63 protein-coding genes (2 of these 63 only partly in view) are annotated in these 53936 nt (G+C 66.9%); 30 read left to right on the top strand and 33 right to left on the bottom strand.

Annotated elements, in window-relative coordinates:
• The 7 genes from IE266_RS07365 to IE266_RS07340 form a co-directional block, all read left to right on the top strand.
• A protein-coding gene (locus tag IE266_RS07365) for a c-type cytochrome (RefSeq protein WP_189679387.1) crosses the window boundary here: on the top strand, positions 1-1204 show its 3' portion. Its footprint begins 71 nt before the window's first position; the window shows 1204 of its 1275 coding nt (coding positions 72-1275); its start codon lies beyond the left edge, outside the window; it ends in the stop codon at positions 1202-1204.
• Complete coding sequence (locus tag IE266_RS27170; protein WP_268249747.1) at positions 1201-1326, top strand: hypothetical protein; 126 nt, start codon at positions 1201-1203, stop codon at positions 1324-1326. Before IE266_RS07365 ends, IE266_RS27170 begins: the two co-directional genes overlap by 4 nt.
• Entirely contained in the window at positions 1327-2199 is an 873-nt protein-coding gene (locus tag IE266_RS07360; RefSeq protein WP_189679386.1) for a substrate-binding domain-containing protein, read from the top strand.
• A gap of 93 nt (positions 2200-2292) precedes the next feature.
• On the top strand, positions 2293-2892 hold the full coding sequence (locus IE266_RS07355) for an amino acid synthesis family protein (protein WP_189679385.1): 600 nt from the start codon (positions 2293-2295) through the stop codon (positions 2890-2892).
• The gene (locus IE266_RS07350; protein ID WP_189679384.1) at positions 2864-3640 is read left to right on the top strand and encodes an alpha/beta fold hydrolase; all 777 of its coding nucleotides are present in this window, start codon (positions 2864-2866) and stop codon (positions 3638-3640) included. The genes IE266_RS07355 and IE266_RS07350 overlap by 29 nt, the downstream gene beginning before the upstream one ends.
• Positions 3637-4557: a flavin reductase family protein gene (locus IE266_RS07345; RefSeq protein ID WP_189679383.1), complete on the top strand. Its 921-nt coding sequence runs from the start codon at positions 3637-3639 to the stop codon at positions 4555-4557. Before IE266_RS07350 ends, IE266_RS07345 begins: the two co-directional genes overlap by 4 nt.
• 3 nt (positions 4558-4560) lie before the next feature.
• The gene (locus IE266_RS07340; RefSeq protein ID WP_189679382.1) at positions 4561-5595 is read left to right on the top strand and encodes an LLM class flavin-dependent oxidoreductase; all 1035 of its coding nucleotides are present in this window, start codon (positions 4561-4563) and stop codon (positions 5593-5595) included.
• On the opposite strand, the gene IE266_RS07335 is transcribed toward IE266_RS07340, so the two are convergent.
• From IE266_RS07335 to dctP, 4 genes are all read right to left on the bottom strand, one after another.
• Entirely contained in the window at positions 5592-6950 is a 1359-nt protein-coding gene (locus IE266_RS07335; protein WP_229863918.1) for an MmgE/PrpD family protein, read from the bottom strand. The genes IE266_RS07340 and IE266_RS07335 overlap by 4 nt on opposite strands.
• A gap of 303 nt (positions 6951-7253) precedes the next feature.
• Entirely contained in the window at positions 7254-8549 is a 1296-nt protein-coding gene (locus tag IE266_RS07330; RefSeq protein WP_189679381.1) for a TRAP transporter large permease, read from the bottom strand.
• Positions 8546-9052: a TRAP transporter small permease gene (locus IE266_RS07325; protein WP_189679380.1), complete on the bottom strand. Its 507-nt coding sequence runs from the start codon at positions 9050-9052 to the stop codon at positions 8546-8548. The genes IE266_RS07330 and IE266_RS07325 overlap by 4 nt, the downstream gene beginning before the upstream one ends.
• Before the next feature lie 32 nt (positions 9053-9084).
• Positions 9085-10086 carry a TRAP transporter substrate-binding protein DctP gene (gene dctP / locus IE266_RS07320; RefSeq protein WP_189679379.1) on the bottom strand — a complete coding sequence of 334 codons (1002 nt, stop codon included), beginning with the start codon at positions 10084-10086 and terminating at the stop codon, positions 9085-9087.
• Positions 10087-10324: 238 nt separating this feature from the next.
• On the opposite strand from dctP, the gene aroQ reads away from it, so the two are divergent.
• From aroQ to IE266_RS07305, 3 genes are read left to right on the top strand one after another with little or no spacing between them, the layout of a single operon-like run.
• Positions 10325-10759, top strand: a complete 435-nt coding sequence (aroQ, locus tag IE266_RS07315) for a type II 3-dehydroquinate dehydratase (protein WP_189679378.1) — start codon at positions 10325-10327, stop codon at positions 10757-10759.
• A gap of 3 nt (positions 10760-10762) precedes the next feature.
• Positions 10763-11809 (top strand): Gfo/Idh/MocA family protein, encoded by a 1047-nt coding sequence (locus IE266_RS07310; RefSeq protein ID WP_189679377.1) that lies wholly within the window; start codon positions 10763-10765, stop codon positions 11807-11809.
• On the top strand, positions 11806-12648 hold the full coding sequence (locus tag IE266_RS07305; protein WP_189679376.1) for a shikimate dehydrogenase family protein: 843 nt from the start codon (positions 11806-11808) through the stop codon (positions 12646-12648). Before IE266_RS07310 ends, IE266_RS07305 begins: the two co-directional genes overlap by 4 nt.
• A gap of 6 nt (positions 12649-12654) precedes the next feature.
• Here IE266_RS07305 and IE266_RS07300 read toward each other — a convergent pair whose 3' ends face one another.
• The 4 genes from IE266_RS07300 to IE266_RS07285 form a co-directional block, all read right to left on the bottom strand.
• A complete protein-coding gene (locus IE266_RS07300) occupies positions 12655-13296 on the bottom strand; it encodes a DUF6778 family protein (protein WP_189679375.1) in 642 nt (213 codons plus the stop codon).
• 116 nt (positions 13297-13412) lie between these two features.
• Complete coding sequence (locus IE266_RS07295) at positions 13413-14816, bottom strand: TRAP transporter large permease (RefSeq protein ID WP_189679374.1); 1404 nt, start codon at positions 14814-14816, stop codon at positions 13413-13415.
• A gap of 12 nt (positions 14817-14828) precedes the next feature.
• Positions 14829-15461 (bottom strand): TRAP transporter small permease subunit, encoded by a 633-nt coding sequence (locus IE266_RS07290; protein WP_189679373.1) that lies wholly within the window; start codon positions 15459-15461, stop codon positions 14829-14831.
• 102 nt (positions 15462-15563) lie between these two features.
• Complete coding sequence (locus IE266_RS07285) at positions 15564-16583, bottom strand: C4-dicarboxylate TRAP transporter substrate-binding protein (protein WP_189679372.1); 1020 nt, start codon at positions 16581-16583, stop codon at positions 15564-15566.
• 472 nt (positions 16584-17055) lie between these two features.
• Here IE266_RS07285 and acs point away from each other — a divergent pair, with 472 nt between their 5' ends.
• Positions 17056-19026, top strand: coding sequence for an acetate--CoA ligase (acs, locus tag IE266_RS07280; protein ID WP_189679371.1), 1971 nt, complete (start codon positions 17056-17058; stop codon positions 19024-19026).
• A gap of 207 nt (positions 19027-19233) precedes the next feature.
• Here the strand turns inward: acs and IE266_RS07275 are convergent, their stop codons facing one another.
• Complete coding sequence (locus IE266_RS07275) at positions 19234-20490, bottom strand: MFS transporter (protein ID WP_189679370.1); 1257 nt, start codon at positions 20488-20490, stop codon at positions 19234-19236.
• 171 nt (positions 20491-20661) lie between these two features.
• On the opposite strand from IE266_RS07275, the gene IE266_RS07270 reads away from it, so the two are divergent.
• Positions 20662-21615: a hypothetical protein gene (locus IE266_RS07270; RefSeq protein WP_189679369.1), complete on the top strand. Its 954-nt coding sequence runs from the start codon at positions 20662-20664 to the stop codon at positions 21613-21615.
• A gap of 68 nt (positions 21616-21683) precedes the next feature.
• On the opposite strand, the gene preA is transcribed toward IE266_RS07270, so the two are convergent.
• From preA to IE266_RS07245, 5 genes are all read right to left on the bottom strand, one after another.
• Positions 21684-22988: an NAD-dependent dihydropyrimidine dehydrogenase subunit PreA gene (gene preA / locus IE266_RS07265; RefSeq protein WP_189679368.1), complete on the bottom strand. Its 1305-nt coding sequence runs from the start codon at positions 22986-22988 to the stop codon at positions 21684-21686.
• A gap of 10 nt (positions 22989-22998) precedes the next feature.
• Positions 22999-23454 carry a GFA family protein gene (locus IE266_RS07260; RefSeq protein WP_229863917.1) on the bottom strand — a complete coding sequence of 152 codons (456 nt, stop codon included), beginning with the start codon at positions 23452-23454 and terminating at the stop codon, positions 22999-23001.
• Between the two features lie 109 nt (positions 23455-23563).
• Entirely contained in the window at positions 23564-24388 is an 825-nt protein-coding gene (locus tag IE266_RS07255; RefSeq protein ID WP_189679366.1) for a class I SAM-dependent methyltransferase, read from the bottom strand.
• A gap of 42 nt (positions 24389-24430) precedes the next feature.
• The gene (locus tag IE266_RS07250) at positions 24431-25753 is read right to left on the bottom strand and encodes an NAD(P)-dependent oxidoreductase (RefSeq protein WP_189679365.1); all 1323 of its coding nucleotides are present in this window, start codon (positions 25751-25753) and stop codon (positions 24431-24433) included.
• 189 nt (positions 25754-25942) lie between these two features.
• Positions 25943-27790, bottom strand: coding sequence for a calcium-binding protein (locus IE266_RS07245; RefSeq protein WP_189679364.1), 1848 nt, complete (start codon positions 27788-27790; stop codon positions 25943-25945).
• 227 nt (positions 27791-28017) lie between these two features.
• Between IE266_RS07245 and IE266_RS07240 the strand changes: the two genes are divergently transcribed.
• From IE266_RS07240 to IE266_RS07215, 6 genes are all read left to right on the top strand, one after another.
• A complete protein-coding gene (locus tag IE266_RS07240; protein WP_189679363.1) occupies positions 28018-30303 on the top strand; it encodes a bifunctional salicylyl-CoA 5-hydroxylase/oxidoreductase in 2286 nt (761 codons plus the stop codon).
• Positions 30300-31046: an SDR family NAD(P)-dependent oxidoreductase gene (locus tag IE266_RS07235; RefSeq protein WP_189679362.1), complete on the top strand. Its 747-nt coding sequence runs from the start codon at positions 30300-30302 to the stop codon at positions 31044-31046. The genes IE266_RS07240 and IE266_RS07235 overlap by 4 nt, the downstream gene beginning before the upstream one ends.
• A complete protein-coding gene (locus IE266_RS07230; protein WP_189679361.1) occupies positions 31043-31492 on the top strand; it encodes a MarR family winged helix-turn-helix transcriptional regulator in 450 nt (149 codons plus the stop codon). Before IE266_RS07235 ends, IE266_RS07230 begins: the two co-directional genes overlap by 4 nt.
• Positions 31489-32301, top strand: coding sequence for an enoyl-CoA hydratase family protein (locus IE266_RS07225; protein WP_189679360.1), 813 nt, complete (start codon positions 31489-31491; stop codon positions 32299-32301). Before IE266_RS07230 ends, IE266_RS07225 begins: the two co-directional genes overlap by 4 nt.
• A 74-nt stretch (positions 32302-32375) precedes the next feature.
• Positions 32376-33506: an acyl-CoA dehydrogenase family protein gene (locus tag IE266_RS07220; protein ID WP_189679359.1), complete on the top strand. Its 1131-nt coding sequence runs from the start codon at positions 32376-32378 to the stop codon at positions 33504-33506.
• A 1-nt stretch (position 33507) separates the two neighbouring features.
• Positions 33508-35127 (top strand): AMP-binding protein, encoded by a 1620-nt coding sequence (locus IE266_RS07215; protein WP_189679358.1) that lies wholly within the window; start codon positions 33508-33510, stop codon positions 35125-35127.
• A 74-nt stretch (positions 35128-35201) separates the two neighbouring features.
• On the opposite strand, the gene IE266_RS26835 is transcribed toward IE266_RS07215, so the two are convergent.
• Positions 35202-35423, bottom strand: a complete 222-nt coding sequence (locus tag IE266_RS26835) for a hypothetical protein (protein WP_229863916.1) — start codon at positions 35421-35423, stop codon at positions 35202-35204.
• Between the two features lie 117 nt (positions 35424-35540).
• Positions 35541-36401, bottom strand: a complete 861-nt coding sequence (locus IE266_RS07205) for a LysR family transcriptional regulator (RefSeq protein WP_189679356.1) — start codon at positions 36399-36401, stop codon at positions 35541-35543.
• A gap of 95 nt (positions 36402-36496) precedes the next feature.
• On the opposite strand from IE266_RS07205, the gene IE266_RS07200 reads away from it, so the two are divergent.
• Both IE266_RS07200 and IE266_RS07195 read left to right on the top strand, forming a co-directional pair.
• Complete coding sequence (locus IE266_RS07200) at positions 36497-36979, top strand: c-type cytochrome (RefSeq protein ID WP_189679355.1); 483 nt, start codon at positions 36497-36499, stop codon at positions 36977-36979.
• A gap of 59 nt (positions 36980-37038) precedes the next feature.
• Positions 37039-37914, top strand: coding sequence for a c-type cytochrome (locus IE266_RS07195; RefSeq protein ID WP_189679354.1), 876 nt, complete (start codon positions 37039-37041; stop codon positions 37912-37914).
• A 77-nt stretch (positions 37915-37991) separates the two neighbouring features.
• On the opposite strand, the gene IE266_RS07190 is transcribed toward IE266_RS07195, so the two are convergent.
• Positions 37992-38642, bottom strand: a complete 651-nt coding sequence (locus tag IE266_RS07190) for a hypothetical protein (RefSeq protein ID WP_189679353.1) — start codon at positions 38640-38642, stop codon at positions 37992-37994.
• Between the two features lie 138 nt (positions 38643-38780).
• Between IE266_RS07190 and parA the strand changes: the two genes are divergently transcribed.
• Both parA and IE266_RS07180 read left to right on the top strand, forming a co-directional pair.
• Positions 38781-39407, top strand: a complete 627-nt coding sequence (gene parA / locus IE266_RS07185; protein ID WP_189679352.1) for a ParA family partition ATPase — start codon at positions 38781-38783, stop codon at positions 39405-39407.
• Positions 39408-39464: 57 nt separating this feature from the next.
• Positions 39465-40388: an aminotransferase class IV gene (locus IE266_RS07180; protein WP_189679351.1), complete on the top strand. Its 924-nt coding sequence runs from the start codon at positions 39465-39467 to the stop codon at positions 40386-40388.
• Between the two features lie 3 nt (positions 40389-40391).
• Here IE266_RS07180 and IE266_RS07175 read toward each other — a convergent pair whose 3' ends face one another.
• On the bottom strand, positions 40392-40973 hold the full coding sequence (locus IE266_RS07175) for a hypothetical protein (protein WP_189679350.1): 582 nt from the start codon (positions 40971-40973) through the stop codon (positions 40392-40394).
• A 75-nt stretch (positions 40974-41048) separates the two neighbouring features.
• The gene (locus tag IE266_RS07170) at positions 41049-41444 is read right to left on the bottom strand and encodes a hypothetical protein (protein ID WP_189679349.1); all 396 of its coding nucleotides are present in this window, start codon (positions 41442-41444) and stop codon (positions 41049-41051) included.
• Between the two features lie 349 nt (positions 41445-41793).
• Here IE266_RS07170 and IE266_RS07165 point away from each other — a divergent pair, with 349 nt between their 5' ends.
• The 4 genes from IE266_RS07165 to IE266_RS07150 all read left to right on the top strand — a co-directional run bounded on the left by IE266_RS07165 (position 41794) and on the right by IE266_RS07150 (position 43763).
• Positions 41794-42165 (top strand): eCIS core domain-containing protein, encoded by a 372-nt coding sequence (locus IE266_RS07165; RefSeq protein WP_189679348.1) that lies wholly within the window; start codon positions 41794-41796, stop codon positions 42163-42165.
• A gap of 113 nt (positions 42166-42278) precedes the next feature.
• Complete coding sequence (locus IE266_RS07160) at positions 42279-42845, top strand: L,D-transpeptidase (RefSeq protein ID WP_189679347.1); 567 nt, start codon at positions 42279-42281, stop codon at positions 42843-42845.
• 16 nt (positions 42846-42861) lie between these two features.
• Positions 42862-43398: a DUF4329 domain-containing protein gene (locus tag IE266_RS07155; protein WP_189679346.1), complete on the top strand. Its 537-nt coding sequence runs from the start codon at positions 42862-42864 to the stop codon at positions 43396-43398.
• 155 nt (positions 43399-43553) lie between these two features.
• The gene (locus IE266_RS07150) at positions 43554-43763 is read left to right on the top strand and encodes a cold-shock protein (RefSeq protein WP_189679345.1); all 210 of its coding nucleotides are present in this window, start codon (positions 43554-43556) and stop codon (positions 43761-43763) included.
• 99 nt (positions 43764-43862) lie between these two features.
• On the opposite strand, the gene IE266_RS07145 is transcribed toward IE266_RS07150, so the two are convergent.
• Positions 43863-44498 (bottom strand): arylesterase, encoded by a 636-nt coding sequence (locus IE266_RS07145; RefSeq protein WP_189679344.1) that lies wholly within the window; start codon positions 44496-44498, stop codon positions 43863-43865.
• A 52-nt stretch (positions 44499-44550) separates the two neighbouring features.
• On the opposite strand from IE266_RS07145, the gene IE266_RS07140 reads away from it, so the two are divergent.
• Together IE266_RS07140 and IE266_RS07135 are read left to right on the top strand one after the other, a co-directional pair.
• The gene (locus tag IE266_RS07140) at positions 44551-45246 is read left to right on the top strand and encodes an ABC transporter ATP-binding protein (RefSeq protein ID WP_189679343.1); all 696 of its coding nucleotides are present in this window, start codon (positions 44551-44553) and stop codon (positions 45244-45246) included.
• The gene (locus IE266_RS07135; protein WP_189679342.1) at positions 45243-47771 is read left to right on the top strand and encodes an ABC transporter permease; all 2529 of its coding nucleotides are present in this window, start codon (positions 45243-45245) and stop codon (positions 47769-47771) included. Before IE266_RS07140 ends, IE266_RS07135 begins: the two co-directional genes overlap by 4 nt.
• Positions 47772-47774: 3 nt before the next feature.
• Here the strand turns inward: IE266_RS07135 and IE266_RS07130 are convergent, their stop codons facing one another.
• Positions 47775-48221, bottom strand: a complete 447-nt coding sequence (locus IE266_RS07130) for an RrF2 family transcriptional regulator (protein ID WP_189679341.1) — start codon at positions 48219-48221, stop codon at positions 47775-47777.
• A gap of 100 nt (positions 48222-48321) precedes the next feature.
• On the opposite strand from IE266_RS07130, the gene IE266_RS07125 reads away from it, so the two are divergent.
• Positions 48322-48885, top strand: coding sequence for a gamma-glutamylcyclotransferase family protein (locus IE266_RS07125; protein ID WP_189679340.1), 564 nt, complete (start codon positions 48322-48324; stop codon positions 48883-48885).
• 61 nt (positions 48886-48946) lie between these two features.
• A complete protein-coding gene (locus IE266_RS07120) occupies positions 48947-49162 on the top strand; it encodes a hypothetical protein (RefSeq protein WP_189679339.1) in 216 nt (71 codons plus the stop codon).
• 20 nt (positions 49163-49182) lie between these two features.
• Here the strand turns inward: IE266_RS07120 and IE266_RS07115 are convergent, their stop codons facing one another.
• The 12 genes from IE266_RS07115 to rpmC all read right to left on the bottom strand — a co-directional run.
• Positions 49183-49398: a DUF1127 domain-containing protein gene (locus tag IE266_RS07115; RefSeq protein ID WP_189679338.1), complete on the bottom strand. Its 216-nt coding sequence runs from the start codon at positions 49396-49398 to the stop codon at positions 49183-49185.
• 217 nt (positions 49399-49615) lie between these two features.
• Positions 49616-49804, bottom strand: a complete 189-nt coding sequence (rpmD, locus tag IE266_RS07110) for a 50S ribosomal protein L30 (protein WP_189679337.1) — start codon at positions 49802-49804, stop codon at positions 49616-49618.
• Between the two features lie 12 nt (positions 49805-49816).
• Positions 49817-50386: a 30S ribosomal protein S5 gene (gene rpsE, locus IE266_RS07105; protein WP_189679336.1), complete on the bottom strand. Its 570-nt coding sequence runs from the start codon at positions 50384-50386 to the stop codon at positions 49817-49819.
• A 168-nt stretch (positions 50387-50554) separates the two neighbouring features.
• Positions 50555-50911, bottom strand: coding sequence for a 50S ribosomal protein L18 (gene rplR / locus IE266_RS07100; RefSeq protein WP_189679335.1), 357 nt, complete (start codon positions 50909-50911; stop codon positions 50555-50557).
• A gap of 11 nt (positions 50912-50922) precedes the next feature.
• Positions 50923-51456 carry a 50S ribosomal protein L6 gene (rplF, locus tag IE266_RS07095; protein ID WP_189679334.1) on the bottom strand — a complete coding sequence of 178 codons (534 nt, stop codon included), beginning with the start codon at positions 51454-51456 and terminating at the stop codon, positions 50923-50925.
• A gap of 11 nt (positions 51457-51467) precedes the next feature.
• A complete protein-coding gene (gene rpsH, locus IE266_RS07090) occupies positions 51468-51860 on the bottom strand; it encodes a 30S ribosomal protein S8 (RefSeq protein WP_189679333.1) in 393 nt (130 codons plus the stop codon).
• A gap of 13 nt (positions 51861-51873) precedes the next feature.
• On the bottom strand, positions 51874-52179 hold the full coding sequence (rpsN, locus tag IE266_RS07085) for a 30S ribosomal protein S14 (RefSeq protein WP_189679332.1): 306 nt from the start codon (positions 52177-52179) through the stop codon (positions 51874-51876).
• Positions 52180-52197: 18 nt separating this feature from the next.
• Positions 52198-52761 (bottom strand): 50S ribosomal protein L5, encoded by a 564-nt coding sequence (gene rplE / locus IE266_RS07080; RefSeq protein WP_189679331.1) that lies wholly within the window; start codon positions 52759-52761, stop codon positions 52198-52200.
• Positions 52754-53065, bottom strand: a complete 312-nt coding sequence (gene rplX, locus IE266_RS07075; protein WP_189679330.1) for a 50S ribosomal protein L24 — start codon at positions 53063-53065, stop codon at positions 52754-52756. Before rplX ends, rplE begins: the two co-directional genes overlap by 8 nt.
• Positions 53065-53433 (bottom strand): 50S ribosomal protein L14, encoded by a 369-nt coding sequence (rplN, locus tag IE266_RS07070; RefSeq protein WP_189679329.1) that lies wholly within the window; start codon positions 53431-53433, stop codon positions 53065-53067. Before rplN ends, rplX begins: the two co-directional genes overlap by 1 nt.
• Positions 53434-53509: 76 nt before the next feature.
• The gene (gene rpsQ / locus IE266_RS07065) at positions 53510-53740 is read right to left on the bottom strand and encodes a 30S ribosomal protein S17 (RefSeq protein ID WP_189679328.1); all 231 of its coding nucleotides are present in this window, start codon (positions 53738-53740) and stop codon (positions 53510-53512) included.
• Between the two features lie 12 nt (positions 53741-53752).
• Positions 53753-53936: the 3' portion of a 50S ribosomal protein L29 gene (rpmC, locus tag IE266_RS07060; RefSeq protein WP_189679327.1), read on the bottom strand. 23 nt of this gene lie beyond the right edge of the window; only the last 184 of its 207 coding nucleotides appear in the window; the start codon falls outside the window, past its right edge; its stop codon occupies positions 53753-53755.

The following is a 53936-nucleotide window of genomic DNA, read 5'->3' as shown; positions in this document are numbered from 1 at the left end:
GGGCCACGGTGGCCCGATCATGGGCATCGCCGTCGCCCGCTCGGGCCGCATCGCCACCGCCAGTTTCGACAATGCCGTCGGCCTCTGGCAGGGCCCCGCGCCGCAGTGGCTCGACGGGCACGAGGCGGCTGTGAACGCGGTCGCCTTCGTCGATGACAACAGGCTGGTTTCGGCGGGCGACGACTTTACCCTGCGGCTCTGGCCCGGCGGCACCGTGCTGGGGCGCCATCAGGGCAAGATCCTCGGGCTTGCCGTCTCGCCCGACCGCAGCCTTGTCGCCTCGGCCAGCTGGGACGGCAGCATCGGTCTCTGGCCGCTCGACGGCGCGCCCGGCCGCCTGCTGCAAGGCCACGCCCAAGGCGTCAACGCCGTGACCTTCGCACCCGACGGGCGGCTCTACTCGGCCTCGGTCGATGGCACCATCCGGCTCTGGGACACCGCCACCGGCACCGAGCTGCGCGAGATCGTCCGTCACGGCTTTGGCGTCAACGAGCTGGTGCTCTCGCCCGAGGGCTGGCTCGCCTATGGCGCGGTCGATGGCGTCACCCGCATCGTCGACCCGGAGACCGGCAGGGAGATCGCCGACTTCACCCTCGAACGCCGCCCGATCCTCGCGCTTGCGCTCAGCCCCGACGGCAGCCGCCTCGCGGTGGGCGACGGCGAGGGCTATATCATGATGATCGACACGCAGAGCTGGCAGATCGCCACCGACTTCCGCGCCACCCTGCGCGGCCCGGTCTGGGCCCTCGCCTTCAGCGCCGATGGCCTCAACATCCATGCCGGCGGCCTGGACGAGGCGATGTACAGCTGGCCGGTGGCCGCGATGGACGGCGACCGCATGGCCGGCGCGCAACCGAGCTTCCTGAAGAAACCCGAGGAGATGGAGAACGGCGAACGCCAGTTCGCCCGCAAATGCTCGATCTGTCACAGCCTGACGCCCGACAGCGGCCGCCGGGCCGGCCCTACCCTGCATGGCCTGTTTGGCAGGCAGGCGGGCAGCGTTACTGACTACAGGTATTCCGAAATCCTTGACGGCTCGCCCATCGTCTGGAATGAAGCGAGCATCAATTCGCTGTTCGACCTCGGCCCAGATCATTTCATTCCAGGTTCAAAGATGCCGATGCAGCGCATTACCGACGCCGGCGACCGGGCAGACCTGATCGCTTTCCTGCGTCGGGCAACCGCACCGGGAGGAACAAAATGAAAGCCGCGCTGTCAGCATTTGCAGCAATTGCCGTGATCTCGATCGCGGCCTTCTATGGCCTGCACGAGGCCGGATTCTCGGCCGCCCAGCGCACCAGCAGCGACTCGGTACGGCTCGACTAAGTGTCAGAATATCTCACCACCCGCGAACTTGCCGACCTGCTGCGGATCGGCGAACGGAAGGTCTATGACCTCGCCTCCAACGGCGAAGTGCCCTGCGTCCGCGCGGTCGGCAAATTGCTCTTTCCCCGCGCCGAAATCTCGGCCTGGCTCAAGGCCTCGCGCTCGGGTCCGCAGGTGGCCGAACAGCCCCTGCCCCCGATCATCGCGGGCAGCCACGACCCGCTGCTGGACTGGGCGCTGCGTGAAAGCCGCTCGGGGCTGGCCAGCTTCTACGACGGCTCCTTCGACGGGCTGACCCGGCTGGCGCGGCGCCAGGCGCTGGCCGCCGGGCTGCACATCCGCGAGTGCGACGGCTGGAATCGCGATGCGCTGCGCGACGCTGTGCACGAGGCACCGGTGGTGCTGATCGAGATCGCCCGCCGACAGCGCGGGTTGCTGCTCGCGCCGGGTCTCAAGGACATCGCCAGCTTTGCCGACCTGCGCGGCCGCCGCGTGGTGCTGCGTCAGGACAGCGCCGCCAGCCTGCGCGAATTCGACGCCCGCCTGGTCGAGGCCGGTCTCGGCCGCGAGGATATCGAGGCGATTCCCCTCCGCGCCCGTACCGAAGAGGAACTCGCCATCGCCCTGCACGACGCCAAGGCCGAGGTCGGCTTTGGGCTCGGTGCGCTTTCGGGGCTCTATGGCCTCGGCTTCGTGCCGCTGGTCGAAGAGCGTTTCGACCTCGCCGTCTGGCGCCGCGCCTGGTTCGATCCGCCGATGCAGAAGCTCCTGGCCTTCCTCGCCTCGCCCGCCTGCGCGGTGCGTGCGGCCGAGCTTGGCGGCTATGATCTCTCGGGTCTCGGCACGGTTCATCACAACGGCGCAACCGGCTGATCCACGTCGCTAATTGGCTGTCAATGGGCGCGCCGCTTTGGTAGTTATCGGTAACACGGGCGATCACCGCCCGGTGCTCCGAACAAGGCAGTGATGGAACCCGAGATCCGCAAGATCGTCAGCTATGACGAGGAAACCCTGGTCGAAGGCTTTCGCAAGGCGGCCACGCCTTGGCGCATGTTCGCCGTGGCTGCCGTGGTGCGAAACCCCTGGGCCGGCCGCTATGTCGAGGATCTGAAACCCGAGATCATGGCCTATGGCCCGGTGCTCGGCGAGTTGCTGACCAACCGGATGCTATCGCTTGCCGGCGGCGGCGGGGCGATCGAGGCCTATGGCAAGGCCGCCGTCGTCGGGCTTGACGGCGAGGTGGAACATGCCTCGGGTCTGATCCACACGCTGCGCTTCGGCAATTTCTACCGCCAGGCGGTGGGGGCGAAATCCTATCTCTCGTTCACCAACACGCGCGGACCGGCCAATGCGCCGGTGATGATCCCGTTGATGGACAAGAACGACGCGGGCCGCCGCTCGCATTATCTCACCATCCAGTTCGCCATTCCGGATGCGCCCCGCGCCGACGAGATCGTCGTCGCGCTGGGGGCGGCGACCACGGGTCGCCCGCATCACCGCATCGGCGACCGCTATCAGGACTTGAAGGACCTCGGGCATGACCTGGACAACCCGGCCGCGGTGTAACCTCGGCGGACTGGCGGCGATCACGGCGGGCGAAGGCCCGCTGGTGCTGCTGCTGCACGGAGTCGGCCTGCGCGCCGAAGCCTGGAACGCGCAGATCGACGCGCTGAGCGCACGCTATCGCGTGGTCGCCCCCGACCTGCCGGGGCACGGTGGCAGTCCCGCCGTCGGCGTCGAACGGCTCGGCGCCTATACCGACGCGGTGGCCCGGCTGCTCGACGAACCGGGGCTGGTCGTCGGCCATTCCATGGGCGCGCTGATCGCGCTCGACCTCGCCGGGCGCTACCCTGACATGGTCGACGGGATTGCCGCGCTCAACTCGGTCTTCCGCCGCTCGGACAGCGCCCGCGCCGCCGTGCGCGCCCGCGCCGAAGCGCTGGATGGCCAGACCATCGCCGACCCCACGCCGACCCTGAAACGCTGGTTCGGCGAAGCGATGTCCCCCGAACGCGCCGCCTGCGAGAGCTGGTTGCGCGGCAACGACCCCGAGGGCTATCGCGCCGCCTATGCCGTCTTCTCGCGCTCCGACGGCCCCTCCAGCGCCAGCCTGCGCGCGCTCCCCGTGCCGGCGCTCTTCATGACCGGCGAGGCCGAGCCGAACTCGACCCCCGCCATGTCCCGCGCCATGGCCGAGCTTGCGCCCCAGGGCCAGGCGCTGGTGGTGCCCGGCGCCGCGCACATGCTGCCGATGACCCACCCCGATGTGGTCAACGCCGCCCTGCTCGACCTCGCCGCGGACTGCCTGCCATGACCGCCCCCGACCCCCGCGAGTTGCGCAGCGCCTTCGGGCGCTTCATGACCGGGGTCACCATCGTCACCAGCCTCGACGCCGACGGCAAGCCGGCCGGCTTCACCGCCAATTCCTTCTCCTCCGTCTCGCTCGATCCGCCGCTGCTCTCGGTCTGCCCCGGCCGGTTCCTCTCGACCTTCCCGGTCTTCGCCGCCTGCGACCGCTTTGCCGTCAGCATCCTCGCCGAGGGGCAGGAAGGCATCTCCAACACCTTCGCCAGCTACAAGGGCGACCGTTTCGCCCGCACGCCCTGGACCCCCGACGCCCAGGGCATCCCGCTGATCGACGGCGCGGTGGCGCAGTTCTCCTGCACCACCCACGCCCGCGTCGAGGCCGGCGACCACATCATCCTCATCGGCGAGGTCACCGCCCTGCGCCAGTCCGACCGCCCCGGCCTCGGCTACCTCGGCGGGCAGTATTTCTCGCTGGGGCTGGAACGCGAGGCCCGCGACCCTGCCCGCACCAATATCTGCGGCGCGATTGTCGAGCGCGAGGGCACCGTCCTGCTGGAACCCACGCCCAAGGGCTATGCCCTGCCGGAAACCTGCCTGACCGACCATTCGGCGCTGCGCAAGAGCCTCGCCGCCGATCTCGCCCGCCGCGGCCTCGATGCCCGGCTCGGTCAGGTCTACTCGGTCTACGACGACACCCGGTCCGGCACCCATTACGCCTACCTGCTGGCCACCGCCGCCCCCGGCCCCACCCTGCCGGGATTTGATGCGGTGCCGATCGCCGATCTCGCCGGTGCCCGCTTCGCCACGCCCGCCACCGCCCGGATGCTCGCCCGTTTCGCCGAGGAAGCCGCCAGCCGCGCCTTCACGCTCTACCTCGGCGACACCGAGGCGGGCGACATCCACAGCCACCCGGAAAGGCCCTGAAACATGGACTTCTCGCTCTTCGCGCATATGGAACGCCTGACGCCCGAGGAACCGCACGAGAAGCTCTACGAAGATTTCCTCGGTCTCTGCCGCATGGCCGACGAGGGCGGGATGCGCGCGGTCTGGACCGGCGAGCACCACGGCATGGAATTCACCATCGCCCCAAACCCCTTCCTGTCGCTGGTCGATATCGCCCACCACACGAAGAACCTGCGCCTGGGCACCGGCACGGTGATCGCGCCCTTCTGGCACCCGATCAAGCTCGCCGGCGAGGCGGCCGCCGCCGACCTGATGACCGGCGGGCGGATCGAGATCGGCATCGCGCGCGGCGCCTATTCCTATGAATACGAACGCCTGATGCCCGGCCTCGATCCCTGGCAGGCCGGCCAGAGGATGCGCGAATCCGCGCCCCTGCTGCGCCGGCTCTGGGCTGGCGACTGCGCCCATGAGGGCGAGTTCTACAGCTTCCCCGCCACCACCAGCGCGCCCAAGCCCGTGCAGCCCGGCGGACCGCCGATCTGGATCGCCGCGCGCGATCCCAACAGCCACGAATTCGGCGTGCACAACGGTTTCAACATCCAGGTCACGCCGCTCTGGATGGGCATGGAGGAGATCCGCTCGCTGATGGACCGCTTCAACGCCGCCTGCGCCAGCCATTCCGGCCCGCGCCCCAGGATAATGCTGCTGCACCACGCCTATGTCGGCGCCGACGAGGCCGACCTCGACCGCGCCGCGCGGGAACTGTCGCGCTACTACGCCTATTTCGGCGCCTGGTTCCAGAACAAGCGCCCGGTGTCGCAGGGGCTGATCGAGACGCTTTCCGAGGCCGAGATCGCCGCCAACCCGCTCTATGCGCCGGAAAACCTGATGCGCGACCTGACCATCGGCACGGCGCGGCAGGTGATCGACCGGATCAAGGCCTACGAGGACCTCGGCTATGACGAATTCTCGCTCTGGATCGACAGCGGCATGAGCATCGAGCGCAAGCGGGCCTCGCTCGCCCGCTTCATCGACGAGGTGATGCCGGCCTTTGGCTAGAGTGGCGCGTAGAGGTGGCGCGCCACCTCGGCGAAGGGGGCGCCGCCCGCCAGCCCGAGGACCGCATCGCGCAGCCCTGACGCCCGCGCCGCACCCAGCGCCGGGGTCGCGAACTCCATGTATTTGTCGATGATATCGGCCTCGGTGAAAGGCCGCTCCGGCCCGCCCCGCGCATGGGTATCGCCCGAGGCCAGCACGCGCCCGTCGGTCAGTTCCAGCTCGACATCGGCCCAGCGCCCTTCCGGGTAGCGCGCCTCGTGGCGCGGCTCGGGGATCAGCCGGGTGCGCCCCACCAGCCGCGCGACCTCCGGGTCCGACAGCCCCGCGCCCGAGACATGTTCCAGCCCGATCCGCCCATGCACGATCATCACCGCCACCGGGAACGGCAGGGCGTATTGCGCCTTGGACGTGGTCTCGGGCATCCCCGGCCAGAGCGCAAGCGCATAGTCGAAGCTGCGGATGCGCACCTCGGCCACATCCCCGGCGCTGGCGGCATTGGCCTTGCAAAGCTCGCGCACTGCATCGACGGCGGCATGGGCCCAGCGGCAGGTCGGATAGGGTTTGATATACTGCTGCTCCACCTGCCAGAACTGGCCGAGGTCCTGCCAGAAGGCCGCCGCCTCGGGTGCCTCGATGGTGATCGCGGGGGCGCCGGTGAAGCCCTGCTCGGCCATCAGGGCCGCCGACATGCCCGCCAGCGCGCCCCAGCCCGAGCCGTCGTGGAGCATGGTCGGAGTCGCGATCTCGCGCATCATCTGGCTGCGCGGGCCGTGGTATTCGGCGATGCCCAGCGCCTCGCGCAGCTGCGCCCGGCTCTGGCCGCGCAGCCGCGCCGCCATCGCCGCCACGCCCAGCGCGTTCCAGGCCCCGGAGGTGTGATAGTCGCTGACAGTGGCGTGCAGCGCGATCCCGGCGCGCCCGGCCACCTCGTAGCCGACCACCAGGGCCGCGAGCGCCTCGGGGCCCGTCAGCTCGGGCCGCGCCTCGGCCAGCGCCGCCAGCGTCGGCACCGTGACCACGCCGATATGGCCCTTGGTCGGGTTGTAGCCGTCATGCCCGTCGAGGTTGTCGAGCTGCGTCGCAGCCGCGAAGACCGCGCCCGCGAGGCTCACCTGCCGCCCGTCGAAGAGCATCCGCGCCGCCATCTCGGGCGCGCCCGCGCCATAGAGCATCGCCGCGGTCTGCCGTCCGATCCGTCCCGCCTCCATCGGCGAGGCGGCGGCGCAGATCCCCAGCGTATCGAGCAGCAGGAATCCCGCCCGCCGCAGCACCGCCTCGGGGATCCCGGCGGCGCTGCGCTCCAGCACGAACTCCTGCACCCGCTCCAGCATCCCGGTCCCGGAAATGTCCTTCATTGCGCCCTCCGGCTCTCGACTCGTCCGCTCCAGAGTAGCGGCGCCCGGTCCCGGCTGAATGCGCCGTTCGCGACACCGGACAGCACCGAAACCGTCAATTGCCGCACGCAGCGAAATCCTGCGAGGATTTCGCGGCGTTTTCCGTCGCGGAAAACGCCTCTCCCCTCGACCGGTGGAACCGAAATCCTCGCAGGATTTCGGACGTTTTCCGCGACGGAAAACGGGCCCTCCGTGGTGTCCCGGAAAGTCACTTGGGAAAGTGATCGTGAATTCAATAACTTGGGAAGCGTCCCAGCTGGGACGCTATCCGGCATAGCCGAACAGGCGCGGCAGGAAGAGCACGGTATCGGGCACCAGGATCATCACCAGCAGCGCCAGAACCAGCACCGCAAGGAACCCCCAGGTCTCACGGATGATCTCGCTCAGCGGGATCCGCGTCACCGCGTTGATGACGAAGAGCAGGATCCCGTAGGGCGGCGTGATGAGCCCGATCATGCAGTTCACCACCGCCACCACCCCGAAATGCACGAGGTCGATCCCCAGCTCGCGCGTGGTGGGCAGGAACAGCGGGATGATGACGAGGATAATGGTCGTCGCATCCAGCACGCAGCCCAGCAGCAGGAACAGCAGGTTGACGCCCAGCAGGAAGACCAGCGGCGGCACGTCCAGCCCCACCAGCCGCGCCGCGATCAGGTTCGGGATATTCTCGGCCGCGACCACGTAGTTCAGGATCAGCGCCCCGCCGATCACCAGCCCCACCGCCGCCGAGGAGCGCGCGCTCTCGACGAAGATCCGGTAGAGCGCGCCCAGCGAAAGCGCCCGGTAGAACAGCCCCGCCAGCACCAGCGCATAGGCCGCCGCCACCGCCGCCGCCTCGGTCGGGGTGGTGACCCCGCCATAGATCCCGTAGAGCAGGATCGCCGGCATCAGCAACGCCGGGAAGGCATTCGCCGTATGGCGGGGCAGCTCGCGCAGCGGCACCGGCGTCTCCATCGCAAAACCGCGCCGGTGCGAGATCCATGAATTCATCGCCATCAGCACCAGGCCCATCAGCAGGCCCGGCACGATGCCCCCCAGGAACAGGAAGCCGATCGAGGTGTTCGAGACCAGCGCGTAGAGCACCATCGGGATCGAGGGCGGGATGATCGGCCCGATGGTCGCCGAGGCCGCGGTGATCGCCGCCGCGTAGCCCCGCGTATACTGGCCCGACCTGGTCATCATCTCGATGATGATCCGCCCGATCCCCGCCGCATCCGCCACCGCCGAGCCGGACATGCCCGAGAAGATCAGCGAGGCCACCACGTTCACATGGCCCAGCCCGCCGCGGAACCGGCCCACCGTGGCAACGCAGAACTGCAGCAGCCGCTCGGAAATGGTGCCCGCATTCATGATATTGGCCGCGACGATGAACAGCGGCACCGCCAGCAGCACGAAACTGTCGAAGAGCCCGGCCAGGATCTGCTCGCCCGCCAGCGCCACGTCCTGGCCCGAGACGGTCAGGTAGGCGATGGCCCCCACCAGGATGGCATAGCCGATCGGCGTGCCCAGCGCGGCAAGCCCGAAGAGCACGGCCAGGCAGGTGGCGAAGGCCGCGCTCACGGATCGGCCTCGTGGCCCGGCTCGTGCGCGCGGTCAGGCGGCCCGCGCCGCAGCACGTCGAGGAAGACCCAGGCATAGCGCAGCACCACGACGATCAGGAACAGCGCGTAGATCGAATAGATCGTGCGCATCGGCACCTTGAGCGTGGCGCTTTTCTTGATCCGCAGGAAGTCGATCCAGTCCCAGGTGGGCCAGAACGACCAGCCCAGCGCCACCACGATGCAGCCCGCCGAGATCAGCGCAAAAATCGCGCGGATGCCGCGCGGCATCGCAAGATAGAGGATGTCGAAAGTGACGTGATCGCTCTCGCGCACGACGAAGGCATTGCCGAAGAAGACGATCCAGATCCACAGCACGAGGCAGAGTTCGAGGGTCCAGCCGAAGGGCTGGACCATCACGTAGCGAGAGAAGATCTGCAGCAGGAAGGTGGCGAACATGGCGGCGAGCATCGCCGCCGCCACGCCTTCTGCCCCGGTCGCGCCCCAGCGCAGGAGTTTGTGCATCGCTCCCCCTCCCCCCGAGGCGCGCCCAGAGCTCAGTTGCCGAGCGCGTTCACCTTCTCGAGCAGCCCTTCCGGCCAGCTCTTGGCGTATTCGCTGTCGAGATAGGCCTTCTGCACGGTGCTGCGGAAGGCGGCGAGGTCGGGCTCGTAGATCTCCAGTCCCTTGTCCTTCAGGAAGGCGACCAACTCGTCTTCCTTCTTGAGCTGGTTGGCCCGGCCCATGTCGGCAGCGGCCCAGGCGGCGGCGGTCAGCTTTTCCTGCTGCTCGGGCGTCAGGCTGTCATAGACCTTCTTCGAGAAGGCGATGAAGTTCCAGTCGACCAGGTGCGAGGTCAGCACGATCTGCTTGGTGACTTCGTAGAACTTGGCGTCCACCACCGTCGGCAGCGGGTTGTCCTGCCCGTCGACGGCGCCGGTCTGCAGCGCGGTATAGACCTCGGTGAAGGCCATCGGCGTCGGACTGGCGCCCAGCGCCTTGCCGAGGAACTGCCAGGCGTCGGTGCCGGGCATCCGCAGATTCACGCCGGCGAGATCTGCCGGGGTCATCACCTTCTTCTCTTCCGCCGACTGGCGCAGGTTGACCTGGCGGCGGCCGAGATACATCGGCGCCAGCAGCTTGACGCCCAGCTCGTCCTCGACCTTTTGCTTGAAGGGGTCGAACAGCGGATCGTTGAAGACCTTCACCTGGTGGTCGGCCGATTGCAGCACGTAGCCGGCGGTGAAGATCGAGAACTCGGGGAAGAAGACCGCGAGTTCCTGCGCCGAGGTGATCGACATTTCGAGGTTGCCGCGCGCGATGGCTTCCAGCTCGGTGCCCTGCTTGAACAGGGTGCCGTTCCAATGGGTTTCGAAATTGGCGAAATCGGCCACGCCGGGCGCGAATTTCTCGAGCAGCGCGACCGAGCGCTGGTCGGTCTCGGACTGCACGGCCGAAAGGCGGATCTGCACCTTGTCCTGGGCAAATGCGGCGGCGGGGCCAAGGGCCAGCGCCACCGACGCGGCCAGCAGGCCACGGCGGGTCAGCGAAGTCGTCACGGTAGTTCCTCCCGATATGTCACCCGCCGTTCCCTGCGGCAGGTCCTCCATTCTGCAATGAGTTCCACAAATACCGGGGCCAGACAACTGCAACCGATAATTCCCCGGAAATGAAATTGCCCCTTCCCTGCTTTCCGGCGGCCCCCTATCACAGTGAACCATCGGACGGCGCGGCCCCGTGCCCTGCGCCGACCGCCAGCCCGTCGGCGACGGGCCAATGCGCAGAGAGAAAGCCCCGATGAAAACGATCTATGTCCTGAACGGCCCCAACCTGAACCTGCTCGGCAAGCGCCAGCCCGAGATCTACGGGCGCGAGACGCTCGAGGATGTCGAGAAGCTGTGCCAGTCGGTGGCGGGCGAGGCCCACCAGATCCGCCTGCTGCAGTCGAACTGGGAGGGCCAGATCGTCGACTGGATCCACGAGGCGCGCGAGAAGGCCTGCGGCATCGTCATCAATCCGGCCGCGCTGACCCATACCTCGGTTGCTGTGCTCGACGCGCTGAACACCTTCGAGGGGCCGGTGATCGAGGTGCATATCAGCCAGGTCCACAAGCGCGAGGCCTTCCGCCACCATTCCTATGTCTCGATGCGGGCCGACGGGGTGATCGCCGGGCTGGGGCTTGAAGGCTACGCCGCCGGGGTGCGCCGGGTGGTGCAGCTGACGAAGGACTAGGCGGTGACGGGCGCGGTCCCCATCGCCGTCGTCGGCGCCGGGATGATCGGCCGGCGTCATGCCGAGGCCATCTTCGCCGCGCCCGGCGTTAGCCTGGCCGCCATCGCCGACCCGGCACCGGGTGCGCGCGAAGTGGCCGAGGGCCTTGGGGTGCCTTGTTACCCCGGTCTGGACCACCTGCTGGCCGCGCGGGTGGCCGATGCGGTCATTCTCGCCACGCCCAACCAGATGCATGTCGAAGGAGCGCTCGCCTGCATCGCGGCAGGCTTGCCGGTGCTGGTGGAAAAGCCGCTGGCCTCCGACCTCGACGGCGCCCGCCGGATCGTCGCCGCCGGCGAGGCCGCCGGTGTGCCCGTCGCCACCGGCCACCACCGACGCCACAACCCGCTGATCGCGCGGGCGAAGGCACTGCTCGACGAAGGGCGGCTGGGCCAGGTCGCCACCGTGCAGGGCACCACCTGGTTCCTCAAGCCTGACGACTATTTCGACACCGAGTGGCGCCGCCGCAAGGGCGCCGGGCCGGTCTATCTGAACCTGATCCACGACGTCGACCTGCTGCAGCACTTCTGCGGCCCCGTCACCCAGGTGCAGGCGATGGAGAGCAACGCCCTGCGCGGCAACGAGGTCGAGGAGACTTCGGTGATTCTGCTGCGCTTCGCCTCGGGCGTGATCGGCACGGTGAACGTCTGCGATGCCGCCGCCGCGCCCTGGAGCTGGGAGCTGACGGCGCGCGAAAACCCCGTCTATCCCGCCACCGGCGAGGCCTGCTACCTGATCGGCGGCACGCGCGGCTCACTCTCGCTGCCCAGCCTCGCGCTCTGGACGCATGAGGGGAAGAATTCATGGTGGTCGCCCATCGCCGCCACCCGGTTTCCCTTCGACTTTGCCGACCCGCTGGTGCTGCAGGCGGCCCAGTTCGGCCGGGTGGTGCGTGATGGCGAAGCCCCGGTCGTCACTGCGCGCGACGGCCTTGCCGCGCTGGCGGTGATCGAGGCGGTCAAGCAGGCGGCGGCCAGCGGTGCCCTTGTCAACGTGGAGGTCGAGGCATGACGGCGCTCATCAGCGGCCATACCCGCATCATCCCGCATATCGGCGTACCGACCGAAAGCTTTCGCGCGCCGATGATCTACAACCCCTGGTTCGAGGAGTGCGGCGCCGATGTGGTGGTGGTGCCGATGGGTTGCGAGGCCGAAGATTTCGCCGCCTTCCTGCCCCTCGTCGCGCGGTTGCGCAACTTTGCCGGGGCGCTCATCACCATGCCGCACAAGGTGCCGGTGGTCGACCTACTGGACGAGGCCAGCCCCACCGTACGCGCCTGCGGCGCCTGCAACGCGGTGCGCCGCGATGCCTCGGGCCGGCTGGTCGGCGACATGTTCGACGGCGAGGGCTTCGTGCGCGGGATGGAGCGCAAGGGCCGTGCCGCCGCCGGGGCCTCGGCGCTGGTGGTCGGCGCGGGTGGTGTCGGCTCGGCCATCGCCGCCTCGCTGGCCCGCGCGGGTGTTGCCCGGCTGGGCCTGTTCGACACCGACCGCGCGCGGGTCGAGGCGCTGGCCGACCGCATCCGCCAGCATTTCCCCGGCTGCGAGATCGAGACCGGGTCGAAGGACCCTGCCGGCTGGGACATCGTGGTGAACGCCACCCCGCTTGGCATGGACGCCGGCGACCCGCTGCCGGTGGAGGTCGAGCGCATCGCGCCGGCCACCTTCGTCGGCGAGGTGGTGATGAAGGTCGAGCAGACGCCCTTCCTGGCCGCCGCCGCCGCCCGTGGCTGTGCCACGCAGGTCGGCACCGACATGCTGTTCGAGATGATCCCCGCCTATCTCGAATTCTTCGGCCTGCCGGTGGCGACGCCCGAAACCCTGCGCCGCCTGGCCCGCATCAGGTATTGAGCCGCTTCACCGCCCCAGGCTGTTGAAGCTGCCGCGGATGTCCGGCCCGAGGCCCAGCCAGCCCTTGAGCACGCTGGTCACATGCGCGGTGACGCGCGGCTTCTGCCAGGACATGAACGGCCCGCCGTGCCGGCGCTGCGCCTCGAGCGCGGCATCACCGACGTAGGCGGCAAGGTCGGCGCTGATCGGGACCGGCGGCGTCACCGCCGCGCCGGTGGAGGCATCGACCAACTGCGCGGTGAAGCGGATGGAGTGCACCGCCGAGGGCGAGCGCAGGATCGCCGCCTCGGTCTCGCCGTGGAACTGCGAGACGATGATGTTCAGGTTGACCCGGCGCGTGCCGCGCATCGGCGCCACCGCGGCCCGCGCCGCCGTGGTCATGATCGCCTTGACCTGCGCCCGGCGGTCGCCGTCCGGTTCGCCATGCCAGACGATATCGGCACTGGGCACCAGCACGTTGGCCTCGGAGACCGTCAGGCTCTCGGGCACGCTGACATTGACCGCGCTGACCCGCAGCCCCTTGCTGACATCGGCGGACATCGGCGGGTAATCGACCGAAAACACGCCCCCGCAGGCCGCCAGCGCCGTCAGCGCCAAGCCCGCCAGCAGGCCTCGCGCCGCGCGCGAGATGGAAATGACTGCTCGCATCTTTTCTCTCCTTCTCATGGGTCGCCCCATGGTGTGACGACCACACTAACCTCTTTTGCCCGTGGGGCAAAAGAGGTGGTTCCGGACAGATGTGGCAGCCAGGGCGCGGGGCCCTGCTAGCCGGCGAGCGACGGCAAGTACAGCACGATGGCCGGGAAGGCGACCAGCAGGCCGATGGTTATGGCGTCGGCGATGAAGAAGGGCGTCACGCCACGGAACACGTCCTGCACCGAGAGGTCGTCGCGCACGCCGGCCACTACGAAGCAATTCAGCCCGATCGGCGGGGTGATCAGGCAGAACTCGGCCATCTTCACCACCAGGATGCCGAACCAGATCGCGCACATCGTGCCGTCCATGCCGAAGGCGCTGTCGGCTGCGCTGACGTTCTCGCCACCATTAAGCGCCATCACTGCCGGGTAGACCACCGGCAGCGTCAGCAGCAGCATCCCGATCGCATCCATGAACATGCCCAGCACCGCATAGGCCAGCAGGATCATGATAAGCGTGATCATCGGCGAATGTTCCAGCGAGGTGATCCAGTCCGAGAAGGCCCCTGGCAGATCAGCGAACCCGAGGAAGCGCACATAGATCAGCACACCCCAGATGATCGTGAAGATCATCGCCGAGAGCTTTGCCGTCTCCAGCAGCGCATCCTTGAACTGGCTCCAGGACATCCGCTTCCAGAGCGCCATCAGGAAGACCACGAAGGCCCCGAGTGCGCCGCCCTCGGTCGGCGTGCCCCAGGCATCGCCGCCGAAGGGGTTGTAGATGAACAGGATGATGATGAGGACCACGAAGAAGATCGGGAAGGCCGGCGGCAACGAGACGAAGCGCTCCTTCCAGCTGAAGCCGCCCACCGGCGGGCCGAAGCTCTTGAAGAACACCGCCATGCTGACGATCAGGGTGCCATAGACCACCGCCGAGAAGGCGCCGGGAATGAAGCCCGCCAGCAGCAGCTTGCCGACGTTCTGCTCGACGATGATGGCGTAGATCACCAGGATCGCCGAGGGCGGGATCAGGCTGGCGAGCGTGCCCGCCGCCGCCACCACGCCGGCGGCGAAGCGCTTGTCATAGCCGTTGTCGATCATCTCGGGGATGGCGATGCGCGCGAAGACCGCCGAGGTGGCGACCGAGGCGCCCGACACCGCGGCAAAGCCCGCCGTGGCAAAGACGGTTGAAACGGCAAGCCCGCCCGGCAGCCAGCCAAGCCAGCGTTTTGCCGCCTCGAAGAGCGACTTGGTCAGCCCGGCGTAATAGGCGAGATAGCCGATCAGGATGAAGGTCGGGATCAGGCTCAGCTCCTGGCTGGCGATCTTGGAATGGGGCACCTGCCCCGCCGTCTTGACCGCGATGGTCAGCGCCTTGCCGAACTTCGACGGGTCGTATCCAGCCTTGGCCCAGAAGATCCAGATCAGGCCGACCATCCCCGCGAGACCGGCCGCAAAGGCGACCCGCATCCCCAGCAGGACGACGACCAGGAGCAGGCCGGTGACCACGAGGCCGATTTGAATGGGTTCCATGCGCGCGCTCCCTCAGGCGTCCAGGCCGCTGACGTGAGCGGCCTCCTCGGCCGCCTGCTCGGCTGCCGACAGCGTGATCGGCACCGCGACCGGGTTGACCAGATTGCGCGCGAAGGCGCGGCCATAGCCCCAGAGCTGCAGGCTCAGCCGGGCCGCGAGGATAGAGAAGGCCACCGGAGCCAGCAGCTTGGCCGGCCAGAGCGGCAGCTTGATGTCGATCGAGCTGTCGCGGCTCCAGAGCGGCGCTCCGAAATCGAGGCTGCGCATGACATGCGCCCAGCTGCCCCAGATCAGCAGCACGATCAGCAGCAGCGTCACCGCCGTGGTGACGAATTCCGCCGCCCAGAGCGGCCGCCCCTTCAGCTTGCCGACAAGGATGTCCATCCGGATATGGCCGCCGCTGCGCTGGGTATAGGCGATGCCCATGAAGGCGATCAGCGGCATGGCAAATTCGATCCAGTCGACATATCCCGGCATCGGCCGGTTGAAGGCATTGCGCCCCGAGACCGAGATCACCGCCAGCACCATCAGCAGGAACACCGCGATCCCGCTCATCAGCGCGAATACCTGTTCAGCCTTGAACAACCCTCGATCCAGCCGGCTCAGAAGAGAACCGTCCTCGAGTACCGGAGAGCTTCCCGCCATCCGCCGCCTCCCATGTTGGGTAGATAGTCCTTGCCCGAACCCCTCCACGCCATTACGGCGCGGAGGGGCATGTCAGGCGCATTCAGGTGTCGAAGGGCCGCCTCAGCTGCCCGACTTCGCCTTCTTCAGGGCGTCGACCACCAGGTCATAGAGCTCCTGGCCCGGGATCCCGGCGTCGTCCATCTTCGTGATCCAGGCCTCGCGGGCCGGGCCTGCGGCCATGTCGCGGAACTGGGCGATCTGATCGTCGGTGTAGTGAACACGCTTGATGTTCTTCTCATCCAGCGTCTTGTTCCACTTGGTCATAGTCTCATTGTTGTAGAACTCGATGTAATACTTGATCGCCTCGTCGACCGAGCCGTCGAGAGCCTCGCGCTCGGCATCCGTCAGGGCGTTGTAGGCATCGATGTTCACCACCACCGGGCAGTTCACCGTGCCGGGGTTGAGGTTCTCGGTCCACCAGGTCGCCTGGTCGATGGTGCGGAACGAGAGGTGCGCGTGCGGCGCGAAGGCCACCGTGTCGACCACGCCCGATTCCATCGCGTTGTAGGCTTCGGCCGAAGTCACCGAGGTCGGCACCGCGCCCACCGTGCGGAAGGCTTCGCCAAGGCCGCCGGTGGCGCGCACGCGCATCCCGGCCATCGCTTCGAGGGTCTCGCGCGGATCGCCACGGCCCACCAGGTTGTATTGCGGCATCGGCGAGGACATCAGCAGCTTGGCATTCCAGCGCTCCAGGTCCTTCTGCACCGCCGGGTGCTGGTAGACGGCATCCGAGACCGCCACCTCTTCCTCCAGCGTGCTGACACCGAGGAACGGCAGTTCGAGCACGGTCAGCGTCGGGTTCTTGTCCTCGTGGTAGCCCGCGCAGATCTGCGCCATCTCGAAGGCCCCGATCTGGATGCCGTCGAGGTTCTCGGTGTTCTTGGACAGGCCGCCATAGCTGATGTTCATGGTGAACTCGCCGCCTGTCTTCTCCTTCACCAGCTCGGCGATCTTCTCGATATGCTCGGTAAAGGCGCGCCGCTTGCCCCAGACGGAGACGTTCCACTCGGTCGCGGCGGCCTCCATGGCAAAGCCAAAGGTAACGGAGGCCGCGATGGCCCCGGTCAGCATCTTGTTCATGAATTCTCTCCCTATGTGCCTCCCATTTCTGCGGGAGGCTTGAGCGAAAGCTAGCGCGGCTGCGCGCCGCTGCCAACCCTTGTTGGCGCCGCAACCTTTCGCGCGGGCCGCATCGATCGCGCATCAACCCTGCGCCGAAGCCCCGGCCGTATTGCGACGGATCAATTTGTCACACCTGCGCGGGCCGCCCCGCCTTTGCGGCCCGTTCGAAATGCGGCTTTGCAGCATGACAGGATGCGCGCGCGGCATTGACAGAAAATGCCAGTCCCGCAAAGGCATTCCCTGCCGATGCCGGCGACAAGTTTACTGGATCGCCTTCCGGGCCGACAAAAATTTACAAGCAAATCGTTACTTTCCATTATGTTATTCCAAAATTTTCTGACGCGACTATTATCCCGCCCGAGGAGTATCGCCCCGAACCACACGGACTCGGGGCAGCCACAGGCCTGACAGCCAGAGGGAGGAACAGTCCATGAGCTCAGCAGCGCACCCCGATTCCGCGGCCTCGGCCGTGCATCCGCCTTCCGCCGAAACCATCGCTCGCGCCCATGTCGACGCGGCGAAATACGAGGCGATGTACAAGGCCTCGATCACGGATTCTGCCGGCTTCTGGGGCGAACAGGGCAAGCGCATCGACTGGATCAAGCCCTATACCCAGGTCCGCGACGTCGACTTCACCCTCGGCCAGGTCAAGATCAACTGGTATGCCGACGGCACGCTGAACGTCGCCGCCAACTGCATCGACCGCCACCTCGCCACCCGCGCCGACCAGACCGCGATCATCTGGGAGCCGGACGATCCGAAGGACCCGGCCAAGCACATCACCTACCGCGAGCTGCACGCCGAGACCTGCAAGATGGCCAACGTGCTGAAGTCGCTGGGCGTGAAGAAGGGCGACCGGGTGGTGATCTACCTGCCGATGATCCCCGAGGCGGCCTATGCGATGCTGGCCTGCGCCCGCATCGGCGCGATCCACTCGGTGGTCTTCGCCGGCTTCTCGCCCGACGCGCTCGGCGCACGGGTCAACGGCTGCGACGCCAAGGTGGTGATCACCTCCGACGGCGCCCCGCGCGGCGGCCGCGTCACCAAGCTCAAGGACAACGTCAACCAGGCGCTGCTGCACGACACCACCGACGTGAAATGCCTGATCGTGCGCCGCACCGGCCAGCAGATCGCCTTCCGCCAGGGGCTCGACTACTGGTATCACGAAGAGGCCGCCAAGGTCCCCGCAGACTGCCCCGCCGAAGAGATGAACGCCGAGGATCCGCTGTTCATCCTCTACACCTCCGGCTCCACCGGCCAGCCCAAGGGCGTGGTGCATACCTCGGGCGGCTACCTGGTCTACGCGGCGATGACCCACCAGATCACCTTCGACTATCACGAGGGCGACATCTACTGGTGCACCGCGGACGTGGGCTGGGTCACGGGCCACAGCTACATTGTCTACGGCCCGCTCGCCAATGGCGCGACGACGCTGATGTTCGAGGGCGTGCCGACCTTCCCCGACGCCAGCCGCTTCTGGCAGGTCTGCGAAAAGCACAAAGTCACCCAGTTCTACACCGCCCCCACCGCGATCCGCGCCCTTATGGGCCAGGGCACCGAATGGGTCACCAAATGCGACCTCTCCTCGCTGCGCCTGCTTGGCACCGTGGGCGAGCCGATCAACCCCGAGGCCTGGAACTGGTACGACAGCGTCGTCGGCAAGGGCAAATGCCCGATCGTCGACACCTGGTGGCAGACCGAGACCGGCGGCCACCTGATCACCCCGCTGCCCGGCGCCCATCCGACCAAGCCCGGCGCGGCGCAGAAGCCCTTCTTCGGGGTGCAGCCGGTGGTACTGGAACCGACCACCGGCGCCGAGATCGAGGGCAATGGCGTCGAAGGCGTGTTGGCGATCAAGGACAGCTGGCCCGGCCAGATGCGCACCGTCTGGGGCGATCACGACCGCTTCGAGAAGACCTATTTCTCCGACTACAAGGGCTATTACTTCTCGGGCGACGGCTGTCGCCGTGACAAGGATGGCGACTACTGGATCACCGGCCGCGTCGATGACGTGATCAACGTCTCGGGCCACCGCATGGGCACCGCCGAGGTGGAAAGCGCGCTGGTCGCCCACGCCAAGGTCGCCGAGGCGGCAGTTGTCGGCTACCCGCATGACATCAAGGGCCAGGGCATCTACTGCTACGTCACCCTGATGAACGGCGAGGAGCCCTCCGAGGACCTGCGCAAGGAGCTGCGCAACTGGGTCCGCACCGAGATCGGCCCGATCGCCTCGCCTGACGTGATCCAATGGGCGCCCGGCCTGCCCAAGACCCGCTCGGGCAAGATCATGCGCCGCATCCTGCGCAAGATCGCCGAGAACGACTTCGGCGCGCTCGGCGACACCTCGACACTGGCCGATCCCTCGGTGGTCGACGACCTGATCAAGAACCGCTCGGAATAAGCGGCCCTCCAGGCCCGAGCGAAACCCCGCCCCGACCGGCGGGGTTTTTTTCACCCGCCCGGCCACCGCGCAAAGGGGCATTGCGCAACGGAGCAATCCCACGCGCTGCGCCCCTCATTTCTCTTCTTTTTCAAATACCTCCGGGGGAGTCGCGCCGCAGGCGCGGCGGGGGCAGCGCCCCCAAAGGCACCCCCGCCAACCCGCGCCCTACTCCGGGTCGTTGACCACCGCCTCGGTCTCCTCGCCCACCGCCAGCGCCGCCGTCTCGGGGGTCGAGGCCTTGGCCTGCGGCGTGGCGACAAAGCTTGCCTTCTGCTCTTCCGGCACCGGTGCACGGCGGCCGATGCGCAGCGCGGTGAAGGCGATCATCGCGACATGCGCCGCGGCCGAGACCATGAACAGCCCGGACGAGCCGAAGGCCTTCATGCAGAAACCGGCCACGGTGGGGCCGATGATGGCGCCGACGCCATAGGTCAGCAGCAGCCCGCCGCTCACCTGGATATAGGTCCCCGGCTCGGCATGGTCGTTGGCATGAGCGACGATCAGCGGATACATCGCATAGATCGAACCCCCGAAGGCTGCCGCCAGCACCAGGTTGCCGACCAGGTCGGCCGGCTGGATCAGGATGAAGGCCACATCCACCGCCAGCGCGGCGAGGATCACGAAGATCAGCACCACGCGCCGGTCCATCCGGTCCGAGGCCGCGCCGATCGGCACCTGCGAGATCGCCCCCGCCAGCACCGGAAGGCTGGCAAAGAGCGCCACCGTCGCCTGCGCCAGCCCGACCCGGTCGGCATAGACCGCCGAAAGCGTGCCGAACGCGCCGTTCGAGATGCCGATGCCCAGCGCCACGAAGACCGCCACCGGCGAATTGCGCCAGAGCGCGCGCAGGTCGAGCTTGACGCTCACCAGCGGCTTGGGCGTGGCGCTGGAGGAAATCGACAGCGGCACCATCGACAGGCAGTAGAAGATCGCCGGCAGCACGAAATAGAGGAAGCCGGTGGTATCGCCCAGCGAGAGCGACATCTGCCCGGCGGTCGAGGCGAAGAGGTTCACCATCGTGTAGATGCCGAAGACCTTGCCGCGCGACGAGGGGTCGACCCGCTCCGAGAGCCAGCTCTCGACGATCATCGCCGCTCCGGCAAAGCAGAAGCCCGAAAGGCCGCGCAGCGGGATCCAGACCCAGGGCGTCACGAAGATCAGCGAGAAGAGCACCGCCACCGCGGCAAAGGCTGCCATCACCCCGAAGGCGCGGATATGGCCGACCTTGCCCACCAGCCGCGGGTTCAGCACGCAGCCAAGCACATAGCCGATCGCCCAGCCGGTGCCGAGCAGGCCGAGCGAGCCGGCGTCGAAGCCTTCGAAGTTGCCGCGGATCGGCAGGATCAGGGCGTTCATGCCCCCGGCGAGCAGCAGCAGCGCCGAACCGAGCAGAAGCGCGCTGATGGGAAGAAACTGTTTCAAACCGGCATCCCGTTCTTGGCGGATCGTCACATGAAGCCCTGCCGGCAAAGACCTGCGCCTTTCCCGGTCCGTACGGGCGGCAAGCCGCCACCCGCCGGGCTACCGACTTGGTTTTGCCACGATGTCGGTTTAGGCGAAAGCCCGAGTTGACCTGCCAGCGGAGCCGAGCCGATGACCTTTGACAATACCCAGGCCCATGCCTCCGACGCGCTGAGCCTGACCGAGCTCGATCTCTACCACATGATCATGGACTATCGCGCCACGCTGGGGCTCGACCCGATCCCGCTTTCGCTGAGCCTGACCACCACCGCCGGACGCCACGCCGCCGACACCGCCTACAACATCTGGCAGGCCGGGCTGACCCTGCCCGATGGCGCCAACCTGCACAGCTGGTCGGATGCGCCCTATTACAACGACCACAGCCAGCCGCAGGTGATGTGGGACGCGCCCGAACGCATCGGCACGGGCTATACAGATTACGGCTTCGAGATCTCGGCCGCGGGCTACTCCAGCATCACCTCGGTGCTCGCCGGCTGGAAAAGCTCTTCGGGGCACAATGCAGTGATCGCCAACACCGGCGCCTGGGCCAATTACGACTGGAACGCCATCGGCATCGGCGTCATCAACGACCCCTCGGCCGGCGGGATCTATGGCGGGCGCGTCTATCACGTCTGGTTCGGCCGCTCGGCCGATTCCGCCGGCGCGCCGGCGATCGACGGCACCGGCAAGCGCGACGTCATCACCGGCACGGCCTTTGCCGACACCATCTCGGGCAAGGGCGGACGCGACCTGCTGAAAGGCGCCGCTGGCGACGATTTCATCTTCGGAAATGCCGGGCGCGACCGGCTGATCGGCGGGGCGGGAGACGACACGCTGACCGGCGGCAAGCACGTCGATGTCTTCGTCTTCGCAGGCCGGAACTGGGGCACCGACCGCATCACCGATTTCGACTGCGACATCGTGCAGATCCGCGGCGAGGTAAAGACCAAGGCGGCCCTCGCCGCCGCCCTCAGCGAGAGCGGCGGCGACGTGATCTACGACCACAAGGGCGACGGCAAGAACGTCATCATCTTCGAGGACGTCAGCCTGGCCCAGCTCGACCTCGACCACTTCATTCTGGCCTGACCGCGCCGCCCGCTCCAAATCCTTTAAATAAAGGATTTGGCAAGAGTTTTACTTGAAACTCTTGCGCCCTACTCGGCCGCGCGCGCGGCCGGGTTGTTGGGATGCGTCGTCCAGTTGGCATAGTCACGGCTCACCACGCGGCCGGTGCGCGGGTCTGTCTCGCCCGGCGTCATCGGCACCATCGAGATGCAGTTCTCGACCGGGCAGACGTCGACGCAGAGGTTGCAGGCCACGCATTCGGCGTCGTTCACCTCGAACACCCGCCCCGGTTTCATCCAGATCGCCTGGTGCGAGGTGTCCTCGCAGGCCGCATAGCAGCGGCCGCACTTGATGCAGGCATCCTGGTCGATCTTGGCCTTGGCGACGTAGTTCAGGTTCAGATACTGCCAGTCGGTGACATTCGGCACCGCGCGGCCGATGAAGTCGGAGGTCGCGGTATAGCCCTTCTCGTCCATCCACTGCGACAGGCCCGAGATCATCTCCTGCACGATGCGGAAACCATAGGTCATCGCCGCCGTGCAGACCTGCACGTTGCCGCAGCCGAGACTCATGAACTCGGCCGCGTCGCGCCAGGTGGTGACGCCGCCGATGCCGCTGATCGGCAGGCCACGGGTCGCGGGGTCGCGGGCGATCTCGGCCACCATGTTCATCGCGATCGGCTTGACCGCCGGGCCGCAATAGCCACCGTGGCTGCCCTTGCCGTCGATCGAGGGTTCGGGGCTGAAAGTGTCAAGGTTGACCGAGGTGATCGAACTCACGGTATTGATGAGCGAGACCGCATCCGCGCCGCCCTTGTGCGCGGCGCGCGCCGGGTAGCGGATGTCGGTGATATTGGGCGTCAGCTTCACGATCACCGGCTTGCCGTAGTATTCCTTGCACCAGCGGGTGACCATCTCGATGTATTCGGGCACCTGCCCCACCGCCGCGCCCATGCCGCGCTCGCTCATCCCGTGGGGGCAGCCGAAGTTCAGCTCGATCCCGTCGCAGCCGGTCTCGGCCACGCGCGGCAGGATCGCTTTCCAGGACGCTTCCTCGCAGGGCACCATGATCGAGGCGATGATCGCCCGGTCGGGGTAGTCCTTCTTGACCCGCGCGATCTCTTCGAGGTTCGTCTCCAGCGGGCGGTCGGTGATGAGCTCGATGTTATTGATGCCCAGAACCCGGCGGTCGGCGCCGTGGATCACGCCATAGCGCGGGCCGTTGACGTTGACGACCGGCGGCCCCGCCTCGCCCAGCGTCTTCCAGACCACGCCGCCCCATCCGGCCTCGAAGGCGCGGCGGACGTTGTATTCCTTGTCGGTCGGCGGCGCGGAGGCGAGCCAGAACGGGTTCGGGGTGGTGATCCCGAGGAAAGTAGTGGTCAGGTCGGCCATCGGTCAGTCCTCAATTCGTGGTGGGAAGGGCGGCAAATTCGGCCAGCAGCGGGCCAAAAGCCTCGGGTGGGGGGAAGGCCTCGTAGCTGTGCGGCGCTCCGGTCTCGGCCCAGGGCAGCTTCTCGGCGGTGCAGGTCTCGATGAAGGGCGTGAACCAGGACGGATCCTCCAGCATCACCGCGCGCAGGTTCACGAAGGGACGCTCGGGCCCGAAGGTGGTAAAGACCCAGGACAGGCAGTCGGGGCAGTGCTGGTGGTGGATGTCATCCCCCTTCAGCCCGCCGACCACATGTTCGCCGGCAACCACCTCGAAGCCGTCGACCGGGATCATCGCGGTGGTGGAAAAGGCGCTGCCGGACATGCGCTGGCAGCCGGTGCAATGGCAGACAGCGGTGAGCATCGGCGGTTTCGTCACCCGCACCTGCAGTGCGCCGCAGCGGCAATGGCCGGTGGCGGGAAGGCTCATCGCGGGCATTTATCCACCTCGCTCGGCATATCAGAAAACTTTCGCAAGGCCCTGTCCCCACTGCCCTTCCAAAACTTGTTCCCAGACATATCCACAGGCCAGATCCCCATCATCCGGGCTTCCTGAAGATCATCTCGACGGGAACGGTCCGCCGGGCGATCACGTCGCCGGCATGGTTCTTCAGTTTCTGCGCCGAGGTCTCGCCCATCAGCAGGTGAAGCCCGACCGGCGCGCCCCCGTCCCCCGCCTTGCGGCGGCGCTTGAAGAAGGCCAGTGTCGCCTCGCGCCTCTCGCGGCGCGTCTCCAGCTCCAGCCCGGCGCTTTCGGCGGCGGTGATATAGGCCAGCGGGTAGTCCACGAAGGAGTTCTCGGGCGCCGAGGCCCAGGGCAGCGGGAAGGTCAGCGGCCCGTCGACGGCATCCCGCATCACGTCGTAGAGCGCGAAATGGCCGCCGGGTTTCAGCACCCGCGCGACCTCGCGCATCAGGTGCGGCTTGTCGTCGATGTTCATGCCGACATGGAACATTACGGCCAGATCGAAGGCCCCCGCCGGCACCGGCAGGTCGAGCGCGCTGCCCACCATCATGGTGACATCGTCCTCCATCCCGACCCTTGCGTTCAGCACCTTGGCGACATCGACATAGGCCCGCGTCAGGTCCACCCCGGTGACATGCACGCCATAGGCCCGCGCGATGTGGCGCGCGGTGCCGCCGATGCCCGCGCCGATGTCGAGCACGCGCATCCCGGAGCGGATATCGAGGTGCGACAGCAGCGCCTCGGTCGCCTCGCGCCCGCCGGTGTGGAATTCGTCCACCGCCTTCAGGGCCTCGGGATCGGTCGCCGCCGCGCCAAGTTCGGCCAGCCCGGCGTCGATCCGGGCGAGCAGGTTCTCGCTGGCATAATGGTCTTCGACACGCTTGGCCAAGTGGTCCATGACGTCCTCACCATCCGGGGATCGGGGCCAGTCTAGCACGGATCAGCCCGCGAGCGAGGCGTGGATATCCATGGCGGCATCACGCCCCTCGGCCACCGCCGTCACGGTCAGGTCATCCCCGCCCGAGGCGCAGTCACCCCCGGCCCAGACACCCTTGACCGAGGTGCGGCCCGCCCCGGTGACGGCGATCTTGCCACCCTCGAGCGCGATGCCTTCGGGCGCGCCGTCCAGCTTCTGGCCGATGGCCTTGAAGACCTGGTCGGCGGGCAGACGGATCGTCTCGCCCGTGCCGGTCACGCGGCCCTCCGCCACGCGGGTATATTCCAGCTCGATCTCGCCCTCATGCACGGCAACCGGGCGCAGGTTGAACATCAGCCGCACGCCCTTCTGCGCCGCCAGGTCCTGCTCGAAGCTGCTGGCCCCCATCGACTCCTGCCCGCGCCGATAGGCGACGGTGACGGATTCGGCCCCCAGCAGGCGCGACTGCACGGCGGCGTCGATCGCGGTCATTCCGCCGCCGATCACCACGACGTTGCGGCCAACCGGCAGGGCCGTCAGGTCCGACGCCTGGCGCAGCTCGGCGATGAAATCGACGGCGTCGCGCACGCCCTCACGATCCTCGCCATCGGCCCCCAGCGCGTTGACGCCCGCGAGGCCGACGGAAAGGAAGACGGCATCGTGGGAGGAGACGAGGCCGTCCAGGGTAATGTCGCTACCAAGCCGCTTGCCGTAGTCGATGGAAATCCCGCCGATCTGCAGCAGCCAGTCCACCTCGGCCGCCGCGAAACCGCCGGTCGCCTTGTAGGCGGCGATCCCGTATTCGTTCAGCCCGCCGGGACGCGGCCGCGCCTCGTAGACGGTGACGTCATGGCCCAGCATGGCCAGGCGATGCGCGCAGGACAGGCCCGCAGGCCCCGCCCCGACCACGGCAACCCGCTTGCCGGTCGGTGCCGCGCGCCGGAACGGATGCGTGCCGGCCGCCATCACCGTGTCGGTCGCATAGCGCTGCAGGCGGCCGATCTCGACCGGCTTGCCCTCGGCGGTCTCGCGCACGCAGGCTTCCTCGCAGAGCGTCTCGGTCGGGCAGACACGTGCGCACATCCCGCCCAGGATGTTCTGGTCGAAGATCGTCTTCGCCGCGGCCTCGGGGTGTCCGGTCTGGATCTGCCGGATGAACATCGGGATGTCGATCGAGGTCGGGCAGGCCGTGACGCAGGGCGCGTCATAGCAGAAATAGCAGCGATCCGCCGCCACGGCCGCCTCGTGCGGTGCGTAGGCGGGGTGCAGATCGTCGAAATTCGCGGCGATACGGTCGGCTGGCAAGCGCCCGGCAGCGATGCCCGGCGTCATCTGGCTATTGCCCATCTGGGTCTCCCTGGGGGTCTTGTCGTTGGCATTCTTGTTGGAATCAGACTGCCACAGAAAATTTTTTTATCAAATGGTAAATTTTCCGGAGACCGAGAGATTGCGCGGTTCGGCGCAATTGCCCGTTTTTTGGCCCTGTGGGCCGCAGGTCGGCGTCGGGGAGGCCAGCCAGGGCCTCCCCTTCCAGTCTCAGAGCAGGATCACCTCGTTCCAGACCTTGAAGTCATGCGAGTCGATCAGCCCCGCCGCGCCCTCGATGACGATCCGGCCGCCCTCGTAGATGACGATGGCATCCGCGCCCCGGTCCACGACCTCGGGAAGCTCCGTCGCAGCGCCAAAGCTTGAAATGTCGATGAGGTCGACGCCGTCCTCGAAATCGACGATCCGGTCGCGGCCGTCGCCCTTGTGGAAGACGAACTGGTCGCGTCCCTCGCCGCCGCTCAGGATGTCGCGGCCCTTGCCGCCGTCGACGATGTCATTGCCATCGCCACCCGAGACGCGGTCATTGCCGCGCCCGCCGAGCACCATGTCGTTGTTGTCGCCGCCCGACACGAGATCGTCGCCATCGCCGCCGAACATGATATCGACGCCGTCGCCGCCAAACATCCGGTCGTTGCCGTCATCGCCCAGCATGGTGTCGCGACCCTTGCCGCCAACCATCCGGTCGTTGCCGTCGCCGCCCGTCATCCGGTCGTTGCCGCCCATGCCGAACATGCGGTCATTGCCACTGCCGCCGTCCATCATGTCGTCGCCCTGCCCGCCGACCATGCGGTCGTTGCCGGCCCCGCCATACATGTCGTCGTCATCCGCGCCGCCATTCATGTTGTCGTCGCCGACGCCGCCGAAGATGAAGTCGTCGCCCTTGCCGCCCTTCAAAGTGTCATTCCCCAGCAGCCCGAAGATCCCGTCCTCGCCATCGGTCCCGGTCAGCACGTCGTCGAAGGTGGCCAGCAGGTGGTCGCCGGTCATGTGATTGTCGAAAAGGGTATCGGCGAAGGTGCTTTCCAGCGTCTCGCGGATCTCGGTCAGCGGCTGCACGACGTTGTCGACCAGTTGCTTGAGCGCGTCGATGATGTCCTGCGCCCCGTCGAGCGCGGCCTCGATCAGCGCGAAGACCGGGTCGAGCGGGCTCAGCAGATCGGCCTTCAGATCGGCGATGACCTTTTCGAAGTCGATACCCATCGACTTGGCTATGCTCTCGACCTGCGATTTAACCTTGTTCTGTACCGTGGTCGAATAGGTATCGAGGTTGGAGATGATGGTCGCCAGCGTCGCCTTCTTCTCGGGCACGATGACGATGCTGCCGATCTTGACCGCCGGCTGGTAGACCACCCAGGTCGACTTCAGCTTGGACTCGACCGAGGACATCGCCGACTTGATCGGGCCGAAGACGGCGTTGACCGCGTTGACCGCGTCGTCCAGCAGCGTAGTTTCGGGCAGCATTCCGGCGAGTTCGGTCAGCTTCGCTTCCAGCGCATCGACCGCCGCGTCGAGCTTTTCCTTCGCGCCGTCCTGGGCCGCGAACCAGCCGGCGAGCTCTTCGTTGAAGCCTTCCATCCGCTGCGCAAGGCGCGAGTTCTCGTCCAGCAGGTCGCCCTCGAGGCTTTCGGCGATGTTATGCGCCTCCTCCAGCCGCAGGTCGTTGATCTCGGCCATCGCCTTGATCGCAACCTTGTTGCCGAGGTTGACGTATTGTGCCGCCTTGGCGATCCCGCGCGGAACCGCCCAGGCGTCGTCCAGCTTGCCCATGATATCGGCCTGGCGACCGATCTCTTCGCCGGCGGTATCGGCGATATTGGCGATGGTCTTGAGCGCGGTGCCGAACTTGGGGATGAACCCCAGCAGCTTGACGGTCGCATCCGGCAGATCGAGCTTGTCCGCCGGCTGGCGCAGCTTCGCCTCGATCTTGCCCGGCGCGCCGAGCAGCTCGACTTCCTTGTCGAGCGCCTTGCCCAGCTTGGCGCTGATGTCGGCGAAGGTGTCATAGTCGCCCGCGAGCCGGTCGACGTTGGCGGTATAGTCGGAAATGGAGGTCATGAGTGGTAGCCCCTGAAAATATCTCTGGAAAATGAATGAGTGACTTTCTGCTGTTTCAGTGCCGGCCAGTCTGACCGCCTTTGGCCGCGCGGTAAGTAAACTCGTTCACGGAGGGGGCACGGCGCGCGGCGCTGGGAGTAGATATTTCAAGCTTGATATTTTATGCTTGAAATAAATTTCGGCGCCTGCCAGATTTCTCCCCGAGTCCTGAACCGGGGGAGGCAGAGATGAAGGTCGTTTGTCTGGGCGGCGGGCCGGGAGGCCTCTATTTCGCGATCAGCCTGAAACTGCGCAATCCGGGTCACGAAATCACGGTGATCGAGCGCAACAAGCCGGACGACACCTTCGGCTGGGGCGTGGTGCTCTCGGACGAGACGCTGGCCAACCTGCGCGCCAACGACCCCGTCAGCGCCGATGCAATCCACGCGCATTTCGCGTATTGGGACGATATCTCGGTGATCCTGAAGGGCACCAACACCGTCTCCACCGGCCACGGTTTCTGCGGCATCGGCCGCCGACAGATGCTGCTCTTGCTGCAAGAGCGCTGCCGCGAGCTGGGGATCGAGCTGAAATACGAAACCGACGTGAGCGACATCGACGCGCTGGTGGCGGAATACGATCTGGTTGTCGCCGCCGATGGCATCAACAGCCGCGTGCGCAGCCATTTCGCCGAGCATTTCAAACCCGAGATCGACACCCGCGCCTGCAAGTTCGTCTGGCTTGGCACCCATGCCAAGTTCGACAACGCCTTTACCTTCATCTTCGAAAAGACCGAGCACGGCTGGATCTGGGCCCATGCCTACCAGTTCGACAAGGACACCGCGACCTTCATCGTCGAATGCGCGCAGGAGACCTTCGACGCCTTTGGTTTTGCGGACATGACCCAGGACGAAAGCATCGCCACCTGCGAGCGCATCTTCGCGGCGCACCTCGGCGGTCACAAGCTGATGACCAACGCCCGCCACATCCGCGGCTCGGCCTGGATCAACTTCAACCGCGTGCTCTGCGAGAAGTGGCATTACAGGAACGTCGTGCTGCTGGGCGACAGCTCGGCCACCGCGCATTTCTCGATCGGTTCGGGGTCCAAGCTGGCGCTGGAATCGGCCATCGCGCTGGCCGAGTTCGTCGAGACGGAACCGACGCTGGAAGCGGCCTTCGAGCGCTACCAGGAGGACCGCCGCACCGACGTGCTGCGCCTCCAGTCAGCCGCGCGCAATTCGACCGAGTGGTTCGAACAGGTCGAGCGCTATCTCGACCTCGACCCGGTGCAGTTCACCTATTCGCTGCTCACCCGCTCGCAGCGCATCAGCCACGAGAACCTGCGGCTGCGCGACCCCGCCTGGCTGAAGGGCGCCGAGGAATGGTTCCAGGCCCAGGCCGGCGCCAACGGCGTACACCGCGCGCCGATGTTCGCGCCCTACCGGCTGCGGGACATGACGCTGGTGAACCGGGTCGTGGTCTCGCCGATGGCGCAATACAAGGCGGTCGACGGCTGCCCGACCGACTGGCATTTCGCCCATTACGCCGAACGGGCCAAGGGCGGCGCCGGGCTGGTGTATGTCGAGATGACCTGCGTTTCGCCCGAGGGGCGCATCACCCCCGGCTGTCCCGGCCTTTATGCGCCGGAACACGAGGCGGCGTGGAAGCGGCTGACCGATTTCGTCCATGCCGAGACACAAGCCAAGCTCTGCATGCAGATCGGCCATGCGGGGCGCAAGGCCTCGACCCAGCTGGGCTGGGAAGAGTCCGACGCGCCGCTGGCGGCCGGCAACTGGCCGATCATCGCCCCCTCGCCGCTGCCCTGGACGCCCGAGAACCAGGTTCCGAAAGAGATGAACCGCGCCGACATGGACCGCGTCCGCGACCAATTCGTCGCAGCCACCCAGATGGCCGACCGCGCCGGTTTCGACATGGTCGAACTGCACGCCGCCCATGGCTATCTGATTTCCTCCTTCATCTCGCCGCTGTCGAACCACCGCACCGATGCCTATGGCGGTAGCCTGGAAAACCGGATGCGCTATCCGCTGGAGGTTTTCGCGGCGATGCGCGCGGCCTGGCCGGCGGGCAAGCCGATGTCGGTGCGCATCTCGGCCAGCGACTGGGCGACGGGCGGCGTCGATGCCGCCGAGGCGGTGCATATCGCCGAAATGTTCCGTGCCGCCGGGGCCGATATCATCGACGTCTCGGCCGGGCAGACCTCGACCGAGGCACAGCCGGTCTATGGCCGCATGTTCCAGACGCCGTTCTCGGACCGGATCCGCAACGAGACGGGCATCGCCACCATGGCGGTGGGCAATATCTATGAGCCCGACCATGTGAACTCGATCCTGATGGCGGGCCGCGCCGATCTGGTCTGCCTCGCCCGCCCGCACCTGGCCGATCCCTACTGGACGCTGCACGCCGCCGCGGCGCTTGGCGATACCGCTACCGCCTGGCCGCTGCCCTACCTGCGCGGGCGCGACCAGATGCAGCGCCTGGCCGAGCGCGGCGAAGGTCTGGGGCTGCGGGTATGAGCGTCCGGGGCAAGACCGTTCTCATCACCGGTGGCGGCACCGGCCTTGGTGCCGACATGGCGCGCGGCTTTGCCCGTGAGGGCGCGCGGGTCTGGATCGCCGGGCGCACCGCCGTCTCGCTGGAACAGGTGGCGGCGGATTACCCCGAGATTCACACCGTGCAGGCTGATGTTACGGACGAAACCTCGGTCGATGCCATGTTCGACTTCATCGACACGCCCGATATCGTCATCGCCAATGCCGGCGTCTCGGCCAGTTCGCCCTTCGGGCGCACCTCGCTGGCCGAATGGCAGTCGATGCTGAACGTCAACCTCACCGGCACCTTCCTCACCTTCCGCGCGGCGGTGAACCGGATGAAGGGCGCGCCCTGGGGCCGGCTCATCGCGGTGGCCTCGACCGCCGGGCTCAAGGGCTATTCCTATGTCGCACCCTATGCCGCCGCCAAGCACGGGGTGATCGGCCTGGTGCGCAGCCTCGCGCTCGAATGCGCGCGGACCGGCATCACCGTCAACGCGCTCTGCCCCGGCTTCCTCGACACCGAGATGACCGAGCGCAGCATCGCCAATATCGTCGCCAAGACCGGCATGGACCCGGAAAAGGCCCGCGCCTCGCTCGAATCGCACAGCCCGCAGCACCGGCTGATCCAGCCCGCCGAGGTCACCGCCGCCGCGCTCTGGCTTTGCCTTGCCGGGTCGGAAGGTGTTACCGGGCAGGCCATTTCGATTTCCGGAGGCGAAACATGAAGGACCTTGACCGCACGCCCTCGAAACAGCGGCTGCGGCTCTGGCTGCGGATGCTCTCGGCGCATCGCGGCGTCGAGGCGCAGCTGCGCGAACGGCTGCGCGAAGACTATGACAGCACCCTGCCCCGCTTCGACGTCATGGCCGCGCTCGACCGCTACCGCGACGGGCTGCGGATGAGCGACCTCTCCGCCCGGCTGAAGGTCTCGAACGGCAATGTCACGGGCATCGTCGAGCGCCTGGTCAGCGAGGGTCTGGTCGAACGCGCCCAGGTCGACGGCGACCGCCGCGCCATGCTGGTGCGGCTCACCCCCGCCGGGATCGAGCGCTTTGCCGCGATGGCCGCCGATCACGAGGCCTGGATAAACGACATGCTCACGCCTTTCTCGGGCGCCGAGCTCGACACCCTCATCACCTTGCTCGACCGGATAGGAGACCACCCCGCATGACCGACATGGCAGGCCTGAGCCCCAAGCATTTCCAGTGGCAGGCATCGGAGGGGATCGCGACCATCCGCCTGAACCGGCCCGACCGCAAGAACCCGCTGACCTTCGACAGCTATGCCGAGCTGCGCGACACCTTCCGCGCCCTGCCCTATGCCGACGACATCCACGCGGTGGTCTTTGCCAGCAACGGCGGCAACTTCTGCTCGGGCGGCGACGTGCATGACATCATCGGCCCGCTTGTGCAGATGGACATGAAGGGCCTGCTCGCTTTCACCCGGATGACCGGCGACCTGGTAAAGGCCATGCTGCATTGCCAGAAGCCGATCATCGCCGCCGTCGACGGTGTCGCGGTGGGCGCCGGCGCGATCATCACCATGGCCTCGGACATGCGCCTCGCCACGCCCGAAGCAAAATGCGCCTTCCTGTTCAACCGCGTCGGCCTTGCCGGCTGCGACATGGGCGCCTGCGCCATGCTGCCCCGCATCATCGGCCAGGGCCGTGCGTCGGAACTGCTCTACACGGGCCGCGCGATGAATGCCGACGAGGGGCTGGCCTGGGGCTATTGGAACGCCCTGCACCCGGCCGAGACGCTTGAGGCCGAGGCGATGAAGCTGGCCGGGCGCATCGCCTCGGGGCCGACCTTCGCCAATGGCATCACCAAGACGCAGATCAACCAGGAATGGAACATGAGCCTTGACCAGGCGATCGAGGCCGAGGCCCAGGCCCAGGCGATCTGCATGCAGACGAAGGACTTCGAACGCGCCTTCCATGCCTTCGTGGCCAAGGAGAAGCCGGTCTTCGCAGGGGACTGACCTCTGGCGCAGCGGCGGCGGCAACGTGGTCTTGTGAGTATTTGGAAAGAGAAGAAGCAGGGGGAGGAGCAGCGATGGCAGACCGGAGTTTCCTGGATTGGCCGTTCTTCGAGGACCGCCACCGCGAACTGGCGGCGGCGCTCGAAAACTGGTGCGCGGCGCATCTTCCGGCCGATCACGCCGATACCGACGCCGCCTGTCGGCGGCTGGTGCGCGACCTCGGCGCTGCCGGCTTCCTGCGCCATTCGGGCGGCGAGGCGCTGGATGTGCGCGCGCTCTGCCTGATCCGCGAGACGCTGGCGCGCCACGACGGGCTCGCCGATTTCGCCTTTGCGATGCAGGGGCTCGGCATGGGCGCGGTTTCGCTCTTCGGCACGGACGAGCAGCGGGCCTGGCTGGAGAAGACCCGCGCCGGCAAGGCGATCTCGGCCTTTGCGCTGTCGGAACCGGCCAGCGGTTCGGACGTGGCGAACATGACCACGACGGCCGAAAGGGACGGAAACGGCTTTGTCGTCAACGGCGAGAAGACCTGGATCTCGAACGGCGGCATCGCCGATCTCTACGTGCTGTTCGCCCGCACCGGCGAGGCGCCGGGCGCGCGCGGTATCTCGGCCTTCCTGGTGCCCGCCGACACCCCCGGCCTGGAGATCGCCGAGCGCATCGACGTGATCGCCCCGCACCCGCTGGCGCGGCTGCGCTTCACCGACATGCGCCTGCCCGGCTCGGCGCTGATCGGAACCGCGGGCGGCGGCTTTCGCGTCGCCATGTCGGTGCTTGACGTCTTCCGTTCGACCGTGGGGGCGGCGGCGCTGGGGATGGCGCGGCGCGCGCTCGACGAGAGCCTGGCGCGGGTGCGGGAGCGCCAGCTTTTCGGCGCGCCGCTGGGCGAGTTGCAGATGGTGCAGGGCCATATCGCTGACATGGCACTTGGCGTCGATGCCTCGGCGCTGCTGGTCTATCGCGCCGCCTGGACCAAGGACATGGGCGCGCCCCGCGTCACCCGCGAGGCGGCGATGGCCAAGCTGCACGCCACCGAGACGGCGCAATCGGTGATCGACGCCGCCGTCCAGCTGCATGGCGGCGACGGCGTGCGCAAGGGACATATCGTCGAGAGCCTCTACCGCGAGATCCGCGCGCTGCGAATCTACGAGGGGGCCAGCGACGTGCAGAAGGTCGTGATCGCCAGACAAGCCATGGGAGCCTGAGATGCAGCTCGGACCAAGCGGACATACCGACAGCTTCGCGCGCGACAACCTGCCGCCCGCCGACCTCTGGCCCGAGATCGACCTCGGCGCGCATCGCTATCCCGACTGGATCAACGTCGGCGTCGAGCTGACCGACCGCATGGTCGAGAAGGGCTTTGGCGACCATACCGCGCTGATCGGCAACGGTCGGCGGCGCAGCTACAAGGAGCTGACCGACTGGACCAACCGCCTGGCGCGGGCGCTGGTCGAGAATTACGGCGTGAAGCCCGGCAACCGGGTGCTGATCCGCTCGGCCAACAACCCGGCGATGGTGGCCTGTTGGCTCGCCGCCACCAAGGCCGGCGCGGTGGTGGTGAACACCATGCCGATGCTGCGCGCCGGGGAGCTGGCCAAGATCGTCGACAAGGCGGCGATCACCCATGCGCTCTGCGACACCCGCCTGATGGAGGACCTGGTTACCTGCGCCAAGGACAGTGCCACGCTGAAGACCGTGGTGGGTTTCGACGGCACCGCCAATCACGACGCCGAGCTGGACCGCGCCGCGCTCGACAAGCCGGTGCGCTTCGACGCGGTGCAGACCGGGCGCGACGACGTGGCGCTGCTGGGGTTTACGAGCGGCACCACCGGCGAGCCCAAGGCGACGATGCATTTCCACCGCGACCTGCTGATCATTGCCGACGGCTATGCAAAGGAGGTGCTGGGCGTAACCCCCGAGGACATTTTCGTCGGCTCGCCGCCGCTGGCCTTCACCTTCGGACTGGGCGGGCTGGCGGTCTTCCCGCTGCGCTTCGGCGCCTGCGCGGTGCTGCTGGAGAACGCCTCGCCGCCGAACATGATCGAGATCATCCAGAAATACCGTGCCACCGTCTGTTTCACCGCGCCGACCGCCTATCGCGTGATGCTGGCGGCGATGGACCAGGGCGCGGACCTGTCCTCGCTGCGGGCCGCCGTCTCGGCGGGCGAGACCCTGCCCGCCCCCGTCTACCAGGATTGGATGGCGAAGACCGGCAAACCGATGCTCGACGGCATCGGCTCGACCGAGATGCTGCATATCTTCATCACCAACCGCTTCGACGACCACCGCCCCGCCTGCACCGGCAGGCCGGTTGCGGGATACCAGGCGAAGATCCTTGGCGAGGATGGGGCGGAACTGCCCCGCGGCGAGGTCGGAAGGCTGGCGGTGCGCGGGCCCACGGGCTGCCGCTATCTGGGCGACCGCCGCCAGGAGGACTACGTGCAGAACGGCTGGAACCTGACCGGCGACAGCTTCGTGATGGACGAGGAGGGCTACCTGCATTTCGCCGCCCGATCCGACGACATGATCATCTCGGCCGGCTACAACATCGCCGGCCCCGAGGTCGAGGCCGCTCTGCTGGCGCACCCGGACGTCGCCGAATGCGCGGTGATCGGCGTGCCGGATGCCGAGCGCGGCGCCATCGTCGAGGCGCATGTTGTGCTGAAACCGGGGGTCGAGGCCGGGGCGCTGCAGGTCAAGCTTCTGCAGGATTTCGTCAAGGCGCGGATCGCGCCCTACAAGTATCCGCGATCGGTCAGGTTCACCGAGGCGCTGCCGAAGACGCAGACCGGCAAGATCCAGCGGTTCCGCCTGAAGCAGGGGTAGTGCCGGAGAGGGGGCGCGGCGCCTTTTCCCGAGCTGTCGCCGTAGGGCGGGGTTCACCCCGCCGCACCCTTTGGCTAGCGCATCTCGTACGGGGTCAGGGCAAAGGCCTTGCCGAAGCAGCCGTTCAGATGGCCGCGCGGCACAGTGACGCCCGCGCCATCCTGGACTTCATCACAGCCCATCGCGGGCGGGGACATATCCCCAAACAGTGCGATCGGAAGGTCCAGCGCTCGGTGGATGCGGCGCTCTATCGACCACGCAACCTTGTCGAGCGATTCTTCAACAAACTCAGGCACTTCAGATACGTCTCAGCCCGCTACGGGAAGACAGCTAGAAACGACCTCGCAGCAGTCCTCCTCGCTTCGTCTCGCGTCTGGCTCAGGCTCAGGCGCAGGCTCTATTAGTCCCCCTCCTTAGGCGGTTCCGTCCAGCAGGCCCGAGACCGTGGCGAGATGCGCCAGCAACTCTTCGCGCACGATGCGGATGCGGGGCACATCGCGCAGCTCGGTATAGGTGGCAACCCAGACCGGCACGGCGAAGTCGGGCATCAGCTCGGGGCGCTCCACCAGATCCGACGCACCGCGGCCGAGATAAGCCGGCAGGATCGCCACCCCGACACCGGCTCGCGCCAGTTCCCGCAGCACCATGAAACTATCCGCACTGCCCGAAATCGCCTCGGGATCGACATTCTCGGCCATCCAGGCGGCAGGGGCCGAGCGCATCAGCGGCCCGGACAACCCGAGCCAACCCGGCCGCAGGCCGGGAAGGCTGTAGGCCCGAAAGGTCATGCGCGCGCGGCTTTCGCCGCTCAGCTCGTCAGGCAGCCTCAGCGCGGGGCGCACGGCGATATCGGCCTGCAGGCGCGCGAAGTCGAGATGGGCGTTCGAGCTGAAGAAGTCGATCCGCAGCTCGGGCGCCGTGTGCTGAAGCCGGGCGACGAAGGGCGGCAGCACGACCTGGCAGAGCGAATCGGTCGACGAGATCCGCACTACGCCACGCACCGGCGCCCGCGCGCCATGCATCAGACGCTCGACCGAGAGCATCCCACTGGCCACCTCGCGCGCCGCTTCGATCACTCTTGCGCGATCTGGCAGCACGCGGTAGCCCGCCGCCGTCTTGTCGAAGACCGGGCCGCCGTGCTCCTCCTCGAAGGCGGCGACCCGGCGCAGAACCGTTGCATGGTTGACTCCGAGGGCCTTCGCAGCGCCGCTGAGCGAGCCCTTGTCGGCGACCATGAGGACGTAACGAAGATTGTCCCAATTGGGGTTGTGCACGATTTGGCTATCCCTCTGCGGTTTTGGCCAGTGTATAGCCAAAACCTCACAGGTAATATTCAACAGTGCATGATCTTATCCAGGGAGACTTCTTCATGAAAACCAAGATGACCGTGATCGCCGGGCTGGCCTTGGCCGCCCTTGCCGGAACGGCCGTGATTGCAGACAGCCATGCGGACAAGGCCGCGCTGGCCGCCGTCAAGGCCCGCCAGGCCACCATGGACCTTTACGCCTTCAACCTCGGGCAGCTTGGCGCAATGGCCAAGGGCGAGGTGGAATACAATGCCGATGCCGCCGCTGCGGCGGCAGGCAACCTGGCCAAACTGACCTCGATGAACCAGATGGCGGCCTGGAAGCCGGGCACCGACAACGCCACTCTGGGCGATGTGACCCACGCACTGCCGGCCGTCTGGGAATCGGGCAGCACCGTTGGCGAGAAGGCCCAGGCGCTGGCCGAAGCCAGCGCGGCCCTCGAGGCGGCAGCCGGCGGCGGGCTCGACTCGCTGCGCGGCGCGATGGGCCCGGTGGGCAAGGCTTGCGGCGCCTGCCACGAGCTCTATCGTGCGAAGTCGAACTGAGGTCTGACGACTGACACATGCGGGCGGCTTCAGAGCCGCCCGTTTTCACGAGAGGTGCCATGCGCAAACTGCTTGCAACCCTGACCGGCCTGGCCGTGATCGCCGCCGCGGGCGGTTGGATCCTCTCCGCGCCGAAACCATTGCCTCAGGACGCCATGGCGGGGCTGGCCGGCGATGCCGAGCGCGGCGCCACCGTGTTCTGGGCCGGCGGCTGCGCCGCCTGCCACGCCGCACCGGGGGCCGAGGGCGAGGCCCGGCTGGTGCTGGCCGGCGGCTACCGGATGGAAAGCCCCTTCGGCGCCTTCGTCGCGCCCAATATCTCGCCCTCGCCGCAGGGCATCGCCGGGTGGAGCGATCTGGACCTCGCCAATGCTCTGACGCGGGGTGTGTCGCCCTCGGGCAGGCACTACTACCCTGCCCTGCCCTATGGCACCTACGCCCGGATGACCCTGCAGGACGTCGCAGACCTCAAGGCCTTCATGGACACACTGCCCCCATCGGACGTGGCGAGCAAGCCGCACGAGGTGGGTTTTCCCTTCAACATCCGCCGCGCACTGGGTCTGTGGAAACTCCTGTTCCTGAACGATGACTGGGTGCGCCCCGCCGATACGCCCGAGCTGGAACGCGGCCGCTACCTCGTCGAGGCACTGGGCCATTGCGCCGAATGTCATACCCCCCGCAACGCGCTTGGCGCGCTCGATACCACGCGCTGGCTGCAGGGTGCGCCGAACCCCTCGGGCAAGGGCAAGATCCCGGCGATCAACGCCGCGAACCTGAGCTGGAGCGCCGAGGACATCGCCTATTACCTCGAAAGCGGCTTCACCCCCGACTACGACAGCGCCGGGGGCGAGATGGCGCAGGTGGTCAAGAACATGGCACATCTGACGCCCGAGGACCGGGCGGCCATAGCTGCTTACATCAAGGCAGTCCCCTAACGCCCCGAGTGTTCAGTCCCGCGCGTCGTCGTCGGAGGGGCTGATCGGAGAGGTCATGCCCCGAGGCTAGCGCTGCGTCAGAACCGGCGCCACAGGGCCAGCGAAACCGCGCTGCTGATGGTGCCGGAGTGCTGCCGCTCCAGCCCAAGCACCCAGGTCGCGCCCTTGGGTGTATCGTAGCGCAGGTGCGCCGAGGCGCGCCATTCGCGCAGGCCCCAGCCGGTGCGGCCCAGGCCCAACTGCAGCATCGGCTGGAGCCGGGCCTTGCCCAACCCGCCGAGCGTGCCGTCGAGTTTCCAGCCGGCCTTCGGTTGACCGCTGCGACGTTCGACACTTGCGGTCAGGTCGTACCAGCCCCGATCCCAGCTGCGCCCATGCGCCAGTGACAGGCGATACATCGCGCCGCCGCCTCCGGCTTCGCGATGCACGCCCAGTCCGAATTCCGCGGCGAAGCGGTTCGCGCCCCTGCCCTGCGCGATCGGCAGGCGCAGGAAGAGCAATGCGTGGCTCGACAAGCCCGGCGTGTAATAGGCATCGAAGCCAAGCGTCAGGCGCGGGGTCAGCCCGTAGGCGGCATACAGCCCCGCTTCCTGCATCGCGCCGAAGCCATCCCACCGGTAGAAGCCGGTGGTGGCGACAAAACCCGTGCCCTTCTCCTCGGAGAAGGCCCCGGCACCGGCGGGGCCGGCGCGCAACAGGCAGATCAAGAGCAACAACCAGACGCGCATGGGACACCTTTCGGCGCACAGCATGGTTAATCAGGGTTAATGTTTGGTTACCGCCACGGGGTCGCGATGCGACGCCTTGACCGTTGCGCCCTGCGCCCCATGCGCTATGCTGCGGCGCAGCAAGATCGGAGGGGCACCATGGGACATGTATTGACCATCGCCCAGCAGAAGGGCGGCGCCGGCAAGACCACCCTCGCGGTGAACCTTGCGGTTGCCTTCGCGCGGGCGGGCAAATCGGTTGCACTGATGGATATCGACCCGCAGGGCAGCGCCGGGCGCTGGTTCATGACGCGGATCGAGGGGATGGAAGACCCCGGACTGCATTTCTCGACCGCCTCGGCCTGGGGCGTCGGCTATGAATGCCGCCGGCTCGCCGACATGCATGATATCGTCATCATCGACACCCCGCCCAAGGCCGACAGCGACCTGCGCCCCGCCCTGCGCGCCGCCGACCTCGTGCTGATCCCGGTCGCCACCAGCCATGTCGACCTCTGGGCGGTCGAAGCGGTGCTCGACCTCACCGACCGGGCCGAGAAGCCTGCGCTGATGGTGATGACCCGGTCGCGCCCCGGCACCCGGCTGGCGGCGGATGTGGCGTCGAAGGCCGCCGAGATGGAGGCGCGCGTCGCCGATGCGGTGATGGCCAACCGCGTGGTCTATGCCGAGACGCTGGGCCAGGGCCGCTCGGTGCTGGAGGCGCCGAAGGGGCCGGCGCATGCCGAGATGGCGAGGCTGGTGGCCGAGATTGAGGACGCCCTGGCCTGAATTGCGAATCGCGCCGAATGCCGACACCTTGCCCCGGCAAGGCAAGGAGTATGGCGGATGGCCCAGGAAAACAGCACGACCCACACCGCCGAGGAGGATGCGCGCAACCGCGACATCCGCATCTGGGTCAACGGCGAGCTCAAGCATCGCGACATGGCCAAGGTCTCGGTCTACGACTCGGGCTTCATGCTGGGCGACGGCATGTGGGAGGGGATGCGCCTTTACAACGGCAAGTGGGCCTTCTTCGACGAGCACATGGACCGGCTGTTCGACAGCTGCAAGGCGGTGAGCCTCGACATCGGGATGGACCGCGCCGGCGTGCTGGCGGCGCTGACCGAGACGGCGGCCGCCAACGGCATGACCCATGACGTGCATTGCCGGCTGATGGTGACGCGCGGGGTCAAGGTGAGGCCCTTCCAGCATCCCTCGCTGTCGCGGAGCGGGCCGACGGTCGTTATCATCATGGAGCATTCCAAGCCGGTCGATTCACTGCAATCGGAGGGCATCCGCCTGGCGACGGTGCCGCAGGTGCGCGGGTTGCCGATGAGCCAGGACGCGAAATACAACAGCCATTCCAAGCTGAACTGCGTAATCGCCTGCCTGCAGGCGGAACAGGCCGGCGCGGATGAGGCGCTGATGCTCGACCCGCATGGCTTCGTGAACACCACCAACGCCTGCAACTTCTTCATCGTCCGCAAGGGCCAGGTTTGGACCTCGACCGGAGATTACTGCATGAACGGGGTCACGCGGCAGAAGGTGATCGACCTCTGCCGCGCCGATGGCATCCCGGTGTTCGAGCGGAACTATTCGCTGGTCGACGCCCATGGCGCCGACGAGGCCTTCCTGACCGGCACCTTCGGCGCGCAGACGCCGGTGGCCTCGATCGACGGCAAGCCGGTGGGTACCGAGGGCGGGCGCGGACCCGTGTTCCGGCGAATCCGCGAGCTTTACGCCGAGCTGGTGCGCGAGAACACGCGCTGAGGGTCAGGCGATCAGGCGCAGGAGCAGCAGGGCCGAGCGCAGCAGCACCTTGTTGGAGTTGAGCGCAGCGGCGATGCGGATGTGGTGCTCGCTCTGGCCGTTGGAGGAACGCAGCAGGCGCGTTTCGGCCTCTTCCAGGGCGCTGGCGAAGGCGGCCTTGGCGGCGGGCAGCGTGTCGGCGCGGATGGCGCGGAACTGCTGGTTGCCCATGCGGACTTGCGGCTGCGCGCGGTCAAGGTTGCGCCGCACGGTTCGGCTGAGCGAGCGTTCGACGTCCGAGAGCACCACCCGCGCCTCGCTATAGGCCGGGTTGCCCCGCAGCAGGCCGGCAGCCTGGCCGTAGACCTGGCTGTAGCAGTCGTAGCGGTAGACCTTCTGCAGGCGCTGGCAGCCGCGCACGCCGCCGGTCAGCAGCTTGACCACCGCATTGGTGGTGGCCGCGTTGGCCTGGGCGCCCGAAGGGGTGCCATATGCGGTGCCGGCATTGCGCGGAGCGCCATAGCCACCGCCCTCGCCATAGGCCAGGACGTTCGAGGGAAGAAGCAGCGAGCCTATAAGCAAGGCCCTGAAAACATGGGAAAACATACCAGGACTATCCAAACAAGGGTGCAACAATGGTTGCTAGTCTAGCATGACCCGCGGCCGGCGGAAATGGCCGCGTCAGGCGGCGCGCATCCCGTCCTGCTGGATCGAGGAATAGAGCCAGTCCTCGGGCCGCGAGACCAGGCCGCGGCGCACCGGGGCGAACCAGCACCGGCGCACGCTTTCGGCGTAATCGACAACGCCGGTGATCAGCCGCGGCGGTTCGGCGGCGCGCCAGCGGACACGGCCGGGGCCGATGGCGCCGGCAAAGGCACGGCGGATCGCGCGCCAGCGGCCGACGGTATCCATGTCGCCGGCCGGAAGCGTCCAGACGCAGAGCAGGCGGTCAGGCAGCGCAACCCAGGCATCGAGCCGGAACGGATGGCTCTGCTGCACCCTCGCCACGGCCTCCATCAGCGAATCGAACTCAGCCACCAGCAGGGGATTCGCCTTGCCGGAAAGTTCGAAGTTCATGAATAGGGTCGCGGGAATTGTGAGACCAAATGGCTGATGCAACATGTGCTGATGATTCCAATTAACCTTTAACAAATGGTGAACCGCACCACGAAGGAACCACAATTTGCGGCTGGCGTGGCAAAACGAGCGGATTTCGGGCATCGCATGGCGACGGACCTCGTTCAAGACGGTTCAGGCTTTGTCTTCGCCAACATCGGCTCGGAACGGGGCAGTTCTGTGGCCTGAATGCGCCCTGTTTTTGACCAATTCTTCCGTAACCTTCATCACAGTCATCCGGCGGCGTTTCGGGGTAAGCTTGTCCAAACGCCAGCGATTCGACCCTTTGGCGCGTCAAGGGAGCAGAGCCATGAGCAAGGACGACGTCATCCAGCTTGCCCAGTCGAAAGAGGGCAAGAAGGCGCGGATGAAGAAGCTCGAGACCGAGCCCGCCGGCACCCGCGAGAAGAAGCTTCCCAAGGAGGTCAAGGACGGGCTGGAAGAGCATTTCGGCGTCAAGCTGAGTAAGGTGCGTGTCCACACCGGCGGCAATATCAAGGACATCTGCCGCGAGCTGAAGACCAAGGCCTTCGTGATCGACCAGAACCTCTATTTCTCCAAGACCAGCGATGCCAAGAACACCGAGATGCTGACCAACCAGCTCACCCAGGTGATCCAGTTGTTCAACGACAAGCTGAAGAAGAAGACCAAGGACGGGCGCGCGATCATCGCCAAGAAATAGCCGGTGCTGTTGTCGGAAAGCCCGGCGGCGCTACACTTTTCTGCGATTGTATTGACCAGTGCCAAGGGCGGATTCATCATGGAAGCACATCCATTTCAATGCGGAGAAACGTCATGATCCAGCGTCGCTGCTTCCTCACCGGCTGCGCCGCAACGCTGGCCCTGCCCTCGCTCGCGCGGGCCGCGCAGGAGCCTTTCGATATCCAGCCGCAATACGTCTGGACCCGGCGCGAGTTCGACATGGCGCTCGAGCCCGGGCAGATCCTGATCGTGCCGAGCCGGTTCTACCTTTATCTCGTGACTGACAAGCGCAAGGCGATCCGCTATGGCGTCGCCGTGGGCAAGGAGGGGCTGGAGTTCCGCGGTACCGCCGTGGTGCAGGTCAAGAAGGAATGGCCGACCTGGCGCCCGACGCCCGAGATGATCAAGCGCGACCCGCGCACCTATCGCAAGTTCGTCGACAACGATTACGTCCAGCCGGGCGGCCCCGGAAATCCGCTGGGCGCGCGGGCGCTCTACCTGTTCCAGGACGGCCGCGACACCGGGGTGCGCATCCACGGCACCATCGCGCCCGAGACCATCGGCACCGCCGGGTCGAACGGCTGCTTCCGCATGATCAACGAACATGTGATGGATCTCTATACCCGCGTGCCGGTCGGCACGCCCGTGACGGTGCTCTGATCCCCGGCTCCGGGCCATGATGCTGATCCTGCTGCTGGCCCTGAGCCTTGTCCTGCAACCGACCGACGTGCCGCCTGCCCATCCGGAGCCGGAGGAGGTCGCGCTGGTGATTCACCGGCTGGGGCCGTTGCAGACGCTCTCCTTCGCCACTGACCGCGAATATTGCGGCTATCTGCTGGGCGGGGCCAATGGCGCGCTGTTCTTCACCGAGATGGTGCGCGGCGGCCATGACGGCTGCACCCCCCTGCGCCCGGGCGGCGGACGGCGGGTGCTGGCTTCGGTCCACACCCATGGCGCCTACAACCCGCGGGTCCCGGCCGAATTTCCCACCACGCTCGATATCGAGAGCGACCGGCGCGAGGGCGTGGCGGGCTATGTCGCCACCCCGGGCGGGCGGCTCTGGTATATCGACAGCCGCCGGATGGTGACTTTCCAGCTCTGCGGTCCGGGCTGCCTTCCGCAGGATCCGAAGTTCCGCGAAGGCGATGACGGGGTGATATCTGAACGCTACACCTATCGGCAACTCCTGGCTCTTGAGACGGGTCATCCCTGAAAAAGCTTGCCAGAAAGGCGTTTTGGCCCCATATACCGCGCCGCGACGTTAAGCTATCGACCCAACTGCTCCGACCCGGCTCAGTCCTCGATCTTGCGAAGACCTTGCCGACCTGCCGCATCCCGTGGGCAGACTAAAACGTAGGAGTAACGACGATGGCCAAAGGCACCGTCAAGTGGTTCAACGCCACCAAAGGTTTCGGTTTCATCGCCCCCGAGGGCGGTTCCAAGGACGTGTTCGTCCACATTTCGGCTGTTGAGCGCGCCGGCCTGACCGGCCTCGCCGACAACCAGAAAGTCAACTTCGACATCCAGCCCGGCCGCGATGGCCGCGAGGCTGCTGTGAACATCACCCTGGCCGACTAAGCTGGGCGATTTCGCACAGGAAAGGCCGGATGCGCAAGCGTCCGGCCTTTTTTGTTGGGCAAGGGCGAGCGCCGGTCCGCGGGATGGCGCGGCGATCGCTCAGTCGGCCCTGGCGCGGGCGGCGAGGTCGAGCACGGTTGGCCCGATGGCGGCGACGATCTTTGCCACGCCTTCCGCGTTCAGGTGGATGCCGTCGGGCTGGAACCATCGCTGCAGGGCCGCCGGGTCGCCCTCGCCCAGGCCCGCGAAGTAGTCGGGCAGGAAGAGCGTGCCATAGGCCTGGGCAAGGTCGGCGTAATTCGCCTCGAAGGCGGCCTTGTAGTCCGGCCCGTAGTTGCCCGGCGCGCGCATCCCGATCAGGAGCACCGGCACATGCGCCTCCTGCGCGGCCTTGAGGATGGTGTCGAGGTTCCTGCGCGCCTCGGCCGGGTCGATGCCGCGCAAGAGGTCGTTGCCCCCAAGTGCCACGATCATCGCGTCGACCTCGGGCGTCAGCGTCCAGCCGACCCGCGCGGCGCCCCCCGCCGTGGTATCACCCGAGACCCCGGCGTTGAGCAGATGCACCCCGGCCCCCTGCCCGTCGAGCCAGGCCTGCAGCTGCGGCACCAGCCCCTCTTCGGGCGGCAGGCCGTAGCCCTGGGTCAGGCTATCGCCAAGCGCGGCGATGGTGATTTCATCGGCCAGCGCCAGAACAGGCGAGAAAATCAGGATAAGTGCCGCCAGAAACTTGCGCATTCCGGGATGAACTCCATATGCCCTTGAACAGGCGATCAAACTGACAGGGCCCATGACCGAGCCAGTACTTTCCCTAAAAGATGCCGCTTTGTCGCTGAATGGCAATGCCGGGCGCGTCGATATCCTGCATGGCATCACGCTGGACGTGATCCGGGGCGAGAGCCTGGGGCTGGTTGGGCCTTCCGGGTCGGGCAAGTCCTCGCTGCTGATGCTGATGGGCGGGCTTGAGATGGCGACCGGCGGCACCATCCTGGCGCTGGGGCAGGATCTGACGGCGATGAACGAGGATGCGCTGGCGCGCTTCCGGCGTGATCACATGGGCGTGGTGTTCCAGTCCTTCCACCTGATCCCGACGATGACCGCGCTGGAAAACGTGGCGACGCCGCTGGAACTGGCGGGCGTCAAGGACGCCTTCACCAGGGCCAGGGCCGAGCTGGAGGCCGTGGGCCTGGGCGCGCGGGCCGATCACTATCCGGCGCAGCTGTCGGGGGGCGAGCAGCAGCGCGTTGCGCTGGCGCGGGCGCTGGCGCCGCGCCCGCAGATCCTGCTGGCGGACGAGCCGACCGGCAACCTGGACGCGGCCAATGGCGCAGCCATCGTCGAGCTGCTCTTCGGCCTGCGCGACCGGCACGGCGCGACGCTGGTGCTGGTGACCCATTCCGACGAGCTGGCGGCGCGCTGCGACCGGGTGATCCGGCTGCATGACGGCCGCCTTGCCCCCGAGGCGCAGCGGGACGCCGCCGAATGAGCTGGGCGCTGCCCTGGCGGCTGGCCCGGCGCGAGCTGCGCGGCGGCCTGCGCGGGTTCCGCATCTTCCTCGCCTGCCTGGCTCTTGGCGTGGCGGCGATTGCCGCCGTCGGCACCGTGCGGGCCAGCATCGAGGCGGGACTGGCGCGCGAGGGCGCGGCGCTGCTGGGCGGCGATGCCGAGATGGATTTCACCTATCGTTTCGCCACCGAGGCGGAAAAGGCCTGGATGGCCGAAAACGCCCTGGCGGTGTCGGAGGTGGTCGACTTCCGCTCGATGGCGCTGGTCGACCGCGACGGCATACCGGAACGGGCGCTGACGCAGGTGAAGGCGGTCGACGGGGCCTATCCGCTGATCGGCGCGGCACTGCTCGAACCGGAGATGCCCCTGCGCGAGGCGCTGGAGGGCCGCGATGGGCTGCCCGGCGCGGTGATGGAGCGGGTGCTGATCGACCGGCTGGGGCTGACACCCGGCGAGACCTTCCGCCTGGGCACGCAGGACTTCGTGCTGATGGCCGCGCTGGCGCGCGAGCCGGACAATGCCTCGGCCGGTTTCGGGCTGGGGCCGCGCACCCTGGTGGCGACCCCGGCGCTGGCAAATGCCGGGCTGCTGTCGCCGGGCTCGCTCTATTCGACGAAATACCGGCTCGACCTGCCCGAGGGCACCGACCTCGAGGCGCTGTCGCGGGCGGCCGAGGCGCAGTTCCGCGATGCCGGGATGCGCTGGCGCGATTCGCGCAACGGCGCGCCGGGTGTGTCGCGCTTTGTCGAGCGGATGGGCGCCTTCCTGGTGCTGGTCGGCCTGTCGGGCCTTGCCGTGGGCGGGGTCGGCGTTTCGGCGGCGGTGCGGGCCTATCTGGCCGGCAAGACCAATGTGATCGCCACGCTGCGCACGCTGGGCGCCGAGCGGCGGGTGATCTTCCGCACCTATTTCCTGCAGATCGGGGCGCTGTCGCTGGTGGGCATCGTCCTGGGGCTGGCGCTGGGCGGGATGATCCCGGTGCTGCTTGGCCCGCTGATCGAGGCGGAGTTGCCAGTGCCCTCGGAATTCGCGCTCTACCCCGAGCCGCTGGCCGAGGCGGCCATCTATGGCCTGCTGACCGCCTTCCTGTTCACCCTCTGGCCGCTGGCCCGCACCGAGGAGGTGCGCGCCGCCACGCTGTTCCGCGACGCGCTGGCCGGCGCGCGTCTGCTGCCCGCGCCGCGCTATCTCGCCGCCACCGCGCTGGGGCTGGCGCTGCTGGTCGGGCTCGCCGCCTGGTTCAGCGGCACGCTCTGGCTGACGCTTTGGACCGGCGGCGGGCTGGCCGGGGCGCTGGTGGTGCTGGCGGCGGCGGCCTGGGGGATCAGGCGCATCGCCGGCCGCTCGGCCCGGCTGGCGCGCGGCCGCGCGCCGCTGCGCTGGGCGCTGGCGGCGATCTCGGGCCCGCGCGAGGCGGCGGCCTCGGTGGTGCTTTCGCTGGGGCTGGGGCTCTCGGTGCTGGCCGCCGTGGGGCAGATCGACGGCAACCTGCGCAACGCCATCACCGGCGACCTGCCGGACGTGGCGCCGTCGTATTTCTTCGTCGACATCCAGAAGGACCAGATGGAGGGCTTCAACCGCCGCCTGCAATCCGACCTGTCGGTGCACCGCGTCGACTCGGCGCCGATGCTGCGGGGCGTCATCACCCAGATCAACGGCCGCCCGGCACGCGAAGTGGGCGGCGACCATTGGGTGGTGCGCGGCGACCGGGGCGTGACCTATGCCGGCGCCCTGCCCGCCCGCACCCGGATTACCGCCGGGACCTGGTGGGGCGAAGACTACAACGGCCCGCCGCAGATCAGCTTTGCCGCCGAGGAAGGGGCCGAGTTGGGGCTGAAGCTGGGCGACGAGATCACCGTGAACATCCTGGGCCGCGATATCACCGCGCCGATCACCAGCTTCCGCGAGGTGGATTTCTCGACCGCCGGGATCGGCTTCGTGCTGACGATGAACCCCGGCGCGCTGGAGGGGGCGCCGCATACCTTCATCTCGACCGTCTATGCCGACGAAGAGGCCGAGGCGGCCATCCTGCGCGACCTGGCCGGGGCCTATCCGAACATCACCGCGATCAGGGTCCGCGACGCCATCGACCGGGTCTCGGACGTGCTGGCGAGCCTGGCGGCGGCCACCTCATGGGGCGCGGCGGCGACACTTCTGACGGGCTTCCTGGTGCTGATCGGCGCGGCGGCGGCGGGCGAAGGCGCGCGCACCTACGAGGCGGCGGTGCTCAAGACTCTGGGCGCCACGCGCGGGCGCATCCTGGCAAGCTTTGCGCTGCGCTCGGCCCTGCTGGGCCTTGCCGCCGGGCTGGTGGCGCTGGGGGCGGGGATTGCCGGGGGATGGGCCGTCAGCATCTTCATCATGGAGACGAAGTTCGCGGTGATCTGGCCCTCGGCGTTGGGGATCATAGGCGGCGGCGTGCTGACCACGCTCGCCGCCGGGCTGCTCTTTGCCTGGCGCCCGCTCGGGGCGCGGCCCGCGCGTGTCCTGCGCGCGCGGGAGTAGCCCTCAGGCCACCTCACGCATCGGCTGGAGCATCAACGCCATGGCGCTGTTGTCCCGCATGATGTCGGCAAGGCTGAAATGATCGAGGTGGCTGTAGAAGGCTTGGCTCGCATCGGCCAGCACGTTGCGCAGGGCGCAGGCACCGACGAAGCGGCAGGAGCAGTCCGAATCCGCGACGCAGTGGTTCACGTCCGGGCAGCCCTCGACATCGCGGAACACCTGGCCGATCGAGATCGCCGAAGGCGCACGGCCAAGCCGGATACCGCCATTGCGGCCGCGCTGTGTGTCGAGATAGCCGATGCGCCCGAGCTGGTTTATGACCTGCGCCAGGTGGTTCTCGGAGACATCGCAACATTCGGCGACCTCGGATTTCGTCACCAGACGTTCGGGATGCGTTGCACAGTACATCAGCAGGCGCATGGCGATGCTGGTTCTCTTCGTCACCCGCATTGGTTGGTCCCTCCTGGCGAAATGCCGTTGGGGCAATCTCGCACATTCGTGAACGGAATGATTTGATACAAATCAAATGACGGATATCGGAGCACGGCGCATGTCAGACCCCTGGTTCTTCGGCTACGGCAGCCTGGTCAACCGCGCGACGCATGATTATGCGACGCCCCGCCCCGCCCGTCTGGGCGGCTGGGCGCGGGCCTGGCGGCAAACCGCGCTGCGCCCGGTGGCCTTTCTGACGGCGGTGCCTGCGCCGGGCACTGTGATCGAAGGGTTGATTGCGGCCGTGCCGAATGCCGACTGGGCGGCCCTGGACGCGCGCGAATGGGCGTACGAGCGTCTGCCGGCGACCGATGTGGCCCACGACCTGACCGGCACGCCCGAGATCGCGCTATACGCCGTGCCCCAAGCACACCAGGCAGCCCCGGACGTGGCGCATCCGATATTGCTCAGCTACCTGGACGTGGTGGTGCAGGGCTATGCCCGCGAGTTCGGGGAAGAGGGCGTTGATCGCTTCTTTGCGACGACCCGCGGCTGGGAGGCACCGGTGCTCGACGACCGCGCCCTGCCCCGCTATCCGCGGTCGCAACGGCTGACCCCAGCCGAGACCCTTCTGGTCGATCACCATCTCGACCGGCTGGGCGTGCGGATCCTGCGCGATTGAGCCGATTGTCAGAGCGCGGGCAAGCGCCTAGCCTGCGGCCATCGGATGGGGAGATCCGTTCATGCGGGTGGTGATGATCGCACTTGGCGCGCTTGCCGGCGGCATTGTCGGGGCGGCGGCGGGTATGTTCCTGCTGCTGACATTCGGGTCGGCGCTGGGACTGATCGATTTCGAGGGGGAACGCGCGATGACCGCCGCGTTTCTGGGCGGGCCCGTCGGGGCCGGGATCGGCGCCGCCCTGGGCGTGATGCTGGTCAGGCGGCTGTTGCGCGCCTGACCTTGTCGTCTGCCTGGGGTTCAGAGGCCGTAGGCGTGTTCCAGTGCGATGCGGCGGATGCCCGAACGGTGCAGGCCGAGGTCGGCGAGTTCCTTGTCGCTCAGCCCTGCGAGTTCTGCATAGGTCTGGCGGTAAACTTTGCGGCGGGCATGTGCCGCCTTGACCGAGGTCCAGAGCGCTGCGACGCGGTCGCCGAAGGTGAAGCCATGTGCCGAAGCGCGGAGAGTCTGTGCCATATCAAGGCCCTTTCTGATGACGCCGGTCCCGCCCTCCTCCGCATACGGGACCCGCTGTTTGCTGCATTGCAGAATAATCATGCGGACGCGTTGCAACAATGAACATTCCGGCAAGGCCGCCTTGCGCTGGCAGCAAAGCTGCCCCTGCCCTGCACGCAAAGAAAAACGCCCCGGAGCCTGGCTCCGGGGCGCTCGGATAGGGCAGTGTGACTGCGCCTTATTCCTTTTCCTCGATGATCTGCACCAGGTGCGGGATCGAGTTCACCATACCGCGCACCGAGGGGGTATCCTCGAGCTCGCGGGTGCGGTGCATCTTGTTCAAGCCCAGGCCGACCAGCGTGGCACGCTGCTTGGCGGGACGGCGGATCGGCGAACCAATCTGCTTGACAACGATGGTTTTTGCCATGTCCGGATCTCCTTACGCTTCGGCTTCAGCCGGGGCTTCGTCACGCTTCGGCAGGATGTCCGAAACCTTCTTGCCACGGCGTTGGGCCACCGAGCGCGGCGACTGTTCTTTTTTCAGACCGTCGATGGTGGCGCGGATCATGTTGTAGGGGTTCTGCGAACCGAGCGACTTGGAGACCACGTCCTTGACGCCGAGCATCTCGAACACGGCGCGCATCGGACCACCGGCGATGATCCCGGTCCCTTCCGGTGCGGCCCGCATGACCACCTTGCCGGCGCCATGACGGCCTTCCATGTCGTGGTGCAGGGTACGGCCTTCGCGCAGTTGCACGCGGATCATCTGGCGGCGGGCCTGTTCGGTCGCCTTGCGGATGGCCTCCGGAACTTCCTTGGCCTTGCCCTTGCCGAAGCCGACACGGCCCTTCTGGTCGCCTACGACGACGAGTGCCGCGAAGCCGAAGCGCTTGCCGCCCTTGACGGTCTTGGACACGCGGTTGATCGCGACCAGGCGGTCGGCGAATTCCGGTGCTTCCTCGCGCTCGCGGCGGTTGCCCCGGCGGTTGCTGGTTTCTTCTCTTGCCATGAAGGCATCCTTTCCGTCGTGGCGCCGTGGCGCCGTTTGGTCCAATCCTGGTGAGCCGAAGGCTCCCGGATCATCGAGGCGGGGTCAGCCGCCTGCAGACAGGCGCGCAATGAATGCGCACCCTGGGTTCCGTCGGTAGGGTGCGCTTTCATTGCGCACCCTGTGCCGTCAGATGTTCAGGCCAGCTTCACGCGCGGCGTCGGCCAGAGCCTTCACCTTGCCGTGGAACAGATAGCCGCCGCGGTCGAAGTAGGCGTCGGAGACACCGGCCTTCTTGGCGCGCTCTGCGATCGCCGCACCGATCTTGGCGGCGGTCTCGACGTCGTTCTTGCCGGTGGCAAGATCCTTCTCGCGGGTCGAGGCCGAAGCCACGGTCACGCCGTTGACGTCGTCGATCAGCTGGCAGCTGATGTTCTTGTTGGAACGGTGCACCGACAGGCGCAGGCGCCCGGCGTTGACCTTGCGAAGCTTGTTCCGGACGCGCAGGCGGCGCTTGAGGAACAGTTGTCTTTTGCTGTTTGCCATCTCTCGCGTCCTTACTTCTTCTTCCCTTCCTTGCGGAAGATGAATTCGTTCTTGTAACGGATGCCCTTGCCTTTGTACGGCTCGGGCGCACGCCACTTGCGGATGTTGGCCGCAACCTGGCCGACCTGCTGCTCGTCGATACCCTCGACGACGATCTCGGTCTGCTTCGGCGCGGTCACGGTGATGCCCGGAGGCGGCGTGAAGTCCACATCGTGGCTGTAGCCGAGGTTCAGCTTGAGCACGTTGCCAGCCATTGCAGCACGGAAACCCACACCCTGGATCTCGAGCTCTTTCTTGAAGCCGGTGGTAACGCCGGTCACAAGGTTCTCGATCATCGAGCGGGACATGCCCCACTGCTGGCGCGCACGCTTGGACGAACCGCGGGGTTCGACCTTCACTTCGCCCTCACCGATGGTGATGGTGACGTCGTCGGTCGCGTTGAAGGTACGGGTGCCTTTCGGCCCCTTCACCTCGATGGACTGACCGCTCAGCGTCGCGGTGACGCCGGCCGGCAGCGGAACGGGTTTTTTGCCAATACGAGACATCAGAACCCTCCTTAGAATACGGTGCAGAGCACTTCGCCGCCAACATTGGCTTCGCGTGCGGCTGCATCCGACATCACACCTTTGGGGGTGGAGACAATCGACACGCCCAGGCCGTTACGGACCGAGGGGATGTCCTTGACGCCCATGTAGACGCGGCGGCCGGGCTTGGAGACCCGCTTGAGCTCGCGAATGACAGGGGTGCCTTCGAAGTATTTCAGACCGATTTCGAGGGCCGGGTGGCCGTCGGCGCCGGTGACTTTCTCGTAGCCGCGGATGTAGCCCTCGGACACCAGAACGTCGAGCACCCAGGCGCGCAGCTTGGAAGCGGGGGTCGTCACGGTGGACTTGCCGCGCAGCTGGCTGTTGCGGATCCGGGTGAGCATGTCTGCGATAGGATCGTTCATCACTGTCTCTCCCTTACCAGCTCGATTTCACCATGCCGGGGATCTGGCCGTTCGAGCCGAGATCCCGGAGCGCAATCCGGCTGATTTTCAGCTTGCGGTAATAGGCGTGCGGACGCCCCGTCAGCTGGCAGCGGTTGTGCAGGCGGGTAGCCGAGCTGTTGCGCGGCAGTTTTGCGAGCTTGAGCGAGGCGCGGAAGCGCTCTTCCATCGGCTTGCTCTGGTCGTTGATGATCTCTTTGAGAGCGGCACGCTTGGCGGCGAACTTGTCGACCAGCTCCTGACGCTTCTTCTCGCGTTCGATCATAGATTTCTTGGCCATGTCTGTTCCTTCCCGCGCTTACGAGTTGAAGGGCATGTTGAAATGCTTCAACAGCGCCTTGGCTTCAGCGTCGGTCTTCGCCGTGGTGGCGATCACGATGTCCATTCCCCAGACTTCATCGACCTTGTCGAAGTTGATCTCGGGGAACACGATATGTTCCTTCAAGCCCATGGCGTAGTTGCCACGGCCGTCAAAGGACTTGCCGGAAACGCCGCGGAAGTCGCGGACGCGCGGCAGGGCCACGGTGATCAGGCGATCGAGGAATTCGTACATCCGGTCGCCGCGCAGGGTCACTTTCGCACCCAGCGGCATGTCCTCGCGGACCCGGAAACCGGCGATCGACTTCTTGGCCTTGGTGATGACAGCGTGCTGGCCGGCGATCGTGCTCAGATCTTCCTGGGCCGACTTGACCTTCTTGCTGTCACGAACGGCCTCAGCACCGGCGCCGATGTTCAGGACGATCTTGTCCAGGCGCGGGATCTGCATGACGTTGGTGTAGCCAAACTCTTCCTTCAGAGCGGCACGCACCTTGTCGGCGTAGAGGCTCTTGAGGCGCGGGGTGTAGTTCGCGGTATCAAGCATCGATCACGTCCCCCGTGGTCTTGGCGAAGCGCACCTTCTTGTCGCCTTCCAGCTTGAAGCCGACGCGGGTCGGTTTGCCGTTGGCGTCGATCAGGGCGAGGTTGGACAGCTGGATCGGCAGTGCCTTGGGAAGGCGGCCACCCTGGCTGGTCTGGGTCTGGCGGGTATGGCGGATGGCGACGTTGATGCCTTCCACGACGGCCTTGCCGGCTTTCGGGTCAACGGAGGTGATGGTCCCCTCCTTGCCCTTGTCCTTGCCGGTCAGCACGACGACCTTGTCGCCCTTGCGGAGTTTCGCAGCCATCAGAGCACCTCCGGAGCCAGCGAGATGATTTTCATGAAGTTCTTGGCGCGCAGCTCGCGCACCACCGGCCCGAAGATACGGGTGCCGATCGGCTCCATGTTGTTGTTGATGATGACCGCGGCGTTGCGGTCGAAGCGAATGGACGTGCCATCCTCGCGGCGGACTTCCTTGGCGGTGCGCACGACGACGGCCTTGCGGACGTCCCCTTTCTTAACGCGGCCGCGCGGAATCGCTTCCTTGACCGAGACGACGATGATGTCGCCGACCGACGCGTACCGGCGGTGCGAACCGCCGAGGACCTTGATGCACTGCACCCGGCGTGCGCCGGAGTTGTCAGCAACATCCAGATTGGTCTGCATCTGGATCATTTGGTTTCTCCCGACCTTTGGGGGCTGTTCTGATTCTTGCCCCCAGGGTTTCGCTCAAACTGGATGTGATGGGGGCTTACGCCTCCAGCACCTCCCAGCGCTTGGTTTTCGACTTCGGAGCGCATTCGATGATGCGGACGGTGTCACCGACCTTGAATGCGTTCTTCTCGTCGTGTGCCCGATATTTCTTGGACCGGCGAACGGTCTTCTTGAGAACCGGGTGGGTAAAGCGGCGTTCGACCAGAACAGTGATGGTCTGGGCGTTTGCGTCGCTGGTAACGGTGCCTTGCAGAATACGCTTGGGCATTGATCTCGCTCCTTATTCCTGCGCGGCCGCGGCAGCGGCCTTCTGGTTCAGCACGGTCAGCACGCGGGCCGCATTGCGGCGGGCGGCGCGGATCCGGGCCGGGTTTTCCAGCTGGCCGGTGGCCTGCTGGAAACGCAGGTTGAAGCTTTCCTTCTTCAGGTTGGCCAGTTCCTCGCGGAGCTGGTCCGGGGTCTTG

The organism is Seohaeicola zhoushanensis (assembly GCF_014656415.1).
Classification (GTDB): domain Bacteria; phylum Pseudomonadota; class Alphaproteobacteria; order Rhodobacterales; family Rhodobacteraceae; genus Seohaeicola_A; species Seohaeicola_A zhoushanensis.
The sequence above is the reverse complement of the archived record's forward strand: the minus strand, read 5'-3'. Positions and strand labels throughout refer to the sequence as shown.

Bases quoted from the DNA above. Each gene is read 5' to 3' on its own strand.
- IE266_RS07140 (WP_189679343.1), top strand. From the start codon at position 44,551: ATGACCGAGCCAGTACTTTCCCTAAAAGATGCCGCTTTGTCGCTGAAT.
- rplR (WP_189679335.1), bottom strand. From the start codon at position 50,911: ATGGCAAACAGCAAAAGACAACTGTTCCTCAAGCGCCGCCTGCGCGTC.
- rpsH (WP_189679333.1), bottom strand. From the start codon at position 51,860: ATGAACGATCCTATCGCAGACATGCTCACCCGGATCCGCAACAGCCAG.
- rplF (WP_189679334.1), bottom strand. From the start codon at position 51,456: ATGTCTCGTATTGGCAAAAAACCCGTTCCGCTGCCGGCCGGCGTCACC.
- IE266_RS07170 (WP_189679349.1), bottom strand. From the start codon at position 41,444: ATGAACTTCGAACTTTCCGGCAAGGCGAATCCCCTGCTGGTGGCTGAG.
- IE266_RS07345 (WP_189679383.1), top strand. From the start codon at position 3,637: ATGACCGCCCCCGACCCCCGCGAGTTGCGCAGCGCCTTCGGGCGCTTC.
- IE266_RS07180 (WP_189679351.1), top strand. From the start codon at position 39,465: ATGGCCCAGGAAAACAGCACGACCCACACCGCCGAGGAGGATGCGCGC.
- IE266_RS07340 (WP_189679382.1), top strand. From the start codon at position 4,561: ATGGACTTCTCGCTCTTCGCGCATATGGAACGCCTGACGCCCGAGGAA.
- IE266_RS07245 (WP_189679364.1), bottom strand. From the start codon at position 27,790: ATGACCTCCATTTCCGACTATACCGCCAACGTCGACCGGCTCGCGGGC.
- IE266_RS07270 (WP_189679369.1), top strand. From the start codon at position 20,662: ATGACCTTTGACAATACCCAGGCCCATGCCTCCGACGCGCTGAGCCTG.
- IE266_RS07190 (WP_189679353.1), bottom strand. From the start codon at position 38,642: ATGCGCGTCTGGTTGTTGCTCTTGATCTGCCTGTTGCGCGCCGGCCCC.
- IE266_RS07115 (WP_189679338.1), bottom strand. From the start codon at position 49,398: ATGGCACAGACTCTCCGCGCTTCGGCACATGGCTTCACCTTCGGCGAC.
- IE266_RS07305 (WP_189679376.1), top strand. From the start codon at position 11,806: ATGACGGCGCTCATCAGCGGCCATACCCGCATCATCCCGCATATCGGC.
- IE266_RS07215 (WP_189679358.1), top strand. From the start codon at position 33,508: ATGCAGCTCGGACCAAGCGGACATACCGACAGCTTCGCGCGCGACAAC.
- IE266_RS07165 (WP_189679348.1), top strand. From the start codon at position 41,794: ATGAGCAAGGACGACGTCATCCAGCTTGCCCAGTCGAAAGAGGGCAAG.
- IE266_RS07135 (WP_189679342.1), top strand. From the start codon at position 45,243: ATGAGCTGGGCGCTGCCCTGGCGGCTGGCCCGGCGCGAGCTGCGCGGC.
- IE266_RS07195 (WP_189679354.1), top strand. From the start codon at position 37,039: ATGCGCAAACTGCTTGCAACCCTGACCGGCCTGGCCGTGATCGCCGCC.
- IE266_RS07230 (WP_189679361.1), top strand. From the start codon at position 31,043: ATGAAGGACCTTGACCGCACGCCCTCGAAACAGCGGCTGCGGCTCTGG.
- IE266_RS07145 (WP_189679344.1), bottom strand. From the start codon at position 44,498: ATGCGCAAGTTTCTGGCGGCACTTATCCTGATTTTCTCGCCTGTTCTG.
- IE266_RS07300 (WP_189679375.1), bottom strand. From the start codon at position 13,296: ATGCGAGCAGTCATTTCCATCTCGCGCGCGGCGCGAGGCCTGCTGGCG.
- rplE (WP_189679331.1), bottom strand. From the start codon at position 52,761: ATGCTTGATACCGCGAACTACACCCCGCGCCTCAAGAGCCTCTACGCC.
- preA (WP_189679368.1), bottom strand. From the start codon at position 22,988: ATGGCCGACCTGACCACTACTTTCCTCGGGATCACCACCCCGAACCCG.
- IE266_RS07225 (WP_189679360.1), top strand. From the start codon at position 31,489: ATGACCGACATGGCAGGCCTGAGCCCCAAGCATTTCCAGTGGCAGGCA.
- rpmD (WP_189679337.1), bottom strand. From the start codon at position 49,804: ATGGCAAAAACCATCGTTGTCAAGCAGATTGGTTCGCCGATCCGCCGT.
- IE266_RS07285 (WP_189679372.1), bottom strand. From the start codon at position 16,583: ATGAACAAGATGCTGACCGGGGCCATCGCGGCCTCCGTTACCTTTGGC.
- IE266_RS07355 (WP_189679385.1), top strand. From the start codon at position 2,293: ATGGAACCCGAGATCCGCAAGATCGTCAGCTATGACGAGGAAACCCTG.
- IE266_RS07240 (WP_189679363.1), top strand. From the start codon at position 28,018: ATGAAGGTCGTTTGTCTGGGCGGCGGGCCGGGAGGCCTCTATTTCGCG.
- IE266_RS07175 (WP_189679350.1), bottom strand. From the start codon at position 40,973: ATGTTTTCCCATGTTTTCAGGGCCTTGCTTATAGGCTCGCTGCTTCTT.
- IE266_RS07220 (WP_189679359.1), top strand. From the start codon at position 32,376: ATGGCAGACCGGAGTTTCCTGGATTGGCCGTTCTTCGAGGACCGCCAC.
- IE266_RS07350 (WP_189679384.1), top strand. From the start codon at position 2,864: ATGACCTGGACAACCCGGCCGCGGTGTAACCTCGGCGGACTGGCGGCG.
- IE266_RS07295 (WP_189679374.1), bottom strand. From the start codon at position 14,816: ATGGAACCCATTCAAATCGGCCTCGTGGTCACCGGCCTGCTCCTGGTC.
- IE266_RS07150 (WP_189679345.1), top strand. From the start codon at position 43,554: ATGGCCAAAGGCACCGTCAAGTGGTTCAACGCCACCAAAGGTTTCGGT.
- IE266_RS07155 (WP_189679346.1), top strand. From the start codon at position 42,862: ATGATGCTGATCCTGCTGCTGGCCCTGAGCCTTGTCCTGCAACCGACC.
- rpsE (WP_189679336.1), bottom strand. From the start codon at position 50,386: ATGGCAAGAGAAGAAACCAGCAACCGCCGGGGCAACCGCCGCGAGCGC.
- parA (WP_189679352.1), top strand. From the start codon at position 38,781: ATGGGACATGTATTGACCATCGCCCAGCAGAAGGGCGGCGCCGGCAAG.
- rplN (WP_189679329.1), bottom strand. From the start codon at position 53,433: ATGATCCAGATGCAGACCAATCTGGATGTTGCTGACAACTCCGGCGCA.
- IE266_RS07200 (WP_189679355.1), top strand. From the start codon at position 36,497: ATGAAAACCAAGATGACCGTGATCGCCGGGCTGGCCTTGGCCGCCCTT.
- aroQ (WP_189679378.1), top strand. From the start codon at position 10,325: ATGAAAACGATCTATGTCCTGAACGGCCCCAACCTGAACCTGCTCGGC.
- IE266_RS07160 (WP_189679347.1), top strand. From the start codon at position 42,279: ATGATCCAGCGTCGCTGCTTCCTCACCGGCTGCGCCGCAACGCTGGCC.
- IE266_RS07125 (WP_189679340.1), top strand. From the start codon at position 48,322: ATGTCAGACCCCTGGTTCTTCGGCTACGGCAGCCTGGTCAACCGCGCG.
- IE266_RS07235 (WP_189679362.1), top strand. From the start codon at position 30,300: ATGAGCGTCCGGGGCAAGACCGTTCTCATCACCGGTGGCGGCACCGGC.
- IE266_RS27170 (WP_268249747.1), top strand. From the start codon at position 1,201: ATGAAAGCCGCGCTGTCAGCATTTGCAGCAATTGCCGTGATCTCGATC.
- IE266_RS07255 (WP_189679366.1), bottom strand. From the start codon at position 24,388: ATGGACCACTTGGCCAAGCGTGTCGAAGACCATTATGCCAGCGAGAAC.
- IE266_RS07335 (WP_229863918.1), bottom strand. From the start codon at position 6,950: ATGAAGGACATTTCCGGGACCGGGATGCTGGAGCGGGTGCAGGAGTTC.
- acs (WP_189679371.1), top strand. From the start codon at position 17,056: ATGAGCTCAGCAGCGCACCCCGATTCCGCGGCCTCGGCCGTGCATCCG.
- IE266_RS07130 (WP_189679341.1), bottom strand. From the start codon at position 48,221: ATGCGGGTGACGAAGAGAACCAGCATCGCCATGCGCCTGCTGATGTAC.
- IE266_RS07250 (WP_189679365.1), bottom strand. From the start codon at position 25,753: ATGGGCAATAGCCAGATGACGCCGGGCATCGCTGCCGGGCGCTTGCCA.
- IE266_RS07325 (WP_189679380.1), bottom strand. From the start codon at position 9,052: ATGCACAAACTCCTGCGCTGGGGCGCGACCGGGGCAGAAGGCGTGGCG.
- IE266_RS07290 (WP_189679373.1), bottom strand. From the start codon at position 15,461: ATGGCGGGAAGCTCTCCGGTACTCGAGGACGGTTCTCTTCTGAGCCGG.
- rpsN (WP_189679332.1), bottom strand. From the start codon at position 52,179: ATGGCCAAGAAATCTATGATCGAACGCGAGAAGAAGCGTCAGGAGCTG.
- IE266_RS07120 (WP_189679339.1), top strand. From the start codon at position 48,947: ATGCGGGTGGTGATGATCGCACTTGGCGCGCTTGCCGGCGGCATTGTC.
- IE266_RS07260 (WP_229863917.1), bottom strand. From the start codon at position 23,454: ATGAGCCTTCCCGCCACCGGCCATTGCCGCTGCGGCGCACTGCAGGTG.
- rplX (WP_189679330.1), bottom strand. From the start codon at position 53,065: ATGGCTGCGAAACTCCGCAAGGGCGACAAGGTCGTCGTGCTGACCGGC.
- rpsQ (WP_189679328.1), bottom strand. From the start codon at position 53,740: ATGCCCAAGCGTATTCTGCAAGGCACCGTTACCAGCGACGCAAACGCC.